Source organism: Rhodococcus sp. 21391 (genome assembly GCF_016772255.1).
In the GTDB taxonomy this organism is placed as follows: domain Bacteria; phylum Actinomycetota; class Actinomycetes; order Mycobacteriales; family Mycobacteriaceae; genus Rhodococcus_F; species Rhodococcus_F opacus.
Genome location: NZ_CP063781.1, coordinates 4,419,641 through 4,476,687 on the forward strand (window position 1 = coordinate 4,419,641; position 57,047 = coordinate 4,476,687).

53 protein-coding genes and 1 pseudogene (2 of these 54 running past the window's edge) are annotated in these 57,047 nt (G+C 68.7%); 20 read left to right on the forward strand and 34 right to left on the reverse strand.

What is annotated here, in order from left to right; translation table 11 throughout:
- Positions 1-763, reverse strand: the 5' portion of a protein-coding gene (locus tag GO592_RS20500; RefSeq protein WP_005572244.1) for an isoprenyl transferase. It extends 5 nt beyond the left edge of the window; the window shows 763 of its 768 coding nt (coding positions 1-763); its start codon is at positions 761-763; its stop codon lies beyond the left edge, outside the window.
- 161 nt (positions 764-924) lie between these two features.
- On the opposite strand from GO592_RS20500, the gene trhA reads away from it, so the two are divergent.
- Complete coding sequence (trhA, locus tag GO592_RS20505; protein WP_005572246.1) at positions 925-1,593, forward strand: PAQR family membrane homeostasis protein TrhA; 669 nt, start codon at positions 925-927, stop codon at positions 1,591-1,593.
- A gap of 6 nt (positions 1,594-1,599) precedes the next feature.
- Here trhA and GO592_RS20510 read toward each other — a convergent pair whose 3' ends face one another.
- The 3 genes from GO592_RS20510 to mca are packed head-to-tail and all read right to left on the reverse strand — an operon-like array spanning position 1,600 to position 4,828.
- A complete protein-coding gene (locus tag GO592_RS20510; RefSeq protein WP_007300202.1) occupies positions 1,600-3,615 on the reverse strand; it encodes a thioredoxin domain-containing protein in 2,016 nt (671 codons plus the stop codon).
- Positions 3,616-3,632: 17 nt separating this feature from the next.
- The gene (locus GO592_RS20515; protein WP_005253720.1) at positions 3,633-3,953 is read right to left on the reverse strand and encodes a hypothetical protein; all 321 of its coding nucleotides are present in this window, start codon (positions 3,951-3,953) and stop codon (positions 3,633-3,635) included.
- Positions 3,950-4,828 carry a mycothiol conjugate amidase Mca gene (gene mca / locus GO592_RS20520; protein ID WP_005238981.1) on the reverse strand — a complete coding sequence of 293 codons (879 nt, stop codon included), beginning with the start codon at positions 4,826-4,828 and terminating at the stop codon, positions 3,950-3,952. The genes GO592_RS20515 and mca overlap by 4 nt, the downstream gene beginning before the upstream one ends.
- 191 nt (positions 4,829-5,019) lie before the next feature.
- On the opposite strand from mca, the gene GO592_RS20525 reads away from it, so the two are divergent.
- Both GO592_RS20525 and greA read left to right on the forward strand, forming a co-directional pair.
- Entirely contained in the window at positions 5,020-5,445 is a 426-nt protein-coding gene (locus GO592_RS20525; protein WP_037202953.1) for a DUF4307 domain-containing protein, read from the forward strand.
- Between the two features lie 227 nt (positions 5,446-5,672).
- Positions 5,673-6,167, forward strand: a complete 495-nt coding sequence (gene greA, locus GO592_RS20530; protein ID WP_005238978.1) for a transcription elongation factor GreA — start codon at positions 5,673-5,675, stop codon at positions 6,165-6,167.
- 80 nt (positions 6,168-6,247) lie between these two features.
- Here greA and GO592_RS20535 read toward each other — a convergent pair whose 3' ends face one another.
- Positions 6,248-7,597, reverse strand: a complete 1,350-nt coding sequence (locus GO592_RS20535; protein WP_005253723.1) for a C40 family peptidase — start codon at positions 7,595-7,597, stop codon at positions 6,248-6,250.
- Positions 7,598-7,854: 257 nt separating this feature from the next.
- Between GO592_RS20535 and GO592_RS20540 the strand changes: the two genes are divergently transcribed.
- Positions 7,855-8,046, forward strand: a complete 192-nt coding sequence (locus GO592_RS20540; RefSeq protein WP_005253724.1) for a hypothetical protein — start codon at positions 7,855-7,857, stop codon at positions 8,044-8,046.
- Positions 8,047-8,071: 25 nt separating this feature from the next.
- Entirely contained in the window at positions 8,072-8,842 is a 771-nt protein-coding gene (locus GO592_RS20545; protein ID WP_007300201.1) for an FAD:protein FMN transferase, read from the forward strand.
- Between the two features lie 6 nt (positions 8,843-8,848).
- Here GO592_RS20545 and ilvA read toward each other — a convergent pair whose 3' ends face one another.
- From ilvA to GO592_RS20565, 4 genes are all read right to left on the reverse strand, one after another.
- Positions 8,849-10,081 carry a threonine ammonia-lyase gene (ilvA, locus tag GO592_RS20550; protein WP_007300200.1) on the reverse strand — a complete coding sequence of 411 codons (1,233 nt, stop codon included), beginning with the start codon at positions 10,079-10,081 and terminating at the stop codon, positions 8,849-8,851.
- A gap of 70 nt (positions 10,082-10,151) precedes the next feature.
- Positions 10,152-11,324, reverse strand: a complete 1,173-nt coding sequence (locus tag GO592_RS20555) for a cystathionine gamma-synthase (RefSeq protein WP_007300199.1) — start codon at positions 11,322-11,324, stop codon at positions 10,152-10,154.
- A 21-nt stretch (positions 11,325-11,345) separates the two neighbouring features.
- Positions 11,346-11,852 carry a hypothetical protein gene (locus GO592_RS20560; protein ID WP_007300198.1) on the reverse strand — a complete coding sequence of 169 codons (507 nt, stop codon included), beginning with the start codon at positions 11,850-11,852 and terminating at the stop codon, positions 11,346-11,348.
- Between the two features lie 132 nt (positions 11,853-11,984).
- Complete coding sequence (locus GO592_RS20565; RefSeq protein WP_005255744.1) at positions 11,985-13,370, reverse strand: cystathionine beta-synthase; 1,386 nt, start codon at positions 13,368-13,370, stop codon at positions 11,985-11,987.
- 135 nt (positions 13,371-13,505) lie between these two features.
- Here GO592_RS20565 and GO592_RS20570 point away from each other — a divergent pair, with 135 nt between their 5' ends.
- Both GO592_RS20570 and GO592_RS20575 read left to right on the forward strand, forming a co-directional pair.
- The gene (locus tag GO592_RS20570) at positions 13,506-14,528 is read left to right on the forward strand and encodes an SGNH/GDSL hydrolase family protein (protein ID WP_039952711.1); all 1,023 of its coding nucleotides are present in this window, start codon (positions 13,506-13,508) and stop codon (positions 14,526-14,528) included.
- A gap of 107 nt (positions 14,529-14,635) precedes the next feature.
- A complete protein-coding gene (locus tag GO592_RS20575; RefSeq protein ID WP_007300196.1) occupies positions 14,636-15,853 on the forward strand; it encodes an acetyl-CoA C-acetyltransferase in 1,218 nt (405 codons plus the stop codon).
- A gap of 64 nt (positions 15,854-15,917) precedes the next feature.
- Here the strand turns inward: GO592_RS20575 and GO592_RS20580 are convergent, their stop codons facing one another.
- The 4 genes from GO592_RS20580 to GO592_RS20595 form a co-directional block, all read right to left on the reverse strand.
- Positions 15,918-16,238, reverse strand: coding sequence for a DUF1330 domain-containing protein (locus GO592_RS20580; protein WP_007300195.1), 321 nt, complete (start codon positions 16,236-16,238; stop codon positions 15,918-15,920).
- Between the two features lie 147 nt (positions 16,239-16,385).
- Positions 16,386-17,240, reverse strand: coding sequence for a Bax inhibitor-1/YccA family protein (locus GO592_RS20585; protein ID WP_005255740.1), 855 nt, complete (start codon positions 17,238-17,240; stop codon positions 16,386-16,388).
- A 163-nt stretch (positions 17,241-17,403) separates the two neighbouring features.
- Positions 17,404-18,546 (reverse strand): class I SAM-dependent methyltransferase, encoded by a 1,143-nt coding sequence (locus GO592_RS20590; RefSeq protein WP_007300194.1) that lies wholly within the window; start codon positions 18,544-18,546, stop codon positions 17,404-17,406.
- A 1-nt stretch (position 18,547) separates the two neighbouring features.
- Entirely contained in the window at positions 18,548-19,255 is a 708-nt protein-coding gene (locus tag GO592_RS20595; protein WP_007300193.1) for a nitroreductase, read from the reverse strand.
- Positions 19,256-19,358: 103 nt separating this feature from the next.
- On the opposite strand from GO592_RS20595, the gene GO592_RS20600 reads away from it, so the two are divergent.
- From GO592_RS20600 to GO592_RS20615, 4 genes are all read left to right on the forward strand, one after another.
- Positions 19,359-22,856, forward strand: coding sequence for a serine/threonine-protein kinase (locus GO592_RS20600; RefSeq protein WP_007300192.1), 3,498 nt, complete (start codon positions 19,359-19,361; stop codon positions 22,854-22,856).
- Positions 22,857-23,056: 200 nt separating this feature from the next.
- Complete coding sequence (locus GO592_RS20605; protein ID WP_005238953.1) at positions 23,057-24,520, forward strand: catalase; 1,464 nt, start codon at positions 23,057-23,059, stop codon at positions 24,518-24,520.
- A gap of 116 nt (positions 24,521-24,636) precedes the next feature.
- Positions 24,637-25,368, forward strand: coding sequence for a flavodoxin family protein (locus GO592_RS20610; RefSeq protein ID WP_007300191.1), 732 nt, complete (start codon positions 24,637-24,639; stop codon positions 25,366-25,368).
- Between the two features lie 23 nt (positions 25,369-25,391).
- The gene (locus tag GO592_RS20615) at positions 25,392-26,261 is read left to right on the forward strand and encodes a class II glutamine amidotransferase (protein WP_007300190.1); all 870 of its coding nucleotides are present in this window, start codon (positions 25,392-25,394) and stop codon (positions 26,259-26,261) included.
- Positions 26,262-26,273: 12 nt separating this feature from the next.
- On the opposite strand, the gene GO592_RS20620 is transcribed toward GO592_RS20615, so the two are convergent.
- Together GO592_RS20620 and GO592_RS20625 are read right to left on the reverse strand one after the other, a co-directional pair.
- Positions 26,274-27,329 carry a ferredoxin--NADP reductase gene (locus tag GO592_RS20620; RefSeq protein ID WP_007300189.1) on the reverse strand — a complete coding sequence of 352 codons (1,056 nt, stop codon included), beginning with the start codon at positions 27,327-27,329 and terminating at the stop codon, positions 26,274-26,276.
- A 181-nt stretch (positions 27,330-27,510) separates the two neighbouring features.
- On the reverse strand, positions 27,511-28,272 hold the full coding sequence (locus tag GO592_RS20625; protein WP_007300188.1) for an SDR family NAD(P)-dependent oxidoreductase: 762 nt from the start codon (positions 28,270-28,272) through the stop codon (positions 27,511-27,513).
- Positions 28,273-28,392: 120 nt separating this feature from the next.
- Between GO592_RS20625 and GO592_RS20630 the strand changes: the two genes are divergently transcribed.
- Positions 28,393-29,166, forward strand: a complete 774-nt coding sequence (locus tag GO592_RS20630) for an SDR family oxidoreductase (RefSeq protein ID WP_007300187.1) — start codon at positions 28,393-28,395, stop codon at positions 29,164-29,166.
- A gap of 75 nt (positions 29,167-29,241) precedes the next feature.
- On the opposite strand, the gene GO592_RS20635 is transcribed toward GO592_RS20630, so the two are convergent.
- From GO592_RS20635 to GO592_RS20660, 6 genes are read right to left on the reverse strand one after another with little or no spacing between them, the layout of a single operon-like run.
- Entirely contained in the window at positions 29,242-30,054 is an 813-nt protein-coding gene (locus GO592_RS20635; RefSeq protein WP_007300186.1) for a MaoC/PaaZ C-terminal domain-containing protein, read from the reverse strand.
- A 2-nt stretch (positions 30,055-30,056) separates the two neighbouring features.
- Entirely contained in the window at positions 30,057-31,235 is a 1,179-nt protein-coding gene (locus GO592_RS20640) for a lipid-transfer protein (RefSeq protein ID WP_007300185.1), read from the reverse strand.
- Positions 31,232-31,663 (reverse strand): MaoC family dehydratase, encoded by a 432-nt coding sequence (locus GO592_RS20645; protein ID WP_007300184.1) that lies wholly within the window; start codon positions 31,661-31,663, stop codon positions 31,232-31,234. The genes GO592_RS20640 and GO592_RS20645 overlap by 4 nt, the downstream gene beginning before the upstream one ends.
- Positions 31,660-32,772 (reverse strand): acyl-CoA dehydrogenase family protein, encoded by a 1,113-nt coding sequence (locus tag GO592_RS20650; protein ID WP_007300183.1) that lies wholly within the window; start codon positions 32,770-32,772, stop codon positions 31,660-31,662. Before GO592_RS20650 ends, GO592_RS20645 begins: the two co-directional genes overlap by 4 nt.
- Positions 32,772-33,710, reverse strand: coding sequence for a bifunctional MaoC family dehydratase N-terminal/OB-fold nucleic acid binding domain-containing protein (locus GO592_RS20655; protein WP_007300182.1), 939 nt, complete (start codon positions 33,708-33,710; stop codon positions 32,772-32,774). The genes GO592_RS20650 and GO592_RS20655 overlap by 1 nt, the downstream gene beginning before the upstream one ends.
- Positions 33,707-34,873, reverse strand: a complete 1,167-nt coding sequence (locus GO592_RS20660) for an acyl-CoA dehydrogenase family protein (protein ID WP_007300181.1) — start codon at positions 34,871-34,873, stop codon at positions 33,707-33,709. Before GO592_RS20660 ends, GO592_RS20655 begins: the two co-directional genes overlap by 4 nt.
- Positions 34,874-35,012: 139 nt before the next feature.
- Between GO592_RS20660 and GO592_RS20665 the strand changes: the two genes are divergently transcribed.
- Positions 35,013-35,453, forward strand: coding sequence for a nuclear transport factor 2 family protein (locus GO592_RS20665; protein WP_007300180.1), 441 nt, complete (start codon positions 35,013-35,015; stop codon positions 35,451-35,453).
- On the opposite strand, the gene GO592_RS20670 is transcribed toward GO592_RS20665, so the two are convergent.
- The 3 genes and pseudogenes from GO592_RS20670 to GO592_RS20680 form a co-directional block, all read right to left on the reverse strand.
- A complete protein-coding gene (locus GO592_RS20670; protein WP_007300179.1) occupies positions 35,437-36,324 on the reverse strand; it encodes an LLM class F420-dependent oxidoreductase in 888 nt (295 codons plus the stop codon). The genes GO592_RS20665 and GO592_RS20670 overlap by 17 nt on opposite strands.
- A 13-nt stretch (positions 36,325-36,337) precedes the next feature.
- A pseudogene (locus GO592_RS20675) lies at positions 36,338-38,005 on the reverse strand (AMP-binding protein).
- Between the two features lie 26 nt (positions 38,006-38,031).
- Positions 38,032-39,225 carry an NADH:flavin oxidoreductase gene (locus GO592_RS20680; RefSeq protein WP_202714946.1) on the reverse strand — a complete coding sequence of 398 codons (1,194 nt, stop codon included), beginning with the start codon at positions 39,223-39,225 and terminating at the stop codon, positions 38,032-38,034.
- Between the two features lie 154 nt (positions 39,226-39,379).
- On the opposite strand from GO592_RS20680, the gene GO592_RS20685 reads away from it, so the two are divergent.
- Positions 39,380-41,041, forward strand: coding sequence for a class I adenylate-forming enzyme family protein (locus tag GO592_RS20685; RefSeq protein ID WP_039952707.1), 1,662 nt, complete (start codon positions 39,380-39,382; stop codon positions 41,039-41,041).
- 82 nt (positions 41,042-41,123) lie between these two features.
- Here GO592_RS20685 and GO592_RS20690 read toward each other — a convergent pair whose 3' ends face one another.
- From GO592_RS20690 to GO592_RS20715, 6 genes are all read right to left on the reverse strand, one after another.
- The gene (locus GO592_RS20690) at positions 41,124-41,939 is read right to left on the reverse strand and encodes a mycofactocin-coupled SDR family oxidoreductase (RefSeq protein WP_007300177.1); all 816 of its coding nucleotides are present in this window, start codon (positions 41,937-41,939) and stop codon (positions 41,124-41,126) included.
- 36 nt (positions 41,940-41,975) lie between these two features.
- Entirely contained in the window at positions 41,976-42,626 is a 651-nt protein-coding gene (locus GO592_RS20695; protein ID WP_007300176.1) for a PaaI family thioesterase, read from the reverse strand.
- Positions 42,623-43,495 carry a MaoC/PaaZ C-terminal domain-containing protein gene (locus GO592_RS20700; RefSeq protein WP_007300175.1) on the reverse strand — a complete coding sequence of 291 codons (873 nt, stop codon included), beginning with the start codon at positions 43,493-43,495 and terminating at the stop codon, positions 42,623-42,625. The genes GO592_RS20695 and GO592_RS20700 overlap by 4 nt, the downstream gene beginning before the upstream one ends.
- A gap of 6 nt (positions 43,496-43,501) precedes the next feature.
- Positions 43,502-45,730, reverse strand: a complete 2,229-nt coding sequence (locus GO592_RS20705) for an acyl-CoA dehydrogenase (protein ID WP_039952704.1) — start codon at positions 45,728-45,730, stop codon at positions 43,502-43,504.
- A 24-nt stretch (positions 45,731-45,754) separates the two neighbouring features.
- Positions 45,755-46,918, reverse strand: a complete 1,164-nt coding sequence (locus GO592_RS20710; protein WP_007300173.1) for a steroid 3-ketoacyl-CoA thiolase — start codon at positions 46,916-46,918, stop codon at positions 45,755-45,757.
- A 182-nt stretch (positions 46,919-47,100) separates the two neighbouring features.
- On the reverse strand, positions 47,101-47,712 hold the full coding sequence (locus GO592_RS20715; RefSeq protein ID WP_005238914.1) for a TetR family transcriptional regulator: 612 nt from the start codon (positions 47,710-47,712) through the stop codon (positions 47,101-47,103).
- Between the two features lie 184 nt (positions 47,713-47,896).
- Here GO592_RS20715 and GO592_RS20720 point away from each other — a divergent pair, with 184 nt between their 5' ends.
- Positions 47,897-49,435 (forward strand): FAD-dependent oxidoreductase, encoded by a 1,539-nt coding sequence (locus tag GO592_RS20720; RefSeq protein ID WP_007300172.1) that lies wholly within the window; start codon positions 47,897-47,899, stop codon positions 49,433-49,435.
- Here GO592_RS20720 and hsaA read toward each other — a convergent pair whose 3' ends face one another.
- Positions 49,436-50,602 (reverse strand): 3-hydroxy-9,10-secoandrosta-1,3,5(10)-triene-9,17-dione monooxygenase oxygenase subunit, encoded by a 1,167-nt coding sequence (hsaA, locus tag GO592_RS20725; RefSeq protein ID WP_007300171.1) that lies wholly within the window; start codon positions 50,600-50,602, stop codon positions 49,436-49,438.
- 167 nt (positions 50,603-50,769) lie between these two features.
- On the opposite strand from hsaA, the gene GO592_RS20730 reads away from it, so the two are divergent.
- From GO592_RS20730 to GO592_RS20740, 3 genes are read left to right on the forward strand one after another with little or no spacing between them, the layout of a single operon-like run.
- A complete protein-coding gene (locus GO592_RS20730) occupies positions 50,770-51,930 on the forward strand; it encodes a Rieske 2Fe-2S domain-containing protein (RefSeq protein ID WP_007300170.1) in 1,161 nt (386 codons plus the stop codon).
- Positions 51,908-52,162 carry a hypothetical protein gene (locus GO592_RS20735; RefSeq protein ID WP_007300169.1) on the forward strand — a complete coding sequence of 85 codons (255 nt, stop codon included), beginning with the start codon at positions 51,908-51,910 and terminating at the stop codon, positions 52,160-52,162. The genes GO592_RS20730 and GO592_RS20735 overlap by 23 nt, the downstream gene beginning before the upstream one ends.
- A 22-nt stretch (positions 52,163-52,184) precedes the next feature.
- Positions 52,185-52,976 (forward strand): SDR family NAD(P)-dependent oxidoreductase, encoded by a 792-nt coding sequence (locus GO592_RS20740; protein WP_007300168.1) that lies wholly within the window; start codon positions 52,185-52,187, stop codon positions 52,974-52,976.
- Between the two features lie 9 nt (positions 52,977-52,985).
- Here the strand turns inward: GO592_RS20740 and GO592_RS20745 are convergent, their stop codons facing one another.
- Positions 52,986-53,771, reverse strand: coding sequence for an SDR family NAD(P)-dependent oxidoreductase (locus tag GO592_RS20745; protein WP_007300167.1), 786 nt, complete (start codon positions 53,769-53,771; stop codon positions 52,986-52,988).
- 230 nt (positions 53,772-54,001) lie between these two features.
- On the opposite strand from GO592_RS20745, the gene GO592_RS20750 reads away from it, so the two are divergent.
- Positions 54,002-54,817, forward strand: a complete 816-nt coding sequence (locus tag GO592_RS20750; protein ID WP_007300166.1) for an alpha/beta fold hydrolase — start codon at positions 54,002-54,004, stop codon at positions 54,815-54,817.
- Positions 54,818-54,886: 69 nt separating this feature from the next.
- Positions 54,887-56,122: a low temperature requirement protein A gene (locus tag GO592_RS20755; RefSeq protein ID WP_050998691.1), complete on the forward strand. Its 1,236-nt coding sequence runs from the start codon at positions 54,887-54,889 to the stop codon at positions 56,120-56,122.
- Here GO592_RS20755 and GO592_RS20760 read toward each other — a convergent pair.
- Positions 56,119-56,961 carry a DUF427 domain-containing protein gene (locus GO592_RS20760; protein ID WP_007300164.1) on the reverse strand — a complete coding sequence of 281 codons (843 nt, stop codon included), beginning with the start codon at positions 56,959-56,961 and terminating at the stop codon, positions 56,119-56,121. The genes GO592_RS20755 and GO592_RS20760 overlap by 4 nt on opposite strands.
- 18 nt (positions 56,962-56,979) lie before the next feature.
- Positions 56,980-57,047: the end of a hypothetical protein gene (locus GO592_RS20765; protein ID WP_007300163.1), read on the reverse strand. 532 nt of this gene lie beyond the right edge of the window; the window shows 68 of its 600 coding nt (coding positions 533-600); its start codon lies beyond the right edge, outside the window; it ends in the stop codon at positions 56,980-56,982.

Sequence of the window (57,047 nt, forward strand, 5' to 3'; positions counted from 1 at the left end):
CGCCGAAGCGGCGGTGCCGGGCGGCGTAGTCGCGGAGCGCGCGGAGGAAGTCGACCCGGCGGAACTCGGGCCAGTACGCCTCGGTGAACCAGATCTCGGAGTAGGCGCTCTGCCACAGCAGGAACCCCGACAGCCGCTGCTCCCCCGACGTGCGGATCACGAGGTCGGGGTCGGGCTGGCCGGACGTGTAGAGGTGACCGTCGATGCCGTCGACTGTGATCGATTTCACCAGTTCGTCCCCCGACAGTCCCGCGAGGAGTTTCTCGCTCAGCAGCGACTGCACGGCGTCGGCGATCTCCTGGCGACCGCCGTAGCCGATCGCGACGTTGACGTGGGTGCCGGTGCGCCCCTCGGTCCCGGCGGCCGCGTCGCGCAGACGGCGCGACTGTTCGGAGGGCAGGAGGTCGAGGGCGCCGACGATCTTGACGCTCCAGTTCTTGTCGGGGCCGGAGATCTCCTCGACGACGTCCGTGATGATCTCGAGCAGGGTGTCGAGTTCCCCGGGGTCGCGGCGCAGGTTCTCGGTGGACAGCAGGTAGATGGTCGCCATCTCGATGCCCGCGGCGTCGCACCAGCCGAGCAGCTCGGAGATCTTCAGGGCGCCCATGCGGTGGCCGTGACTGACGTCCTCGAAGCCGTTTTCCCGGGCCCACCGCCGGTTGCCGTCGCACATCACGGCAATGTGCCGAGGGTGCTGTAGACCGTCGAGCCGCTTCAGTAGACGACGCTCGTAGATGCTGTACAGCAGTCCTCGCGCACTCACCTGGAGATCACCATGACACGCAAGAGTACGCCGCATCCGAAGGTGATCCGCGACGGCCGTCACACAGCGCACGACTTGCTGCTACCGACGGGTACGCTCTCACCACAAGCTAACCTACGGTTGCGTAGGTTAGTGCCACACACAGCGAGAAGAGGTGTTCAGTGACCGCTTTCGGCCTCGACGAACTGCCCGTCAAGCCCCGACTGCGAGGGTGGATCCACCTGTGGGCGTTCGGCGTCTCCGTGATCGCCGGCATCGTCCTCGTCACACTGTCGGGCACCCAGGTGTCCGGGGAAGCGGCGCTCGCCACCGCCGTCTACAGCCTCACGGTGTGCGGTGTGTTCGGGGTCAGCGCCACCTACCACCGGATCCACTGGAACACCGTCAAGGCCCGCACGTGGATGAAGCGCGCGGACCATTCGATGATCTTCCTGTTCATCGCCGGCAGCTACACCCCGTTCGCGGTGCTGGGGCTTCCGCCCGACACGGGCCGGACCCTGCTGATCGTCGTGTGGGCGGGGGCGCTCGCCGGGGTCGCGCTGAAAATGCTGTGGCCGACGGCACCGCGCTGGGTCGGAGTACCGCTCTACCTGCTGCTCGGCTGGGCCATCGTTCCCGTCGCACCCGAACTGACGCACGAGGTCGGCGTCCTACCGATGGTGCTGCTGCTGATCGGCGGCATCCTCTACTCGGTCGGCGCGATCCTCTACGCCACCAAGTGGCCCAACCCGTGGCCGACCACGTTCGGGCATCACGAGTTCTTCCACGCCGCCACCGTCATCGCGGCCCTGTGCCACTACATCGCCGTGTGGCTGGTGGTGTTCCGGTAGGCCGGACTACCGGCTCAACGCGGCACCCAGGTCCTCGATCGTCGACACCGGGCGGTCGCACACGAACCCGCGGCACACGTACGCCGCGGACGCGCCGCCGACCAGCGGCCGGTCGGCGAGCAGCGGGGACGAGTCCGGTGCGCCGCCGACCACGACGGCACCCCCGGGAGCGAGTCTGCGCGCCTCCCGAAGCAGGACGGAATCCCCGTCGGTCGCCACGGCCACCTGGATAGGGCCGCGCACCGACGCCTCGGCCACCGCGAGCCAGTGCCCGGCCGATCGCGGCGCGCGCTCCAGAAGCAGTGCCACCCGGTCGAGCGATTCGGCGGCCGCGCTCGCGTACCGTCCCGACGCGTCCGCGTCGGCCACCGCGGCCGCGGTGAGCAGTGCCTCGACCAGGCACGACGCTCCGGACGGCGTCGCACCGTCGACCGGGTCGCGGGGGCGTGTCACCAGTGTCTCGGCGTCGTCGGCGGTGTCGAACCAGCTGCCCGGCCGCTCGTCGTCGGCGAAATGGATCAGGGCGCGGTCCAGCAGCGCCTGCGCGTGCGTCAGCCATGCGGTGTCGCCGGTCGCCTGATACAACGCGAGAAGGCCCGTCGCCAGGCAGGCGTAGTCCTCGAGCACCCCGGCCGATTCGCCCACGGACGTTCCCAGCGACGCCCTCCGCAGACGCCCGTCGACGACGTGCAAGCCCAGCACCGCACGCGCGCAATCGGCGGCCGCGGCCACCCACTCCGGCCTGCCGAGTCCGGCACCGGCCTCGGCGAGCGCGGTGATCGTGAGACCGTTCCAGGCGGTGACCACCTTGTCGTCGCGTCCCGGCTGCGGCCGCGTCGCACGCTGGGCGAGCAGCGTGCCCCGGATCCGGCGCCAGCGGTCCCAGTCGTCCGGATCGCGCGGAAGCTGCAGGACGGACGTGCCGGCCTCGAACGTCCCGTCCGCGGTCACCGCGAACACCCGGGCCGCCCACTCCCCGTCCTCGGGGCCGAGAACCTCGACGAGCTGCCCGGGGGTCCACACGTACGTGAGGCCCTCGACGCCCTCGGTGTCGGCGTCGAGGGCGGACGCGAACGACCCGTTGTCGGTGCGCAGATCGCGCAGCAGGAACTCGACCGTCTCCTCGGTGACCCGGACGGCCAGGTCCGAGCCCGTGCGCCGGCCCAGGTGCGCGTACACGCGCAGCAGCTGGGCGTTGTCGTAGAGCATCTTCTCGAAGTGCGGCACCACCCACGCGGCGTCGACCGAATACCGGGCGAAACCGCCGCCGAGCTGGTCGTAGATGCCGCCGCGCGCCATCGCCGACGCCGTCCGCCCCACAACACCGAGCACGTCGTCGTCACCGGACCGCTCGTACGTGCGCAGCAGGCCTTCCATCAGCGCGGACGGCGGGAACTTGGGGGCTCCTCCGAACCCACCGCGGTCGGCGTCCTCGTCCCGCAGCACGGCTGCGGCAGCCGCGTCCAGCAGGGCCGCGTCCACCCGGACCTCGCCCTCGGGAATGCCGCCGGCTCCCCGCCGCAACTCGGCGACCACCGAGGCGGCCGCGTCGTCGACGTCACCGCGGTGGTCCCGCCACGTGTCGGCGATGGCGCTCAGCAGTTGCGTGAACGACGGCATCCCGCCGCGCGGCTCGGCCGGGTAGTAGGTGCCGCAGTAGAACGGGGCGCCGTCGGGAGTGAGGAAGCACGTCATCGGCCAGCCACCCTGACCGGTCATCGCGACCGTGGCGTTCATGTACACGGCATCGAGGTCCGGACGCTCCTCGCGGTCGACCTTGACGCACACGAAGTGCTCGTTCATCAGCGACGCCACCGCCTCGTCCTCGAAGGACTCGTGGGCCATCACGTGGCACCAGTGGCACGCCGAGTATCCGATCGACAACAGGATCGGGACGTCCCGCTCGCGCGCCCACTCGGTCGCCTCCGGACCCCACTGCTGCCAGTGCACGGGGTTGTCGGCGTGCTGTCGCAGATAGGGGCTGGTGGACCCACCGAGTGTGTTCTGTGCGCGTGGGTCCATGTCCGGCTCCTGTTCGACTACTTCTGCAGGTTCGGCGGGGTGTCCGTCGGCTTCGGCGGTTCGGTGCTGCTCGGCCCGCCACCGTGGATCGCGCCGCGGTCGGTGCCCTCGTCCGCTTCCTGGTCCGGTTCGGGGTGCTCCGGCTCGAACGTCTCGGGCAGGTTCTTGAGCTTCTTGTTCATCGACCGCACCAGCAGCACCACACCCGCGAGCAGCGCGAGAATGACGACGAGACCGATGGGCGACGCCTTGCCGAACTCGGGACCGGACGGGGTGCTCGGCGTCTGCGCCAGGACGTCCGCCGCGCCGGCCACGATGCTCACCGTCAACGCATTCACTGCTGTCCGTCCTCGTTGATGCCCGCGAACAGGTCGTTCTCCGGGATGGAGGTGGTGACGCGGGTCTTGGCGAGCTCGAATTCCTCGGTCGGCCAGATCTTCTGCTGGATCTCGAGCGGCACCGCGAAGAACGAGCCGTTCGGGTCGATCTGGGTCGCGTGGGCCCGCAACGCGTCGTCACGCTGAGGGAAATAGTCGCCGCACGTGATCTGGGTGGTGACGCGTGCCATCAGGTCGCCCTGCTCGGTCTTCCACTTCTTGAGCCACTCGGCCATCGGGAACTCTTCGCCGCGGCGGTCGTACTCCTCCTGGAACTGCAGGAGACGCTTCCGGATGAAGCCGTGCGAGTAGTAGACCTTCTGCACCTTCCACGGTTCCCCGGCGTCGGGGAACCGCTCCGGATCGGCAGCGGCCTCGTACGCGGCCATCGACACCTCGTGGCACCGGATGTGATCGGGGTGCGGGTAGCCGCCGTTCTCGTCGTACGTGGTCATGACGTGCGGACGGAACTCACGGATCACGCGCACCAGCGCCTCGGTCGACTCCTCGAGCGGAACGAGCGCGAAGCAGCCCTCCGGCAGCGGCGGCTTCGGGTCACCCTCGGGCAGACCCGAGTCGACGAATCCCAGCCACTGGTGCTGGACTCCGAGGATGCGCGCCGCCTCGGCCATCTCCTCGATGCGTACCTCGTGGATGCGGTCCCGCACCCCGGGCACGTCCATCGCGGGGTTGAGGATGTCGCCACGTTCACCACCGGTCAACGTCACGACCTTCACTTCGTTGCCCTCTGCGGCGTAACGGGCCGTTGTCGCGGCACCCTTGCTCGACTCGTCGTCGGGATGGGCATGGACGGCCATGAGCCGGAATCCGCTCACGTATTCGTTCACCTCAACTTCGCCAGTAGCCGTTGCCGGCTTGTCCGTGTCGCGCGCTCTCGCCCTCCGCCATCGCTGACGGCGCACTGACGCACGTCCTCTATAGTTCCACCCGAGAGTTCCGCTCGCAGCCGTGCCCCCGCTCGAGTGCTGCGAGTTACGTGGAACCGGAGCGGTACGAGAGTTGAGAGATGACGAGAACGCTTCCCCCGGGCCGATACACAGCCGCGGCAAAGCCTGCGCGCCCGAAGCGCTGGCTCGTGTGGGCGCTGTCCGCGGCGGTCCTGGTCGTCGGTGTGATCGTGGCGTTCGTCGCCTACGACAAGTTCGCCGTCTCCGAGATCGACAGCGAGGCCACGTCGTTCGATCTGGTGAGTGAATCGCAGCTGGACATCACGTTCACCGTCACCCGCGAGGACCCGTCCCAGGCGGCGGTCTGCATCGTCCGCTCCCGCTCCAAGGACGGTTCCGAGACCGGCCGTCGCGAGGTCTACATCGCCGGCGGCGAAGACCAGACGGTGAAAGTCACCGCCCCCGTCTACACGTCGCGCCCGCCCGCGATGGGCGACATCTACGGCTGCAGCCTGGACGTTCCCGCCTATCTGACCGGCGGCTGACACCGGCGCACCCGAGCGACCGTTCGGGTTATTCGGGGTTTGCGCTCCCCAATCGTGCTAGAATCGCCTGGTACACGGTTCCGGTTTGGAACCGTGTATTGCTGCATTGGCGGCAAGGCGGAAATCGAACGGCCCCGGCCGTCGAATTTTGCCGAGCCGTTGATCACTGCTGTTGCAGTGGTCTGTCGAGGGAGCCCGGCGGCTCCAACTACGAGGGAGTGATCGAGATGACCGAGACCCAGGTGACCTGGCTGACCCAGGAGTCACATGACAGGCTCAAGAGCGAACTCGACCAGCTCATTGCCAATCGTCCGGTCATCGCCGCCGAGATCAACGAGCGTCGCGAAGAGGGCGATCTGAAGGAGAACGGTGGCTACCACGCGGCCCGCGAAGAGCAGGGTCAGCAGGAGGCACGCATCCGCCAGCTTCAGGAACTCCTGAACAGCGCGAAGGTCGGCGAAGCGCCCACTCAGTCCGGTGTCGCACTGCCCGGTTCCGTGGTGAAGGTGTACTACGACGGCGACGAGAAGGACACGGAGACGTTCCTGATCGCCACCCGCGAAGAGGGTGCACGCGACAACAAGCTCGAGGTCTACTCCCCCAACTCCCCGCTGGGTGGCGCACTGCTCGAGGCGAAGGTCGGCGAAACCCGCGAATACACGCTGCCCAACGGCAGCAGCATGAAGGTGACGCTCGTCAGCGCGGAGCCGTACCACAGCTGATCGCGGATCCACCGCCGAAAACTCCGGTCCGGGCCACGCGCCCGGGCCGGAGTTTTCTGCGTTGACGCCTGTGAGCGGGATCAGAAGACCCTGCGGGCCTTCATGTCGGCGAACACGGGACCGATCCGCACCACATCGCCCGTCGTCGGGGCGTGCAGCATCTGGCCGTTGCCGACGTAGATCGCCACGTGTCCCGGCCCACCCGACTGCCAGTTGCCGAACAGCAGGTCTCCGGGCCTGGCCTGCGACAGCGGCACCTCCACACCGACATTCCACTGCGTTTCCGACGTGCGGGGCAGTTTGACGCCGGTTGCGGCGTACACGGCGAACGACGTCAGCCCCGAGCAGTCGAAACCGCCGCCGGACGGTCCGTTGATGTTGCCGCCGCCCCACACGTACGGCAGACCGATGAACCGCATGGCCGCCTCGACGACGCGGCTCGTGTCACCGGCGGCCGCACCGTAGAAGAACGGCGACAGCATCCGCGCGAACGACTCCTCCAGCGATCGGATCCGCGCGACGTACGGCTGCGTTTCGTGCTCGTAGTCGAACTTGCCGGCGGGCATGCCACCCGCGGTCCGGACCGCACCCGCACCGGCGTTGTACGCGGCGATCGTGAGGTCGAGGGTGTCGCCCTTGACCACACCCTCCTTCTTCCAGCCCTCGATCTGCCCGAACAGGTCGCACAGCATCTGACCGGACGCCATCATCGGGTCGGCGACGCCGTTGATGTCGACTTTGCCGTCGCCGTCCGCGTCCTTGCCGTACTTGGCCCACGCGGGGGGCATGAACTGGCCGGGACCCCGAGCGCCCGCCCGGGACACCGGTGAGGTCGCGCCGTAGCGGAAGCCGTTCTCGACGGAATACAGGGCCGCCAGCGTCGGCGGCTTGATGCCCTCGCACAGCGACCCGGCCTTGCGGATCCACGGCGCGAAGACGGCGATGGCGCCGACCGGCGCGAGCGAGACACCGGGGAAGCCGGCGGGGACGGACGGGATCAGCGACCCGAGTCCGCTGATCAGGGCGGGGACCCCCGGCAGAGCGGCGAGGCCCCCGATCGCATTTCCGACGTCGGGGGCGCTCATCGCTGGGGGCTGGTCGAGTGGCGTGTCCGGCAGCGCCAGTGGGGGAACCGGAGCAGGCGGCGGAGCCGCCTCGACGGCGGGTGGCGGCGGAATGTAGGGGTCGGTCGCCTGCTTCACCACATCCGAGGCCTGGGCCACCATCTGCTCGGCCTGCACGCGGGCCGGTTCGGGGAGGGTCGATATTGCGTCGTCAACTTGTTTCTGAACGTCGGGTGAGGCCTGCTCGACCACCTGAATTGCTTCTGCTGCTTGATCTTTCACCGGCTGCGGTATGTCCGCTCCCTGAACGATGGCCCCCGCTGCGGTGGTGATCGCCACGATGATCGCCGCTGCATCAACTGACATACGTGCGCTCCTCCTCCTCGGTGCACCTAACCGAGTGAGTTCACGTTACGACGGGGCACAGCAGATGCGAGGCGATTCTGCGGGATTGATCCGTTTCCTACCGTGACCTGCGGGAGAGCGGCACCTGGCGAATCACGGCTGTCGGGCACGACTGCATGCGACGCGCCAGGGGCGTGCACTGCACCCACCGCGCACTCGACGAGGAGAGACAGATTCTTCCCAGGTTGTTCTAAGGTTCGTCGGGGAAGCTGGTCGGCATGAGTGAAGACCGACGGATTTCCCGCCTGCTTCCCGTTCGCCGCGTCCTCGCGGCAGCCGGAATCGCCGGACTGGTCGCCGGTGGCGGTATGGCGGCGGCAGCGGACCCCGCGACCCCCGATTCGGCGGTGGCAGCACCCCTCGTCTCGGCAGGATTCGGCGCACCGGACGCCGTGTCCAGCGGTTCCTGAGATCGCGCGACCGGAGAACCACCACATGACCAGCGCACGCAGCGCAACCGAATGGTCCACCTGGGGTGTGCACGCACGCATCGTCGTCACCGACCCCGACGCCCTGAGTTCGGCGTCGAACCTGATCCGCGGTTACCTCGCGGCGGCCGATGCCGCCGTCAACCGGGACCGCGCGGACGCCGAGATCCGCTCCCTCGACGAGGGCCCGAACACGGTCACCCCGATGTTCGCGCGGTTCCTGAGCGACGCCCTCGCCGCAGCGCGCACCACGGAGGGGGCACTCGACCCCACTGCGTCGGCCCCCGCACCTCAGTCGTGGCGGTCGATCACCGTCGACGGTACCGAGGTCACGCTGCCCGCCGGCGTGGAACTCGACCTGACGGCGACCGCGCGGGCGAGTTCCGCCGACCACTGTGCGTCCACGACGGCGGAGCTGCTCGGGTGTGGCGTCCTGGTGGCGCTCGGCGGAGACATCGCCACCGCCGGGACCACGCCACCGGACGGCTGGCAGGTCCAGGTCCAGGACCTGCCGGGCGACCCCACCTGTCAGGTGTCGATCCCGTCGGGTGCGGCCGTCGCGACCGCCAGCACCGTCAAGCCGTTGCATCCCGACTCGATCTCGTTGTGGCGGACCGTGTCCGTGGTGGCCGAGTCGTGCACCACGGCGCACGCGTCGAGCACGGCCGCGGTGGGGATGGGCGGCGGTGCGATCGATTGGCTCACCAACCTCGAGCTGCCTGCCCGGCTGGTGGATCAGGAGTTCCGGGTGATCACCATGGGTGGGTGGCCGAGCTAGGTCCGGCTATTCCTGGAGGCGAACCGCGTACTGGGCGTCGCGCAGTGCGTCGAGGAGATCCTGCCGGTGGCCGGGGCCACGGGTCTCGACGGTGAGGAACACCTCCACCTCGTCGAGCGCGAGCGCGCCGCCGGTGCGGGAGTGGACGACGTCCACCACGCTGGCGCCGTTGCCGCTGATCACGCCCAGGAGGCTGACCAGACCACCCGGTCGGTCCGGAATGGTCAGGTGCACACCGAGATACCGGCCGGCGGCCCGAAGGCCGTGATTGACGACGTGGGTGAGCAGCAACGGGTCGATGTTGCCGCCGGACAGCACCGCGCACACCTTCCCGGTGAGTCCCAGCTCTTCCGTCGAGCAGCTGATCAACGCGGCCACCGCCGCCGCGCCCGCAGGCTCCACGATGAGCTTCGCGCGTTCGAGGCACAGGAGCAGCGCCCGGGACAGCGCGTCCTCGCTGACCGTCACGATGGCGTCGACCTGCGAGCCGACGTGGGCGAACGGCACGTCGCCGGGCCGGCCGACCGCGATGCCGTCGGCCATCGTCGACATGGTCTCCAGCGGAATCGGACGGCCCTCCGCCAGCGAACGCGGCCACGCGGCCGCCTGCTCGGCCTGGACGCCGACGATCCGCACGTCCGGCCGGGTGGCCTTGACCGCCGCGGCGATGCCCGCAATCAGCCCACCGCCGCCGGTCGGGACGACAAGCGTGCCGACGTCGGGTTCCTGCTCGAGGATCTCGAGGCCGACGGTCCCCTGCCCGGCGACGATGTCGACGTGATCGAAGGGATGGATGAGGACGGCGCCGGTCTCGTCCGCGAACTCCTTCGCGGCGACGAGCGCGTCGTCCACGGTGTCGCCGGTCAAGTGGACGGTGGCGCCGTACGCCTTGGTGGCGACGAGTTTCGGAAGTGGTGCGCCGGTGGGCATGAACACGGTGGACGGGATGCCCAGTTCCGTGGCCGCCCAGGCCACGCCCTGCGCGTGATTGCCCGCGCTGGCCGCCACGACCCCGCAGGCCCGTTCCGCGACCGACAGATTCGCGATCCGGTTGTACGCACCCCGCGGTTTGAAAGATCCAGTGCGCTGCAAGTTTTCGCACTTCAGCGACACGACGTGCCCGCATCGTTCCGATAACGCCCGGGACGCGATCACCGGCGTCCGGCGCATGACGGGGTCCAGCAGCTTACGAGCTGCTCTGATCTGATCCAGCGTGACAGGCTCCACGCGGGCCAGCATAAGGCCTTCGGCCCGTGCGCCTTTTTTGGTAGCGGCGGCAACCAAAAAGGCGCACGGGCGGCGAAGCCGCCTACTTCAGCGCCTGCTCGATGTCGCCCACGAGGTCGGCGGCATCCTCGATGCCGACGGACAGGCGCACCAGGTCGTCCGGAACCTCGAGCAGCGAACCGGCGGTGGAGGCGTGGGTCATGGCACCCGGGTGCTCGATCAGCGACTCGACGCCGCCGAGCGACTCGGCCAGCGTGAAGATCTCGGTGCGCGAGCAGAAGTCCAGTGCGGCCTGCTTGCCGCCGGCGAGGCGGACCGAGATCATGCCGCCGAAGCGGCGCATCTGCTTCTGCGCGACCTTGTGGCCGGGGTGCGAGTCGAGTCCGGGGTAGATGACCTGCGACACCGCGGAGTGCCCGGTGAGCAGTTCGACGACCTTCTCGGCGTTGTCGCTGTGCCGCTCCATGCGCAGGGAGAGGGTCTTGATGCCGCGGAGCGTGAGGAACGCGTCGAAGGGTCCGGGGACCGCGCCGGCACCGTTCTGCAGGAACGCGAACGCCGTGTCGAGTTCCTCGTCGTTGGTGACGAGTGCGCCGCCGACGACGTCGGAGTGTCCGCCGATGTACTTGGTGGTCGAGTGCAGCGCGACGTCGGCGCCGAGCTGCAGCGGCTGCTGCAGGTACGGCGAGGCGAACGTGTTGTCGACGACGATCTTCGCGCCGGCCTCGTGCGCGATGTCGGACAGTGCCTCGATGTCACCGATGTTGAGGAGCGGGTTCGTGGGCGTCTCGACCCACACGAGCTTGGTGTTGGGCCGGATGGCTGCCCGGACCGCGTCCACGTCGGAGACCGCGGCGGGCGTGTACTCGATGCCCCACTGGGTGAAGACCTTGTCGATCAGGCGGAACGTTCCGCCGTAGGCGTCGTTCGGGATGACCAGGTGGTCGCCGGGGCGCAGCGCGGCACGGAGCAGGCAGTCGGTGGCGGCCATGCCCGAGCCGAACGCGCGACCGTACGTGCCCGACTCGAGGGCGGCGAGGTTGGCCTCGAGCGGTCGTCGGGTGGGGTTGCCGGTGCGGGCGTATTCGAATCCGTTACGCATGCCGCCGACGCCGTCCTGCGCGAACGTCGAACTCGCATAGATCGGAACGTTGACGGCCCCCGTCTGCGGGTCCGGGTCGAATCCTGCGTGCACGGCCTTGGTGGAGAACCCCTGCCAGCTGATGTTGTCCGCTTTGCTGCGCTGCTCACTCATGGCCCCCAGCCTAGTGGGGACCTACTTCTCCAGATACTCCGCGATCGCGAACGCGACGTCGAGCTTGGTCGCGTCGCTGACGGAGGGGTCGAGCGCGTTGACGATGATGCTGTGTTCCGGGGTGAGCAGCGCCATGGCCACGACGTCGAGTACCACCCCGCCGAACTCGGCGGAACGGGGGTCGGGGACGACGTTCGTCCCGTTCCGCATCTCGACGAGGACGGCGGGATCCGTCACCTGCGGCTTGACCGACGCGGTGATGGTGCTCATGACGTTGGTCGGTCCCTTGGACCACGAGCACGTCGGATCGGTCGAGCCGGGCAGGACGGCCTCGGTGAGATGCGGCCGGTCCGACACCAGCCGGCCGAGTGCCTTCGTCAGCGCGGCGCAGTCGGCGGACGCCGCCGAAGACGACGTGCCCGCAGACGCCGAGTCGACGTCCGACGATCCCGGCTGTGCGACGGCGGCACCCTCGATGCTGTTCCCGCATCCGGCGGCGGCGAACCCGAGCAGGACAACCGAGCCCACAAGAACACGACGACGTAGACGAGCACTCACTGAGATTCCCCCTCACGGACACCGGACCGGTCCCCCGCTGTGCACCGTACGTTCCGTGCGCAGCGGTGACCAGTGTTGTCGTGCCCGGGTCCGACGTGTCGTCTAGGAGCCGGCGCTGAGGAACCCGAGAAGGTCGTGGCGGGTGATGACCCCGGCAGGCTTGCCGTCGTCGACGACCATCAGCGCGTCGGTGTCGCCGAGCGCCTTGGTGGCGGCCGACACGGGCTCACCCGAACCGATGAGCGGGAACGGCTTGCTCATGTGCTTCTCCACCGGGTCGGCCAGGTGCGCGCGTCCCTCGAACACGGCACTGAGCAGGTCACGCTCGGTGACGCTGCCCGCCACTTCACCGGCCATGACGGGCGGCTCCGCGCCGACGACGGGCATCTGGGACACCCCGTACTCGCGCAGGATCTCGATGGCGTCACGCAGCGTCTCGGACGGGTGGGTGTGGACGAGGTCCGGGAGTTCGCCGGACTTACCGCGCAGCACGTCGCCCACGGTCTTCTCGTCGGGCTTGCCGTCGAGCGGGGTGCGGAGGAAGCCGTAGGACGCCATCCACTTGTCGTTGAAGATCTTCGAGAGGTATCCGCGACCACCGTCGGGCAGCAGGACGACGATGACCGCGTCGGGGCCCTCGCGCTTGGCGACCTCGAGTGCGGCGACGACGGCCATGCCGCAGGAGCCGCCGACCAGCAGGCCCTCTTCGCGCGCGAGGCGACGGGTCATCTCGAAGGAGTCGGCGTCGGACACGGCGATGATCTCGTCGGGGATGGACGGGTCGTAGGCGCTCGGCCAGAAGTCCTCGCCCACGCCCTCGACCAGGTACGGACGGCCGGTGCCACCCGAGTACACGGAACCCTCGGGGTCGGCGCCGATGACCTTGACCTTGCCGCCGGACACCTCCTTGAGGTAGCGGCCGGTGCCGGTGATGGTGCCGCCGGTGCCGACGCCTGCGACGAAGTGGGTGATCTTGCCGTCGGTGTCGGCCCAGATCTCGGGGCCGGTGGTCTCGTAGTGGCTCTGCGGGCCGCCCGGGTTGGAGTACTGGTTGGGCTTCCAGCCGCCGGGGAGTTCGCGTGCGAGCCGGTCGGAGACGCTGTAGTAGCTGTCCGGGTGCTCGGGCGCGACCGCGGTGGGGCACACCACGACCTCGGCGCCGTAGGCCTTGAGGACGTTCCGCTTGTCTTCGCTGACCTTGTCGGGGCAGACGAACACGCACTTGTATCCGCGCTTCTGGGCCACCAGAGCGAGGCCGATGCCGGTGTTGCCGGAGGTGGGCTCCACGATGGTCCCACCCGGCTTCAGCTCACCGGACGCCTCCGCGGCGTCGATCATCTTGACCGCGATGCGGTCCTTCGAGCTTCCGCCCGGGTTGAGGTATTCGATCTTGGCTGCAACGGTCCCGTGGTTCTCCCCGATGACAGAAGAGAGCTTGACGAGAGGGGTGTTGCCGATCAGGTCGACGACGTGTTCCGCGATGCGCATGCCTCCATGCTCCCAGATGCCCTGATCCGATGCTCACAGACGTCCGGCACGGGGGCCCTGATCCGACTAGATTGGTGCGGACGCAGTCCGCTGGAACCCGTGAGATGAGCACCAGGTAGCGGAAAGGTGAGACCAGTGCCCAAGAGGAGCTGGCAGACCGGAGTGAAAGCCGGCGCCGCGGCTGTCGTGGCAGGTTCGAGCGCAGGCACGCTGTCGTGGGCGGCGTACTCCTATCTGATGTCGCAGGCGACGGCGGCCCGCGGTGTGATCGGGCGCAACGTCGCCAAGCCGCCGGAGGCCGACGGCGTCTACTCCCCCGGCGCCGCGGTCCCCGAACGCTGGCTACGGACCGTCTCGTACGACGTCCATCTGATGATTTTCGGCGACTCCACGGCCGCCGGGGTGGGATGCCTGTCGGCGGACGAAGTGCCCGGTGTGCAGATCGCGAGGCGCCTCGCCGACGAGACCGGCAAGCGGATCCGGCTGAGCACCAAGGCCATCGGCGGCGCCACGTCCCGCGGGCTCAGCGGGCAGGTGGACGCGATGTTCGTGGCCGGACCGCCGCCGGACGCCGCGGTGATCCTGGTCGGCGCCAACGACGTGACGTCCAAGAACTCGATCCGGGCGTCGGCGCGCAGGCTCGGGGAGGCGGTCGAACGGCTCCGCGCCCACGACTGCGCGGTCGTGGTCGGAACGTGCCCCGACCTCGGGGTGGTCACCGCGATTCCGCAGCCCCTGCGGACCGTCGTCCGAACGTGGGGGTTGCGCCTGGCCCGGGCGCAGGCGGCGGCGACCAGCGCGGCGGGTGGCCGCCCGGTGGCGTTGGCCGACCTGCTGGCGCCGGAGTTCCTGGCGGCCCCCGACCGGATGTTCTCCTCCGACCACTTCCACCCGTCCGCGGCGGGGTACGAATTGGCGGCGATGCAGATCGTGCCCGTTCTCGCGACCGCTCTGGGCATGTGGCACGGCGGACCGCTGCCCGACCTGCCCGAGGTGTCGGAGGCCGCGGAATCACGCAAGCTGTCGACCCGAATGACCGCCTCGCTCAACCGTTTCCTGTGGCGACTCAGTGCCCGGCGACGCTCACCTTCCCGCCTCGACGAGCTCCTCGCGATCGAGGAGGCGTCCGCGTCCAGGAGGCGACGGGTCGCTGAGTGAGATGGCGATGTCCCCGGTGCCGCCCGGCAACGTAAGTTGTCGGGAAGGCCACAGAACGGGTGGTCTGCAACACAGTGCAGACCCCCGCAGTTGACAAAGGAGTTTTCATGCCCGAGGCAGTCATCGTCTCCGCAGTACGCTCACCGATCGGCCGAGCCATGAAGGGCTCGCTCAAGACCATCCGCCCGGATGATCTGACGACGCAGATGGTGGCCGCGGCTCTGGCGAAGGTCCCCGAACTCGATCCCACCGAGATCGACGACCTGCTCCTCGGCTGCGGTCAGCCCGCAGGCCAGTCGGGTTTCAACATCGCCCGCGTCGTCGCGGTGGAACTGGGCTATGACTTCCTGCCCGGTGTCACCGTCAACCGCTACTGTTCCTCCTCGCTGCAGACCACCCGCATGGCACTGCACGCGATCAAGGCCGGCGAGGGCGACGTGTTCGTCTCCGCCGGCGTCGAGTCGGTGTCCAGCTTCGTCACCGGCAACGCGGACGGCCTGCCGAACACCAAGAACCCGCGGTTCGCCGACGCCGAGGCGCGTACCGCGAAGCTCGCCGAGGGCGGTGTCGCGTGGACCGACCCGCGCGGGGACGCGCAGATTCCCGACGTCTACATCGCGATGGGCCAGACGGCCGAGAACGTCGCATCGGCCACCGGCATCACCCGTGAGGAGCAGGACCGCTGGGGTGTCCGCTCCCAGAACCGCGCGGAGGAAGCGATCAAGAACGGCTTCTTCGAGCGGGAGATCACCCCGGTCGCCCTCCCCGACGGCACCGTCGTCAGCACCGACGACGGCCCTCGCGCCGGCACCACCTACGAGGGCATCAGCCAGCTCAAGCCGGTGTTCCGCCCGGACGGCACCGTCACCGCCGGCAACGCGTGCCCGCTCAACGACGGCGCCGCCGCGCTCGTCATCATGTCCGACACCAAGGCCAAGGCCCTCGGCCTGACCCCGTTGGCCCGCATCGTGTCCACCGGGGTGTCCGGACTGTCCCCAGAGATCATGGGCCTGGGCCCGATCGAGGCCGTCAAGAAGGCCCTCGCCCTCGCGGGCAAGTCCATCTCCGACATCGATCTGTTCGAGATCAACGAGGCCTTCGCGGTCCAGGTCCTCGGATCGGCTCGCGAGCTGAAGATCGACGAGGACAAGCTGAACATCTCCGGCGGCGCCATCGCCCTCGGTCACCCGTTCGGCATGACCGGTGCCCGCATCACCAACACCCTGCTCAACAATCTCCGCGAGCAGGACAAGACGTTCGGCGTCGAGACGATGTGCGTCGGCGGCGGGCAGGGCATGGCCATGGTCCTGGAGCGCCTGAGCTAGGCCTCCGGCCCGTGCGCCTTTTTGGTAGCGGTAGCGACCAGAAAGGCGCACGGGCGCGAAGCGCCTACCCGAGGATGTCGGTGGCCTTGTGGTCGGCGTCGACTCCGTCGGCCATTATCACCAGTCCGTCGGAATGCTCGGCGCGGAGCGGGAGGATCTCCCGGTACGCGTCGGACGCGTACCAGCCTTCGAGGTGCTCGCGGTCGGGGAACTCGATGACGATGAACGCGCCGTCGGACGTTCCCTCGACCACGTCCTGGCGTCCGCCGTGGACGATGAACTTGCCGGAGAACGGGCGGAGGGTGCCGTCGATGCGTTCGAGGTATTCGACGATCTGCGGACCCATGTCGACGTTCTCGAGGTGGGCCATTCCGTACGCGCTCATCGTGCTCCTTCGGGTGGGGCTGGTTGCTGCACACGACATTCCTCCGTCGGAATACGCGCGTCGATTACCTCCGAGGTAATCGAACCGGGCCCGCACAACAGAGAGGGCCCCCGAGAGCATGCTCTCGGGGGCCTTCTCGTGGAACTACTAGTCGCTGTTGAAGTAGCTCAGGAGTCGCAGGATCTCGACGTACAGCCACACGAGGGTGACGGTGAGTCCGAATGCGACGCCCCACGCTGCCTTCTCCGGCGCCTGTGCCCGGATCAGCTGGTCGGCGGCATCGAAGTCCAGCAGGAAGCTGAACGCGGCGATGCCGATGCAGACGAGGCTGAAGATGATCGCCAGGGGACCGCCGTCGCGGAGACCGAGGCCGCCTTCGGTGAAGAAGCTGGCGATCACGTTGCCGAGGGCGAGGACGACGACACCGATGAGGGCACCGATGATCATCCGTGTCAGGCGGGGCGTGACTCGGATCGCGCCCGTCTTGTAGACGACGAGCATGCCGAAGAACACGCCGAACGTGCCGAGTACGGCCTGGGCGATGAGCGCCGCTCCCCCGACTCCGCCGAACGTGACGTCGGTGAACATGAACGACAGGGCGCCGAGGAACAGGCCCTCTGCCACAGCGTAGGCGAGGACGATGCCCGGGTTGTCCATCTTGCGGCCGAACGTGGCCACGAGGACCAGCACGAGACCGACGAGGCCACCACCGATGACCAGCGGGGTCGCGAGGTTCGCGTCGTTGCTCACCAGGAAGTAGGAAATGATCGCCGACACCGTGAGCACGCCGAGCGTGACACCCGTCTTGGTGACGACGTCGTCGATGGTCATCGAACGGTAGTCGGGGCCCGTCCGGTAGGGCTCGGCCTGCGTGTACTGCGGCTGACCGAACTGCTGCGTGACCTGCGCTGCGCCGGCCGTCGTAGATCCGAACGAGGCGTATCCGCCGCTGCCCTCTTGTTTGGGCAGGTTGCGGAACACCGGGTTACTGGTGGTGCGCACCGTGCACATCCCTTCTCGTGGCTCGCCGGGTGGATCCGGGTTTCTTGTACGTTGAACGTCCCGCACCCACCGCAAGTTCCCGTTCGTCGCTTTCGGGTCGGACAATTCGGACTCTACCGGTGCCGCGGGGACACCCGCCAGACGAGGCCGGTCGGCGTGGCGGTCAGGCCACCGACCGGGTGACCGTGAATTTGGGATTCCGGCCGACCACGTCGGTCGGACCGACGAGCCGCTGCAACCGGCCCCGGTACCCGAGGTGCGAGTTGTACACGGTCCACAACTCGCCGCCGGGCCGGAGCACGCGCCCGGCTTCGGTGAACATCTTCGACGCGCCACCGGTGTGGACGGCCGCGCCCACGTGGAACGGCGGGTTGCACAGGACGACGTCCTGGCTGTCGGTGGCGAGCGTGGACATGGCGTCGTCGCGCAGCGTCCTGACCCGTCCGCCGAGGCCGTTGGCGCGGGCGGTGGCGGCGGCCGATGCCACCGCGGCGGCGGACTGGTCGGTGGCGATCACCGAGACCTCCGGGAGGAGCCGGGCCAGGCTGACGGCGAGAATGCCCGTTCCGCAGCCGAGGTCGACCGCGGCCCGTGCAGCGGGATTCACGCGGGGTAGGAAGTCGAGGAGATACCGGGTCCCGATGTCCAGCTTGGGGCCGGCGAACGCGGCCCCGTACGAGACGACGTCCAGCCCGATCTCGGCGAGATGATCGGTGACGGGGTACGTCTGCTGCGCCACCTCCACCGGACCGCTCGCGATCAGTACCCGCGACTTCTGCCTGCCGAGGGTCGCGCGGACGTCGGAGAACGAACGCCCGAGCACGTCGTTCATGGCGGTGGAGATGTGCTTGTTGCGCCCACCCGCGTAGACGACGACGGACGGGTCGGCGTGGCGGGCGATCGCCTCGGCGACCTCGGTCAGTTCGCCGAGGCTCCGCGGCAGCTGCATCAGCACGACGGTTGCGCCCGCGAGCAGCTCCTCACCGAGCGCGCACGACCGGTAGCGGTCGGCGAGCGCGACCGTCGCGGCGTTGGCGGCGAGCGCCAGTTCCCCGGTCAGCGGGTCCTGGTGCACGCGGATCCCGGTGGAGCCGTGCGTCGCCGCGGCGCCGAGGGTGAGCGCACCGTAGTGGTCGCCGATCACGGCGAGCGTCCCGGGACGCGCCGCCGACAGGGCCGCCGCGGCCTCGTCGAGGATCAGCCGGTCGGCGGCGTCGACGGCCGTCAGGTTGGGGGCCTCGACGTCGGGACGGCGGCGGAGGCGGGCGAACAGGGCGTCCCGGTCGAACACTTCGGAGTCGAGCACGTTACTGCGACACCCACTGCGCGACGTTGGCGACGGGTTCCCGGTGGGTGCGGAATCCGTTGACGGGGTTCTCCGTGTCGGGGTAGCCGAACGAGATCGCGCAGACGACCCTGCGGTCCTCGTCGAGCGAGAAGAAGTCGTGGATGAACCGCGAACTTCCCGCGACGGCGGCCTGCGGAATGGTCGCGACCCCGAGACTCTGCGCGGCGAGGAGGAACGTCTCGACGTACAGGCCGCAGTCCACGGCGCCGTATGTGCCGAGCGCTTCGTGGGTGGTGACGATCGCGACGTGCGGCGCGCCGAACAGGTCGAAGTTCTTCATCGTCTGCTCCGCCGACGCGGCCCGGTCGCCGGGCGCGATGCCGACGCTGGAGTACAGCTGCATGGCGCACTCCCGGCGGCGCTGCTTGTGCTCGCCGACGTATTCGCGGGGCCACTCGAAGTCGGACTCCTGCGGGTGGGTGCGGACGTACTCCGCCAGCCCGGAACGGAACCGATCGGTCCCCTCCCCCTCGGTGATCGCGACCTGCCACGGCTGCGTGTTGCACCACGACGGCGTCTGCTGCGCGAGCTCGAGGATCCTCTCGATCACCTCGCGCGGCACCTGCGTCGGTAGGTAAGCCCTGCAACTGATCCGGGCGTCGAGGAGCTGGGCCAGGGTCCGCTCGGCCAGGCTCGTGTCCGTTGCCGTAATGCCGGTATCCGTCACCGTCGAATTCTCCTCGGGTCTACTCGTTCTCGAACACCGCTCTCTGTGTCGGGCGACCGCGATATGCTGGCGTCAGTGCACCGAGAAGGTGATTTCATTGAGTGTGCCACGGCACCCGGAAAGCAGTTCCGGGCCGACCGACTCGGATCCGCAGGCTACCAAGCGGATCGTCGTGACCGACATCGTCGCGGAGCTGTCGTCGGAGGGATTCGACGACGCCCGCGAGATCGGCCGGGGAGGGTTCGGGGTCGTCTACCGCTGCCTTCAGACAGCCCTCGACCGCACGGTCGCGATCAAGGTGCTGTCCTCCGATCTGGACGGTGAGGACCGCGAACGTTTCTTGCGGGAACAGCGTGCGATGGGGAAATTGTCGGGGCATCCCCACGTGGTCGACATCTTGCAGTCCGGGGTGACACGCAGCGGCAGGCCGTACATCGTGATGCCGTACCACTCGCGCAATTCGCTCGACGCCTGGATTCGCCGTGAAGGGCCGCTGCCGTGGAGTGAAACGCTGCGCGTCGGCGTGAAGCTGGCGGGCGCTCTGGAGACGGCGCACCGGCTCGGCGCCCTGCACCGCGACGTGAAGCCCGCGAACATCCTGCTCACCGGGTACGGCGAACCGCAGCTCACGGACTTCGGCATCGCGCGGGTCACGGGTGGATTCGAGACCACGTCGAGCATGATCACCGGTTCACCCGCGTTCACGGCGCCGGAGGTCCTCCGCGGCGACGCACCGTCCGCGGCTTCCGACGTGTACAGCCTGGGTGCCGCCCTGTTCTGCCTGCTCACCGGTCATGCCGCGTTCGAGCGGCGGAGCGGGGAGCGGCTCGTCGCGCAGTTCCTCCGCATCGCGACGCAACCCGTTCCGGACCTGCGGGGCGAGGACATTCCCGACGACGTGTGCGCGGCCATCGAGCGCGCCATGTCCGAGGAACCGACCGACCGCCCGGCTTCGGCCGCGGAGTTCGGCCAGGAACTCCGCGACATCGAGCGCAGGCACGGGCTCGACGTCGACGAGATGGCGCTCCCCGCCGCGGCCGACGAATTCCCGCGCACCGAGCACCCGGCGGCGCCGACCACGCAGTCCTCGGCGTCCGGGCACAGTCGCAGCTACCGCCGGCGGTCGGGTGCCACTCCGCCGAGCGCCGCGGCCCGCTTCCGGCCGCCGACCCCGATGCGGTCCCTGGTGGAGCGCACCCGTCTCCTGGATCTGCTCCGGCTGGGTCAGCGGAGGCGGTTGACGCTCATCCACGCACCCGCCGGCTTCGGGAAGAGCACGGTGGCCGCGCAGTGGCGCGACGTGCTCATCGAAGACGGCTCCGCCGTCGCCTGGCTGACGGTCGACAACGACGACAACAATGTCGTGTGGTTCCTGTCCCACCTCGTCGAGGCGATCCGCCGGGCCGAGCCGACCCTGGCGGACGAACTGGGGCAGGCGCTCGACGAGAACGGTGCCGAAGCGGAACGGTATGTGCTGACCTCGCTGGTGAATCAGGTCCACGACAGCAGGCGCCATGTGGTGGTGATGATCGACGACTGGCATCGCGTGACGTCGCCGGACACGATCGCCGCGATGGACTTCATCCTCGAGAACGGCTGCCACCACCTGCAGATGGTGGTGAGCAGCCGAAGCCAGGCAGGACTTCCGCTGGCCAAGATGCGGGTGCGCGACGAACTCGTCGAAATCGATTCCGTGGCTTTGCGCTTCGACCTCACCGAGTCGCAGCGGTTCCTGGTCGACCTCGGTGGACTGCATTTGGAGGACTCCGACGTGGAGGCGCTGGAGGAGACCACGGACGGGTGGGTGGCCGCGCTGCAACTGGCGTCGCTGTCGCTGCGTGATCGCGCCGATCCCGGCGATCTCATCCGGCACATGTCGGGTCGCCACCATGCGATCGGTGAGTACCTGGCGGAGAACGTGCTCAGCACTCTCGAGCCTGCGCTGCTCGACTTCATGCTCGCCACGTCCGTCACCGAGCGGGTGTGCGGCGACCTCGCCTGCGTGCTCGCGAACGTGACCCGCGGTCAGGCCCTGCTCGAACAGGTCGAATCGCGCGATCTGTTCCTGCGCAGCCTGGACGAGGACCGGGAGTGGTTCGAGTACCACCACCTGTTCGCCGAGTATCTCCGCCGGCGCCTCGAGCGCGATCATCCGTCGCGCGTGGCGGACCTGCACCGCGCGGCCGCGCACTGGTTCGCCGACCACCACTACGTCAGCGACGCAGTGGATCACGCGTTGGCGGCGGGCGACCGCGAGGTGGCTGTCGCGGTGGTCGAAGAGCAGGGCATGTACCTGGTGGAGCACTCGCGGATGGTCGCGTTGCTCGGCCTCGTCGACAAGTTGCCGCGGCCGCTGGTCGAGTCCAGTCCCCGCATTCAGATCGCGGTCGCGTGGGCGAACATCCTGCTGCAGCGGGTGGCGCCGACGCTGCGGTCGCTCTCGCTGGTCGCGTCGACCCTCGAGTCCTCGGAGCTGAGCGAAACCGAGCAGGCGGACATCCGCGTGGAGGCCGACATCGTCCGCGCCGTGATCGCGGTGTCGTCCGATCGCATCGCCGGAGTTCCCGACCTCATCGCGGAATGCCTGGCCCGCCCGGAAACCCTACGCGCGTGGGTGGTTTCGGCGGGGTCGAATCTCGCATCAGCCGTCGCGATCGCCCAGTTCGATTTCGTGGAGGCTCGCCGCCTGCAGGAGTGGGCCACCGGGTACCACCAGCGGACCGTCGGACCGTTCAGTACGATGTACGGGTACTGCTTCGCCGGCATCGCCGCGATGGAACAACTCGACATCGCCGCGGCCGAGGACAACTTCCGGCTGGCCGTGCAGACCGCGACGAAGTCGGCAGGCACCCACTCACATGCCGCACGACTTGCAGGCGCACTCCTCGGCGAGCTGATGTACGAACTGGGCCACCTCGACGAGGCCGAACGACTCCTCGACGAGAGCTACGAGCTCGGGCCCGAGGGCGGCATAGTCGATTTCATGATCGCCCGCTTCGTCACCGGCGCACGGCTGAAGGCGGGGCGCGGCGACGTCGTGTCCGCCGCCCGCCACCTCGACGAGGGCGCGTCCGCGGCGGCGTCGCTGGGACTTCCCCGGCTGCGGGCCCGGGTCGAGAACGAGCGGGTCCGGCTCGGTCTGCCGGCCTCGCCCCAGCCCCCGGCCACTGCCGGGAAGGCCAACCGGGAACCCGATTTCGGTTTCGCCGAGATCGTCGCGCAGCTCGACGACGCGACCGAGATCCGGAAGCAGTCGGCCGACGAGCCCGACGTCGCGTGTCGCCGCGCGGAGGAGTGGGTGCGAAGGGTCGAACGGGAGAGCCGGCCGAGGGCCGCCATGCAGGCCAGTCGCCTGCTCGTCGCCTGCCTGGTCGCGGCGGGCCGGGTCGACGAAGCGAAGCCGCTGCTGGCGTCCGTCGCCGCAACGTGTGCACGAATCGGCTTCGTGCGCTACCTGATCGACGGCGGACCGCGCATGGTGCCCGCGCTGACGGCACTCCTCGAGGACAGGCGAGCCGGCCGCTGGCAGTCCGACTGGCCGGATGTTCCGGAAGAGTTCCTGGTTGCGACGCTGGAGACGCGGACACCGGTCGAGAGTTAGCGTGCGCTTTCTTGACTAATTCAAGAAACGATGGTGCAGTGTGACCGTGAACACACACGAGGGCGGGAGACGGCCACCACCACGTCGCGTCCCGTGAGGGTGGTTCGATCCGCGACGTCGACCGTACATCGGCGAAGCCTCTTGCCCGACAGCCAGTTCCAGAAAACCCACCGCGAGAGTCAGCAACGAAGGGATCCACTGTGAGCCGAGAGACCACTGCGAACACGGGCGACAAGCTCACCACGGCCGTAGGCGCACCCGTCCCCGACAACCAGAACGTCGTCACTGCCGGGCCCCGCGGGCCGCAGTTGCTGCAGGACGTCTGGTTCCTCGAGAAGCTCGCACATTTCGACCGCGAGGTCATTCCGGAACGCCGCATGCACGCCAAGGGTTCCGGTGCGTACGGAACGTTCACGGTCACGAACGACATCACCCGGTACACCAGCGCGAAGATCTTCTCCGAGGTCGGCAAGAAGACCGACCTGTTCGCCCGCTTCTCCACCGTCGCCGGTGAGCGCGGCGCCGCCGACGCCGAGCGCGACATCCGCGGCTTCGCGGTCAAGTTCTATACCGAGGAAGGAAACTGGGACCTCGTCGGCAACAACACCCCGGTCTTCTTCTTCCGCGACCCGCTGAAGTTCCCCGATCTCAACCACGCCGTCAAGCGTGACCCCCGCACGAATCTGCGCAGCCCCGACAACAATTGGGACTTCTGGACGTCGCTGCCCGAGTCGCTGCACCAGGTCACCATCGTGATGAGCGACCGCGGTATCCCCTCGTCGTACCGGCACATGCACGGATTCGGTTCGCACACGTTCAGTTTCATCAACGCCGAGGGCGAACGCTTCTGGGTGAAGTTCCACCACCGCGTGCAGCAGGGAGTCGAGAACCTCACCGACGCCGAGGCCGAGGCCCTGGTCGGCGCCGACCGCGAGAGCCATCAGCGGGATCTCTTCGACGCCATCGAGGCCGGCAATTTCCCGAAGTGGAAGCTGTGCGTGCAGATCATGCCCGAGGCCGACGCCGACACGGTCCCCTACCACCCGTTCGACCTGACGAAAGTGTGGCCGAAGGCCGACTACCCGCTCATCGAGGTCGGCGAATGGGAACTCAACCGCAACCCCGACAACTACTTCGCCGAGGTCGAGCAGGCGGCGTTCAACCCGGCACACGTCGTGCCCGGCATCAGCTTCTCCCCGGACAAGATGCTCCAGGGCCGGTTGTTCTCCTACGGTGACGCGCAGCGCTACCGCCTCGGCGTGAACAACTACCAGATCCCGGTCAACGCGGCCCGTTGCCCGGTGAGCAACTTCCACCGCGACGGTGCCATGCGGGTCGACGGCAACAACGGTGGCACGCTGCACTACGAGCCGAACAGCTACGGCAAGTGGCAGGAGCAGAGCCGGTACCGCGATCCCGCGCAGGGCGTGGGCGCGTTCGCCGACCGGTTCAACTTCCGGGAAGACGACGACGATTACTTCTCGCAGCCACGCGTGTTGTTCAACAACATGAGCGACGAGCAGAAGCAGGTGCTGTTCGAGAACACCGCGCGGGCCATCAACGGCGCGTCGCAGCAGGTCGTGCAGCGGCACATCGACAACTGCACGCAGTGCGATCCCGCCTACGGCGAGGGCGTCGCGAAGGCGATCTCCGCGCTGGGCTGACAGAACACCCGGGTCCGCCCGGTCCGGGATCGTCCCGGACCGGGCGGACTCTTCTGCCACGAACAGGGACCGCCGCGGCATATCGTGGACTTCCGGACTCTTTCGTGGGAGGACTGATGGCCGATCCGTCGCGGCGGGACGGGACCCCCCGTTTCAGCGGCCTGCGTGCCCTGTTCGTCAACTGCACCCTGAAGCGGTCCCCCGACGTGAGCAACACCCAGGGATTGATCGACCGCAGTGTCGGCCTGATGGAGCAGGAAGGCGTCTCGGTCGACCAGATCCGGGCGGTGGACCACGACATCGCGACCGGCGTGTATCCGGACATGACCGAGCACGGGTGGCCGAGCGACGAATGGCCCCAGCTGTTTCAGCGAGTGCTGGACGCCGACATCCTGGTCCTGGCCGGTCCGATCTGGCTCGGCGACAACGGTTCCGTCACGAAACAGGTGATCGAGCGGCTCTACGGTTGCTCGTCGATTCTCAACGACCACGGCCAGTACGCCTACTACGGGCGCGCCGGGGGTTGTCTGATCACCGGCAACGAGGACGGGGTCAAGCATTGTGCGATGAACATCCTCTACAGCCTCCAGCATCTCGGATACGTGATCCCGCCGCAGGCCGACGCCGGATGGATCGGTGAGGCCGGCCCGGGCCCGTCGTATCTCGACGAAGGGTCGGGCGGTCCGGAGAACGATTTCACCAACCGCAACACCACGTTCATGACGTACAACCTGATGCACGTCGCCGCGATGTTGAGGAAGGCCGGCGGGTTCCCCGCGTACGGAAATCGACGTTCGGAGTGGGACGCGGGTTGCCGCCCCGACTTCGCCAACCCGGACTACCGCTGATCCGCCCATCCGAGAGGGAAGTCATGTGCCGATTGTTCGGGTTGTCCGCCGCCCCTCATCGCGTCCGCGCGTCGTTCTGGCTGCTGGACGCCCCGGACAGCCTCGCACAGCAGAGTCACCGCGAGCCGGACGGCACCGGACTCGGCACGTTCGCGGAGGACGGAACTCCGGTGGTGGAGAAGCAACCGCTCGCCGCATACGAGGACAGGGAGTTCGCGCAAGAGGCGAAGCATCGCTCTTCGGTCACGTTCGTCGCGCACATCCGTTTCGCGACCACGGGTGAACTGCTTCCCCAGAACACCCACCCGTTCGCCCAGGGCGGTCGCGTGTTCGCCCACAACGGCGTGGTCGAAGACCTGCCGAAGCTCGAGGCGGAACTGGGCTCCGATCTCGCGCTCGTTCACGGCGACACCGACTCGGAACGCGTCTTCGCCCTCGTGACCAGTCACATCGGCAGGAACGGCGGCGACGTCACGGCCGGCATCACCTCGGCCGCCCGATGGCTGGCCGACAACGTGCCGATCTACGCGCTCAACATCCTGCTGACCACGCCCGGCGAATTGTGGGCGCTACGGTACCCGGACACCCACGACCTGCTGTTCCTCGAGCGGCGCGCAGGCGGTCCGAGTGGTGGTCGCCACCTCCAGCACGCGAGCACTCCCGGCCGGATCCGTGCCAGGTCCTCGCATCTCGCCGAGTATCCGGCGGTGGTCGTCGCCAGCGAGCAGATGGACGAGGACCCCGGCTGGATGCCGCTGCAGTCGGGCGAACTGCTCCACGTCGACCGCGACCTCGCCGTCACCCGGGGGGTGATCGTCGATCATCCACCGCGTTACCCGATCCGCCTCGCCGATCTGGGCGCCCGCGCCGCTGCGGCGCAGACGGAGAAGTAGTACCGGCGGCGGTCAGAACTCGATCCGCACGTGCTCGCTGACGGGGCGGGCCTGGCACGCGAGGATGTAGCCGCTCGCGATGTCCTCTGGATCGAGGATCGACGCGTTGTCCATATCCACTTCTCCCAGGACCACCATGCATGCGCAGGAACCGCATTCGCCCTCGCGGCACGAGTAGGGGACGTCGAGCCCCTTGGAGAGCATGACGTCGACCAGTGTCGCCTGGCGGGGCCAGCTCAGGTTGTGCGCTTCGCCGTCGAGTTGCACCTCGACCGTCGACGCCGTTCCCGCCCCCGTGTCCGGCACTTCCTCGACCACGACGTCCGCGAACGGATCCCCGGACAGTGAGGTGAACACCTCGGCGTGCACGCGGTCGCGCGGGACGCCGGCAAGTGCGAGCGACTCGTGGATCGCGTCCATGAAGGGGCGCGGTCCACAGACGTAGGCGCGGTGGTCCCGGAATCGGTCCGACAGATTCGCCAGCTGCCGCGGCGTCGGCAGGCCCTGCACGCTCTCGAGCCAGTGCACGACGGTCAGCCGATGTTCGTGGCCGGCCGAGAGTTCCCGCAACTCGTCGGCGAAGATGACCGACTTCTCGTCCCGGTTCGCGTACACGAGTACGACTTTCCCGTTGCCCTCGCTGAGCGCCGACTTGAGAATCGACATCACCGGGGTGATTCCGCTGCCCGCGGCGAACAGGATCAGGTCTTCGTCCAGGCTGGCCGGAGTGAACACGCCCGCGGGAGGCAGGACCTCGATGCGGTCGCCGACACCGACGTTGTCGCACAACCAGTGCGAACCGTACCCGCCTGCGGTGCGTTTGATCGTCACCTTCGGCAGGTCGTCGGTGAACGGCGAACTGGCCAGCGAGTAACACCGCGCGACGGAACCCGTCCGATCGCTCGGGATGCGCAGCGTCAGGAACTGCCCGGGCTTGTAGGCGAATTCGTGCCGACGCTCGTCGGGGACGTCGAACACCAGCGACCGGGCGTCGGACGTCTCCTCCACGACAGCGGCCACGGTGACCACTACTGATCGCGAACTGCGTGGTGTTTCAACGGTCGTCATCGCGACGGTGCCCTCTCGCTACGGTAATTCGATCCTGCCGAAACTAGTGCAGATCGAGCGCGCCGGCCCCCGGCCTTCCCGCTGTGCGGGACCCGGATGCCCGCCGTCAGCCCCAACGGGACTGCCCGCCGTCAGCCCCAACGGGACTGCCCGCCGTCAGCCCCAACGGGACTGCCCGCCGTCAGCCCCAACGGGACTGCCCGCCGTCCAGGGGGATGGTGGCCCCGGTAAGGTAGCCGGCGTCCTCGCTCACGAGGAACACGACGGCACGTCCGATGTCGGTTTCGGCGTCGCCGACCCGTCCGAGCGGGATGCCCGCCACGAACTCCGCCGCCTCGTCCGGGTTCCTGTCCATCCATCGCTCGAGCGCCGGACTCTTGGCGTGCGGGGCCACGGACAGCACCCGGATGCCGTCCCGGCCCCACTCACACGCCGCCGACCTGGTCAGCGAACGCATCCCCTCCTTGATCGAACCGTAGGCGCCGTAGTTGCTCGCGTCCCACCGCACGGCCGCCGACGTGACGAGGTTGACGATCACGCCGCCGCCGCGCGCCCTCATGTGCGGGTGGCACGACTGCATCATGCGCAGCGTCGCGAGCGGTCCCGTTGCGAACGACCGCTCGTACTCCTCGTCGATCACCGACAGGATCGGTCCCGGCGTGCAGTCGTTGGCGTTGTTGACCAGGATGTCGACGCCGCCGAACACGTCCACGGTCCGCACGACGGCGGACGCGATGTCCGCCCGCCTGCTGACGTCGCACACCACTGGTTCGCTGCGTGCGCCGAGTTCGGTGAGCCGCTCGCACGTGCCGTGCAGTTTCGATTCGGTCCGGCCGGCGACGGCGATTGCCGCGCCCTCCCGGGCGAGGGCCAGGGCGATTCCCTGCCCGATCCCCTGCCCCGCACCGGTGATCAGCGCGACCCTGCCGTCGAGTTTGCCCATGTCCACTCCCGTTCCCCTACTATCGAACCAAGCATTTGCTTGTTTTCGGTCTTCGTGCTGATTCACCCGATCCCATTCGAGCGCCGGCAATCCCGCGCTCCCTCACTCCGAAGGTCTCCCGTGACAATCCCCCATCCTCTCGATTTCAGTGGCCGCACCGTCGTCGTGACCGGCGGAACCAAGGGCATCGGTTTCGTCGTCGCCGAATCGTTTCTCGCCGCGGGTGCGAACGTGCTCGTGTGCGGCCGGAGCGCACCGGACACCCCGCCCGCGCACGGTGATCGCACCGCCGCGTTCCGCGCGACCGACGTCCGCGACCACACCGACGCCGCCGCCCTGATCGACGAGGCCGTCGCGCGGTACGGCCGCCTCGACGTCCTCGTCAACAATGCGGGTGGTTCGCCCGATGCCGACGCGGCCACCGTCTCGCCGCGCTTCGTCGAGAAGATCGTCGCGCTGAATCTGCTGGCACCCTTCACCGTCGCCCAGGCCGCCAATGCGGTGATGCAGCAGCAGTCCGACGGCGGTGCCATCGTCAACATCGGCAGTGTCTCCGCCCACGATCCGCAACCCGGCACCGCCGCGTACAGCGCCGCGAAGGCGGGGTTGCTGGTTCTGACGAAAGCGCTTGCGCTCGAGTGGGCTCCGAAGGTCCGGATCAACCACATCACCACGGGTCTCATCCGCACCGAGAGCGCGGCGTCCGTCTACGGTGACGACGGCGGCGCCGCCGTCACCCGGACCCTGCCGATGGGGCGGATGGCGGTGCCGTCGGACATCGCGGACGCCTGCCTGTACCTGGCGAGCGCGCAGGCGTCGTATGTGAACGGCGCCGATCTCGCCGTTCACGGCGGCGGCGAGTATCCCGCGCGGTATCTCGCCACCCACTCCTGACCTCCTCGCCGAATGTCACATCGGTTCAGTTGAACTGCACCGTGTGACATTCGGCGACGGACGGCGACCGTGCGGTCAGCCGAACGCGGCGCGGGCGCCGGCGATCACCGGCCGGTCGTCCTGGACGAGTTCGAACGACGCATCACCCGCATCACCCCAGGCCCGCAACGTCGGCGCGTCGCCCGGGTAGACCGGTGCGGCAAACCGTCCCTCCAGCCGGACGAGGTCGGCCGGGTGGACGTCCAGCGCTCGGGCGAGTTCCAGCGTGCTCGCGGCGAGGGTGCACAGACCGTGCATGATCGGCCGGGGCTGTCCGATCCGCTCGGCCGCCGCCGGGTCGATGTGGATGTGGTGCCGGTCGCCGGTCAGCCGGTACAGCGCCGCCTGGTTCTCCGCGGTCCGCAGAACAGCGTCCACGGCCGGTTCACCCTCGGGCCGATACGGTTTCGCGGGGCCTCGATCGCCGCCGAAACCACCGGCGCCCGGCGCGAACAGCGACCAGGTGGCAACGAAGAACTCAGACTCGACGCGCACCTCGAACACGGCGGCCGAGCCCTTGTCCCACACCTCGCCGACCGACGCCGACAACGCGATCTCGCCGCGACGGGGAAGCGGCGCGAGCACCGTCAGTTCCTGCGATCCGTGCAGCGCCGTCTTCGTGTCGAAAGCGCCCCGCGACCCCAGTTCGTCCGGCGCCCACTGGGCGAGGGTGAGAGCGAACGTGGGCAGCACCCGCAGACGCTCCTCGAAGACGAGGTCCAATTCGGTGGCCCGCGCACCCACCGACAGTGCGTACAGGATGGCGTCGCGCTCGTCGTAACTCACGGTGCGGGTGCCGAGGTCCTTGCCTCGCCACGCTCCTGCCGTCGTGCGTTCGGTTGTCGTCATGATCAGTCCTCTCTGCCCAGGATCAGGCCGCTGGTGGGCACGGCGGTGCCCGCGGTCACCAGCACGTTGCCGATGCCGTCCGGTTGTGTCGTCGACGTTCCGCGGATCAGGCGAACTGCCTCGGCGATGCCGTTGACGCCGTGCAGATAGGCCTCACCGATCTGGCCGCCGTGGGTGTTCGCCGGGAGTCGGCCGCCGACCTCGAGGTTGCCGTCCCGGATGAAGTCCTTAGCCTCCCCGGGATCGCAGAAACCCAGTTCCTCGAGTTGCGGGAGGACGAGCGGGGTGAAGTGGTCGTAGAGGATCGCCGCCGAGATGTCGTCGGGCGCGAGACCGCTCTGCCGGTAGAGTTGCCTGCCCACGAGGCCCATTTCGGGTATTCCGGTGATATCGGGCCGGTAGTAGCTGGCCATCATGTGCTGGTCCTTGCCGGAGCCCTGCGCGGCGGCCTTGACGATCGCCGGGGTGGTGCGGAGGTCCTTGGCGCGTTCGGCGGAGACGACGACGAGGGCCTGGCCGCCGTCGGTTTCCTGGCAGCAGTCCAGCAGGTGCAGCGGTTCGGCGATCCACCGCGACTTCTGGTGGTCGTCGAGGGTGATGGGCCGCCCGTGGAACCAGGCGGCCGGGTTGCCGGCGGCGTGCTTGCGTGCGACGACCGCGACCCGGCCGAAGTCCTCACTCGTGGCGCCGTACCGATGCATGTACCGGCGGGCGAACATCGCCACCCACTGGGCGGGCGTCGACAATCCCTGCGGGGTCAGCCAGGCGTACGCCGCCCGGTCCGCGGTGCTGTCCATCGGTCGGTCGTGCTGCCCGAGTCCGTACCGCACACCGGACCGTTCGTTGAAGGCGCGGTAGCAGACGACGACGTCGGCGATGCCCGTCGCCACGGCCATCGCCGCCTGCTGGACAGTGGCGCACGCGGCGCCGCCGCCGTACCCGATGCGGGAGAGGAACTTCAGCTCGCCGATGCCCGTGTTGCGGGCGACGAGGACCTCCCCGTTCGTCTCGGCGGTGTACGTGGACAGTCCGTCGACCTCGGACGGGTCGATGCCCGCGTCGGCGAGTGCGGCGACGATCGCCTCGCACGCCAGTTGCAGTTCGCTTCGTCCCGAGTGCTTGGAGAATTCGGTGGCGCCGATGCCGACGATGGCGGCGGCGCCCGACAGGGGGCTGGTCATCGGTTCCCTCCCGCGGTCCACGCGACGACGACGGTGCCGGTGGCGTGATCACCGAGGCTGTTCGCGCCGCGGATCTTCACGGTGACGACGCCGTCGTCCTTCGCGACCACCTCACCGGTCAGTGTCATCTCGTCGCCGGGGTAGTTGGGGGCACCGAGCCGCACCGCGATCCGGCGCAGCGACGCGTGCGCGCCCGCCCAGTCGGTGACGAACCGCCCCACCAGCCCGTTGGTGGTGAGGATGTTCATGAACACGTCCTTCGACCCCCGCTCCACCGCGAGCGCCGGATCGTGGTGGACGTCCTGGAAGTCGCGGGTGGCGAGGGCGGTGGCGACGATCAGGGTGCGGGTCAGCGGTATCACCAACTCCGGCAGCCGATCGCCGACCGTGACGGCGTCGTAGGTCGTGGTGCCGACGGTGGCGGTCATGCGACCACCTCGACCCCGGCCGCCAGCTGCGCGCCCAGACGTGCCAGGTCGGAGCCGGCTCCGCCGAGGGTGGCGGCGAGCTGCTTGCCCCACAGCAGGTTCCGGTGCACCGGGTAGTCGGTGTCGACGCCGATTCCGCCGTGCACGTGCTGGGTGCGGTGGACGACCCGCTGTCCGCCGTCGGTCGCCCACCATTTCGCGACCAGCACAGCGGTTCCCGGATCTTCCCCGCTCGCGAGGAGCCAGACAGCCTGCCACAGTGTCACCCGCATGGCCTCGAGGTCGATGTAGCAGTCCGCGAGCTGATGGGTGACGGCCTGGAACGTCGCGAGCGGGCGGCCGAACTGGGTGCGCCCGTTGAGGTACGTGACCGCCTGACGCACCGCGCCTTCCCCCACGCCCAGTTGCAGGGCGGCGACCGCCAGTTCCGCTCGTTCGAGCAGCCACCGCACCGCGGTACCGTCCGCCGGGCCGACCGGTTCCGCGGGGGCCGCGTCGAACGCGACGTTCGCGCAGATCTCGTGGGTGGTCGACTCCGCCTGCCGCGCAGTCACACCCGCGGCCCCCGGGTGCACCAGGAACAGCGCCGGACCGCTGTGTGTGGTCGCGGAGACGAGGAGGCGTTCGGCGAGATGCGCCACGGGCACCGCGGCCTTGGCGCCGTGTACCTGCCACCGGCCGTCCACCTCGCGTGCCGTCGTCGCCGGCTCGCCCGCAACGTACGGTCCGAACTCCTCCAGTCCGACCGTGAGGATCAGGCTGCCGTCGGCCGCCGCGGGGACCAGCGCGTCATGTTGGTCCGGCGTCCCGAACTCGGCGATCGCGAGCGCGCCGAGCATGTGCGGCCACAACGGAACCGGCGCCACGGTCCGGCCCTGCTCCTCGAGCAGGACGTACAGTTCGGCGAGTCCCATGCCGCCGCCTCCGAGGTTCTCGGGCAGGGCGATGCCGAGCAGCCCGGTGGTGGCCAGTTCGCGCCACAGTTCCCGGTCGATCCGGTCGGCGCCCGACTCGACGTCCGTGATCCGCTCGGGTCGCGACCTGGCGGCGAACACGTCCGCGGCCAGTCCGCGGACCGCTTCCTGCTCCTCGCCGAATGTGAAGTCCATCAGTGTTCCTCCGATACTGCGGGCCGGAATGCGGGAAGTGTGAGTTCCGGGTCTGCGTCGATCCAGTCCAGTTGCACGGGCATTCCGATGTGCACGTGTTCGGGTTCGACACCCGTCATGTTGGCGATCAGGCGGGTGCCCTCCGCGAGTTCGATCACCGCGACGATCAGTGGGTAGTCGAAGGCGTCGATCTTCGGGTGGTGGTTGACGACGAACGTGTAGACGGTGCCCCGCCCCGACGCGTCGACGGTGTCCCATTCGGTGGAGCGGCACTCCCCGCACATCGGTCCGGTCGGGTGCCTCAGCACACCGCAGTTCGTGCACCGCTGGATGACGAGGCGGTGCTCGCGGGCGGCCGCGAACCAGAACGCGTTGTCATCATTGAGGGCGGGCCGCGGGCGCAGCGCGCGCGTGGCCGGGCGTTCGGCGGGCCGGAATCGGAGTGTCCGCCACCGCTGGGTGCCGACGATCTCGCCGTCACCGTTGCGGTACGTCTTGAGGGTGGTGACGAAATGTCCTGCGCCGAGACCTGTCCGTTTCTCCGCGGAGACGGACTCGACGACCTCGGTCGTGCTCACCCGGTCGCCGGGACGCAGTTCTGCGAAGAATTCCTGGTCGGAATCGGTGGCGACGACGGACGTGAATCCCGCCTCGTCGAGTGTGGCGATCAGTTCCGTCCAGATGGGTGACGGGTCGGCGCCGGACATCTTGTCGGCGAATGTGCGCATCGTCCACACCTGCAGCATCTGCGCAGGCGCGACGGCGCCGCCGCGGCCGGTGGCGCGTGCGGCGTCGTCGTCGAGGTAGACCGGGCTCGTGTCACCCATCGCCTCGGCCCAGTGCCGGATCATGGGAGTGTTCACCGGGTCGGGACCCCAGGTGGCCGGGACGATCGTCCGTCCCTCGAAGGCGCGCAGCCGGGTGAGGAGTTCGCTCATTTCACCCTCTTCTCGCGGGCGAGTCCGAGGCCGAGGGTGCCGACCATGTCGCGGAGCACCTCGTTGACGCCGCCGCCGAACGTGTTCACCACGCTTTGACGTGAGATCTGTTCGATCTGGCCGGCGAGAATCGCGCCCGGCGAGCCCGGACGCAGCCGTCCGGCGGCACCGAGGATCCCGAGCAGCGTGCGATAGACGTCGACGTGGGTTTCGGTGCCGTACGTCTTGGTGGCACCGGCGTCGGCACCCGACAACTCATCCCGCGCGACCGCAGCGGTCATCTTCCAGTTCAGCAGTCGCATCGCCTCGAGCTTCGCGTGAGTGCGCGCGAAGTCCATCTGCACCCACGGGATGTCGAGTGCACCGTTCCGCCCGGCCCAGTCGAGGACCTGGTGCCACAGGCCGAGTGTCCGTCCGCCGAGCGCCGCGAGCCCGATGCGTTCGTGATTGAGCTGAGCGGTGATCAGCTGCCAGCCACCGTCGACGTCACCCACGACGTCCTGATCGCCGACCCGGATCCCGGTGTAGTAGGTCGACGTGACCGTCAGCCCGCCCACGGTGTGGATCGGCGACCAGCTGAAGCCGGGATCGTCGGTGGGGACGATGAGGATCGAGATGCCCTTGTGCTTGGGCGCGTCCGCATCGGTGCGGCACGCCAGCCACACGTAGTCGGCCGTGTTGGCGCCACTGGTGAAGATCTTGTTGCCGTCGACAACCCACGTGTCCCCGTCGCGCACGGCCCGGGTCTGCAGCGACGCGAGGTCGGTACCGGCTTCCGGTTCGGTGTACCCGATGGCGAAGACGATGTCGCCGGCCAGGATGCCCGGAAGGAACCGCGCCTTCTGCTCCTCGGTGCCGTGCTTCATCAAGGTTGGGCCGACCGTGTTGACGGTGACGAACGGGAACGGCAACCCGGCCCGTTGCACCTCGTCGAAGAACACGAACTGGTCTTCGATCGACCGTCCCTGCCCGCCGTACTCCACCGGCCAGCCGACACCCAGCCAGCCGTCCTTGCCCAGCAGCCGCACGATGTCGCGGAAGTGTTCTCCGCCCACACCCTCCTCACCCGCGATTCGCCGCGTCTCCTCCGGCAGCAGCGCCGCGAAGTAGGCGCGCAACTCCCGCCGGAGTTCCCGTTGCCCGGGCGATTCCCTCACATCCATCGGCGTTCTCCTCAAACCTGTGCGTGGCTGTCGCCACGGGTGTTCTGGACGCTAACCAGCACTCCCACGCCTCGGTGCCGATGTCTCGGTCAGCGGGAGGCGGCTGTCGCCGCGTCCGCACGTCCGCTGGAATGGTGGAATGGCCACCGGATTCACTCTCACCGAACTCACCGCCCGCTATGCGCGGGCCGTCGACCGGCGCCAGGCGGCAACGCTCGCCGCGCTGTTCGACTCCGACGCGACGTTCGTCCTCCCGCCCGCGTTGACGGGCACCGGCGCGGCAACGGAACTCCGCGGCAGCGGCGTGCTCGCTTCCGCCGTCGTGGACGCCGTCTCGCATCTGCAATCCACCCGTCACGTCGTTCACCAGCAGGTGATCGACGTGGACGGGTCGACGGCGTCGGGCGAGACGTACTGCACGGCGCACCATGTCTACGCCGGCCGAAACAGCTTCCGCGACAACCGGATCGCGTTGCGCTACCACGACCGGTACGTGCTCGGCGACACCGGCTGGCAGTTCTCCCGGCGCGAACTGATCGTCGACTTCAGCGAGGACGTGCCGGTCACCGTGCCGGACTGAGGCCCAACCGCGCCGAGCAGGCGGCCATCTCGTCGATGACCTGGCCGAGGGACTGCGCGTGCCGGGACGCCGACAGCACGAGCCGACTCGCACCCAGGTCCCGGGACCGGTCGAGCTTGGCCTCGTCCAGCCGCGGCAGCGTCGCCCCCAGCACGAGGTCGACGTCGGCGGGATCGCGGCCGGCGTCCGCTGCCGCAGCCCGCATCCGGGCGATCGCCCGGTCCAGGTCGTCGCCGGCCAGGCCGAGCGGCTGGAATCCGTTGCCCAGCCGCCCTGCCCGCCGTGCGGCCGCTGGGCTGTGACCGCCGATGTAGAGCGGCACTCCCGAATTCCGGTGGGGTTTGGGCCAGCTCTGGGCGCCGCGGAAGGAGAAGTGTTCGCCCGCGAAGTCGACGGCGCCGGTACCCGACCACAGCGCCCGCATCACCGCGATCGCCTCGTCTGCGACCGCGCCGCGCCGGTCGAAATCACCTCCGCAGGCCTCGATCTCCTCACGCATCCAGCCGAGACCGAGGCAGACACGGAGGCGTCCCGCGGACAGCCGGTCCAGGGTGGCGAGACGCTTCGCCAGCACCACCGGATGGTGGTTGGGCAGGACCAGCACGCCCGTCGCGAGACCGAGGGTCGTCGTGGCGCCGGCGACGAACGACAGCAGTTCCAGCGGGTCCGGCAGGCTGCAGTCGTCCGGTAGGTGCGACTTGCCGGTGGGCGAGTACGGATAGGCACTCGCCGTGTCCGCGATGACGACCGAGTGCTCGACGGCGGAGATCTCGTCGAATCCGAGTGATTCCGCAGCCCTCGCGAATTCGAGTATCCACTCGGGCTCGCCCGCCCGTCCCAGCTCGACGGGAACCACCACACCCAGTTTCATGTCACCCTCACCGTCACACGTGCAGGAATCGTTGCCGGCTGTGCGTGTGGAACTCCTGCTCCAGCGCGGCCTTCTCACTGTCGGTCATCTGGTGGTATTCGGGAACACCGCGTCCCACCCACCGGAAGACCGGATCGTCGCAACGCCAGCGCTGTTCCTGCAGCATTCGTTTGAGCACCTTGTTCGATCCCGTCACCGGCAGGTTCGTCGACACCCGGACGAAGCGGGGTGCCGCCTTCGTGCCGAGGTCGTCCTGTCTGCCGAGGAAGGCGGCGAACTCCGCCGGATCGAAATCGGTGCGGTCCGAAACCTCGACGGCCGCCATCACCTGATCGCCCGACCGCGGGTCGGGGACGGCGTACACGCCGGTGGCGACCACTTTCGGGTGGCGGCGCAGAATGCGCTCCACCATCAACGCCGAGCTGTTCTCCCCGTCCACGCGGATCCAGTCGCCCTTCCGGCCGGCGAAGTAGATGAAGCCGGCCTCGTCGACGTACCCAAGGTCGCCCGTCCAGTACCAGCCGTGCCGGATGCGGTCCGCGATCGCGTCCTCGTTCTTGTAGTAGCCCTCGAATCGCGCCGCGCCGGCCTTGTCGACCATTTCGCCGATCGCCTCGTCCGGGTTGAGCACGCGACCGTGCCCGTCGAGCCGCGCCCGGGCCTTCTCCGCGCGGGTGTCGGGGTCGACGATGACGATGTTCTCGTTCGCGGGTCTGCCGAGCGCACCGTCGGGGGCGTCGGGGTCGAGCGTCACCGAACCGGCGCCTTCGCTCGAGCCGTACCCTTCGTACAGTTCGGCGCCGAACCGGCGGACGAATTCGGTCTTGTCCTCCGGGGACGCCTCGGTCCCGAAACCGCGGACGAGAGTGTTGTCACGGTCGTCGGGTTGCTCCGGTGTGGCCATCAGGTACGCCAGCGCCTTGCCGACGTAGGTGAAGAATGTGGCGCCGAAGAACCGAACGTCGGGCAGGAATCCGGACGCGGAGAACTTGCGCGGCAGGCAGACGGTGGCGCCGTTGGCGAGTGCGGGCGCCCACAGCGCCATCAGCGCGTTGCCGTGGAACAGCGGCATGCAGCAGTAGTCGACGTCCTCGCGCACGTGCCCGTACTTGACGGTGTTCGCGTACGCCAGCCGGGCGAGCCGGCCCTGACTGCACCGCACCGCTTTCGACGTGCCGGTGGTGCCGGACGTGAACAGCAGAAGGAACAGCGTCGACGCGTCGATCCCGGGCTCCCAGGCCGGACTCTCGACGGCATGGGACGCGACGAGTTCGGTTTAGGCCGGATCGTCGACCAGCAGAAACCGGTCGTCGGACAGCCCGAGGTCGAGACCGGCGAGCTGTGCCTTCCCTGCGGTGTCCGTGACGATCAGCTGGCAGTCGACGTACCGGATCTCGGCCTCGAGTTCCGCCCCGCGACGGGTCGGATTGATGCCGACCACGGTGGCGCCGGCGAGCGCGGCGCCGCCCAGCCAGAACAGGAACTCGGGGGTGTTCTCGAGCAGGACTCCGACGTGGAACGGTCCGTGGCGCCGCAGCGAGGATGCGACGGCCCCGCGGGCCGCACTCTCGCGTACCACCTCGTCCCAGGTCCAATCCTGTTCCCGGGTACGGACTCCCAGTCTGTCGTCACCCAGCCGGTCCAGCAGCATCTCGGCGATCGTGGTGCGTTCCAACTCCATCTCTCCTGTCGACACGGTATGCACGCTCACGGCACGCGGAGCACGCAGTGGGTGCCACCGTAGATGGCCGTCATGCACTTGTTGCAGTGAATGCACAGACCGGGGTTGTGGGTCTCCTCCGTGATCCGGTTGACGAGGTCGGGTTCCCGCAGGAGTGCCCGTCCGACGGCCACGAACTGGAATCCTTCCGCCATCGCCAGGTCCATGGTCGCCTTGCCGGTGATGCCACCGAGTAGGACGAGCGGCATCGTCACGGCGGCTCTGATCTGGCGGGCGTCCTCGAGGAGGTAGGCGTCGCGGTAGGGGTATTCCTTCAGGAAGTGCTTGCCGACCAACCGGATTCCCAGTTTCGTCGGCTGCGGCATGACGGCGGCGAACTCACGGAGCGGCGCGTCGCCCTTGAACAGGTACATCGGGTTCAGCAGGGAACTGCCCGCGGTGAGCTCGAGCGCGTCCAGCGAACCGTCCTGTTCGAGCCATTGCGCCACCTGGATGGCCTCGTCCACCCAGAAGCCCCCGGGCACACCGTCGTCCATGTTCAGTTTGGCGAGGATCGCGATCCTGTCCCCCACCGCGTCGCGTACGGCGCGTGCGGTCTCGAGCGCGAACCGGGCGCGGTTCGCCAGGGATCCGCCGTACTCGTCCGTGCGCTTGTTGACCTTCGGGCTGAGAAAGGAGCTGATCAGGTAGTTGTGGCCGAAATGGATCTCCACGGCGTCGAACCCCGACTCCACCGCGCGGCGAGCCGCGTTGGCGTGTGCCTCGACGATCCGGGCGATATCTGCCGCAGACGCCGGCTTGGAGAAGTTCTGGGTGGTCATCCGGAACGCACGGGACGGGCCCAAGGCCGGAGATCCGATGTACTTCGCAGCCGCGACCGGTCCCGCGTGGCCGATCTGCGCAGACACTGCCGCACCCTCGGCGTGGATGGCGTCGGTCAGCTTCCGCAGGCCCGGCATCGTCTCGTCGGTCCATTGGATCTGGCCGGGCGACGTGCGTCCGTCCGCGGCGACCGCGCAGTACGCGACGGTCGTCATGCCCACGCCTCCGGCGGCGGGCTGCCGATGGAATTCGATGAGCTCGTCGGTGACCATCCCCTTCGGGGTCAGGCCCTCGTACGTCGCTGCCTTGATCACGCGATTGCGCAGGGTGATCGGCCCGAGTGTGGCCGGGGCGAGCGGGTCGACCTTCACTGTGGGCGGGTCGAGATCTATCGTCATATGAGTTCCTCCAGCTGCGATTCGCTGTCGAACGTAACGGCGCCGGGATGTCGCGGATCGCGGCAGTCTCGCTGAGTGGTAACCACGTCCGGGCGCCCGTCACGGCGTGCCATCTTGTGTCGGTACGAGTGCCCGAGGACGAAAGGTCGCCCCGATGACTGCCCCTACAGATCCACAGTTGCACCTGGATCAGGTGATGTCCCGTCTCACCGGACCCGGTGGCCGGTTCGAACTCGTCGAGGAGCCGGTACTCGGCACCCGGATGCCGGTGATGAAGAACCGCGGGCGCTCGGTGGGCGAACTCCTCACCACGTCGCTCCGGTGGGGCGACCGCGACTACCTCGTGACCGCCGACCGCCGGATGTCCTACACGGAGCACGCCGCCGCGGTCGCGGCCCTGGCGACGGCGCTGCGCGACGACCACGGCGTCCGGAAGGGTGACCGGGTGGCGATCCTGGCCGCGAACACCCCCGAGTGGGTGATCGCGTTCTGGGCCACGCAGGTGCTCGGCGCCATCAGCGTCGGACTGAACGGCTGGTGGGTTCCGCGGGAGGTCGAGTACGGGCTGACGCACAGTCACCCCACCGTGGTGATCGCCGACGCGAAGCGCGCCGAGACGCTCGCCGCGGTCGGCACCGACCTTCCGGTCCTCACGATGGAGGCGGATCTGCCCGCGATCTTCGCGAAGTACGCAGGATCCCCGATGCCGCACACCGACGTCGACGAGGACGATCCCGCCGCCATCCTCTACACCAGCGGCACGAGTGGCAGACCCAAGGGAGCGCTGCACTCGCAGCGCAACATTCTGGCCGTCGTCGACTACCACCGGTTCAGCGACGCCGTGGTCGGCGAATTCAGTGGACGACCCGTCGACCCGGCGATGCCGAGTCCGCTTCGCTACCTCCTGACCTCTCCCCTGTTCCACATCGCGAGCCTGCACAATCTGGTGATTCCGCGGCTGGCGACGGGCGGCGCGGTCGTCATGCACCAGGGCGGATTCGACGTGGACGCCGTGCTCCGTCTCGTCGAGCGGGAACGGGTCACCAACTGGGGAGCGGTGCCCACGATGGCGTCCCGTCTGGTCGAGCACGACGACCTCGACAAGTACGACCTGTCGTCGCTCACGTCGTTCTCGCTGGCGTCCGCACCGTCGTCGGTAGCGTTCAAGGAACGGCTGCGCGAGAAGGTGCCGTTCGCGCGGAACGCCCTCGTGGACAGCTACGGACTCACCGAGTGCAGTACCGCGATCGCCGTCGCCACCGCCCCCGAACTCGAGCAGTTCCCGGGGACTCTGGGACGTCCGATCATCACGGTGAGCATGGAGATCCGCGACCCGTACGGGGAGTGGCTGCCCGACGGCGTCGAGGGCGAGGTGTGTGTGCGCAGCCCGTTCGTGATGCTCGGCTACTGGGAGGACGAGGCCGCCACCGCTGCGGCGATCGCCCCGGGCCGGTGGCTCCGGACCGGCGACTACGGACTCGTCGAGAACGGTCGCCTGCGGCTGACCGGACGTCGCTCGGATCTTATTCTGCGCGGCGGGGAGAACGTGTACCCCACCGAGATCGAGCAGTGCCTCGACGAACACCCCGACGTGCTCGAGTGCGCGGTGATCGGGACGCCCCACGAGGATCTGGGTCAGGAGGTGGCGGCTGTCGTGGTGTTGCGACCGGGTGCCGTGACCACCGAGGCGGAACTGCGCGAGTACGCCGCGGATCGCCTGTCTTATTTCAAGGTCCCGACCCGCTGGCGGATCACCACGGACCTGTTGCCCCGCAATGCGACCGGCAAGATGGTCCGCCGGGACATCACCGTCTGACACCGGCAGCTGGGCGCCGAATGTCACAGTGGTGCAGTCGAACTGCACCACTGTGACATTCGGCGAACACAGACGGCGAACCTCAGCGAATGAGGTTGCCGAGGTCGACGGGAATCTGCGCCCCGGTGATGTATTTCGCCTCGTCCGAACACACCCAGGCGACGACGGCGGCGACGTCCTCCGGCTGGGTGATGCGGTAGGGCAGTGAGTTCTGGTAGATGGAGCCGAGCGTCGACGCGTACCGGGCGATGAGCGGGTGCAGGTCTCGCACCTTCATGCCGGTGTCCACGCCCGCCGGGTGCACCGTATTGACGCGGATGCGGTGCTCCCCGAGTTCGTTCGCCATCGTCTTGGCGAGCCCGGTGATGCCGTGCTTGGTGGCGACGTAGTGCCCGGTGAACGGTGTGCCCTTCAGCCCGGACACCGAACTCGTGAAGACGACGGCGCCGCCCTCCCCCTGTTCGATCAGATACGGAACCGCCGCCTTCGCGGTGTGGAACGTTCCCGTGAGGTTGACGTCGACCGTCTCCTGCCACTGCTCGGCGGTGATCTCCCACGACAACGCCCCCGAACAGATGCCCGCGTTCGCGACCACGACGTCGAGGCGGCCCAACTGCTCGATGCCGTCGGCGAGGGCGCGCGAGAGTCCGTCGAAATCGCGCACGTCCGCGGTGGCGGCGACGATCCGCCGGCCGGTGGATTCGACGAGCCGGACCGTCTCGGCCAGGTCGTCCCGGGTGGCGCCGGGATAGGCGGTGGATGCGAATTCGGTGCAGGCGTCGATCGCGATGACGTCGGCGCCCTCGGACGCGAACCGGACGGCCTCGGCGCGGCCCTGCCCGCGCGCCGCGCCAGTGACGAAGACGACCTTGTTCTCGAAACGGTCGGGTGAGGTCATCGTCTGTTCCTGATCATTGTCTGCTCCTGATCGGGGTCATCGTGGGCGGGGCACGGTCTTGTCGACGAACAGTCCCTCGACCGAGACGCACACCTCGCCGTCCGCGGTCCGGATGTCGCCGACGGTGGTGATCTTGCGGCCGTCGACCGACATCAGCTTCCCGGTCAGGGTGAGTGGTTCGAACAGTGGCGTCGGGCGGTGGTAGCGGGTGCTCAACTGCGCTGTCATGCCGGCTTTTCCACCCCAGGCGTTGGCGACGCCGAGGACGTGGTCGAGCAGGAGCGCGGACACGCCGCCGTGGACGTGCCCGGGCGGCCCCTGGTACGGGATGGTCAGCGTGACGGTGCCCCGGACCGATCCGTCGGACAGCCCCTCGAGGACCACAGGCGGGGCCAGGGCGTTCTCGGGTCCGGTGACGGGATCGTGCCGGGTGACGCCCTCGCCGTTCCACATGTCGATCAGCCGCTCGGCGACGGCGGGCGCGTGTTCCTCGAGGTGCTCGGCGATGCTGTTCAGCTCTTCCGCGACGCGGTCGAGGTTGGCGTTGCCGCGATCGGTCCGCAGCAGCGCGTCGACCACGCGGCGGGCGGCCTCGGTCGCCCGGTCGACGGCGGAACCGTCGGGCGGTGACGTCAGCACCGTTCCCGACGGGCTGTTCTCGAACGTGGGGTGCGTACCGACGCTCATCCGCTCACCTCCATCGTCGCCTGGGTCAGGACCGGTTGCCCGTCACGGTCGGGGCACGTCGCGCGCAGGGTCAGCCGGTCGCCGTCGTGCCAGACCGCGGTCTCGACGGTCTCGCCCGGGTACAGCGAGCCCGCGAACCGCACCGCGTAGTGGCGCAGTCGTGTGGGATCGCCGTCCAGCATCCCGTCGACGACGGCCTTGCACACCACACCGTACGACGCGAGCCCGTGCAGGATCGGCCTTTCGAACCCGGCCGCGGCCGCGAATTCGGGGTCCGCGTGCAGCGGGTTGAGGTCGCCGCTGAGCCGGTAGAGCAGGGCCTGCGCCGTCCCGGTGCGCGACACCAGCACCTTGTCGGGTTCGCGGGCCGGCACCGTGGCCACCGACTCGGGTCCCGAGGAGCCGCCGAACCCGCCCTCATCGCGGGCCCAGATCTGCATCCCCGTGGTCCACAACGGGTTCCGGCCCGAGTCGGTGGCCGTCTGTTCGAGCACGATGACGGCGGCCTTGCCCTTGTCCCACACGTCCGCCACCCGCGAGGACACCCGGGCCCCACCTGACGGAGGAATGGGCGCGTGCACGGTGAGCGACTGTCCGCCGTGCAGGATCTTGCGGAGGTCGATGTCGATACCGGGCAGGCTCAGCCCGGACGCCGGTGCGTCGCCGGCCGAGATTCCCTGCCCCGCGACGAGCGCGAACGTCGGCAGCACCAGCAAGTCCTTCTCGTACACCCAGCGCAGTTCCGCGGGGTCCTGGGCGTTCCCGCCGGCGCCGAGTCCGAGGTGGTAGAGCATCACGTCACGCTCGGTCCACGCCACATCACGCACGGCCGGTTCCGCGGTCAGCGCGGCCTTCACGTCGATCGCCATGTCAGGTCACGCTCCCTTTCCGGGCGCGGGATCACGCGGCAGACCCAGCAGTCGTTCGCCGATGATGTTGAGCTGGACGTTGGTGGTGCCGCCCGCGATCGACATGCACTGCGAGTTCAGGAACATCTGCGTAGCGGAGGTGCGGGGCCGGTCGCCGAGCAGGGCGCGCGGTCCGGCCCAGTCCATCGCCACCTCCCACACCTGCTGGATGTGTTCGACGCCGAGCAGTTTCGCGACCGACGACTCGGCGCCCGGTTGCCCGCCCGCGATCGAGCGCAGGGTGGTGCGCAGCCCCATCAGGCCGCCGGACTGTGCGTCGCAGAGGACCTTGCCGAGCACGGTCAGCTGCTCGTCGTCGATGCCGCCGGGCAGTTCGCCGGCCAGGGTCAGCAGAGCCTCGCCGCCGGAGCCCAGCGAGGAGTCGTGCGACAGCGATACCCGTTCGTTGGCGAGGGTCGTGCGGGCGAGCTTCCAGCCGTCGCCCGGTTCGCCCACGAGGAGTTCGTCCGGGACGAACACGTCGTCGAGGAACACCTCGTTGAACAGTGCCTCGCCGGTGATCTCGCGCAGCGGCCGGATGTCGAGGCCGTCGCTGGCCCTCATGTCGATCAGGAAGTACGACACCCCCTTGTGTTTGGGCACCGAGGCATCTGTGCGGGCGAGGCAGATACCCCAGTCCGCGTCCCGGGCCATCGACGTCCACACCTTCTGCCCCCGCAGCACCCAGCCGCCGTCCACCTTGGTGGCCCGGGTGGTCAGGCCGGCGAGGTCCGATCCGGCGCCGGGTTCGGAGAACAGCTGGCACCAGACGAGGTCTCCGCGCAGCGACGGGGGCACGAAGCGCCGCAACTGTTCGTCGCTGCCGTGCGCGATGAGCGTGGGCACCACCCAGTTGCCGATGATCATGTCGTGGGGCTTCAGCGCGGCCGCGCGCAGTTCCTCCGCGATCACCAGTTGTTCCACGGCGCCCGCTCCCCTGCCCCACGGCGCGGGGAGGTGCGGTGCCGTGTAGCCCTTCTCTGCCAGGTACGTCCTGCGCTCCGGCTCGTCCAATGCGGCCGCGTCCGTGAGTTCTGCGAGCACGTCGGCGCGGATGCCCTCGGCGTCCGGAGGCAGGTCGATGCCGAGCACCCGGCGGGCCCCGCCCAGGGTCGCGCGGGCCACGCGCCGCCGCCACGATGCCGTGGACCCGAGCAGGATCCGCAGCGACTGCGCCCGGCGCAGGTACAGGTGGGCGTCGTGTTCCCAGGTGTAGCCGATGCCCCCGAGCACCTGGATGCAGTCCTTGGTGACGGCGAACGCCGCGTCGGGTGCGGTGGCTCCGGCCACCGCGGCCGCGAGTGACGCCTCCGCCGCACTGCAGCGCGGCGCAGCCGTCGCGGCCCTGGCACTGCTTCCGGGATTCATCGCACGGGCCGCGTCCCACGCACAGACGCGGGCCTGTTCGGCGAGGCAGAGCATACGGGCGACCCGGTGTTTCACCCCCTGGAACTGGCCGATGGGGCGGCCGAACTGGTGGCGCACCTTGGCGTAGTCGGCGGCGGTGGTGACCGCCCAGTCGGCGACACCCGAGGCCTCGGCGGCGAACAAGGTGGCCGCCAGATCTCGAACGCGCTGCGAATCGATCTGCAGGACATCGGCTTCGGCGATCTCGAGGGCGTTCGCCGCCGCGGTCGCGTTGCGGCGCACCACGTCGTGGCTGGGCAGGTCGGTGACGTCGAGCCGGTCGCGGGCGACCACCACGAAGACGGTCTCGTCGCCATCCATTGCCGCGAGCAGGAACAGGTCGCCCACCTGCCCGCCGAGGACGTACCCGGACTCACCGTCCAGGGTCACCACTCCGCCGTCCCGGACGAGACGCAGCGAGCCCGGCTGCAGGGCCACCGCACCGAGGGTCGAACCGTCGGCCACCCCGGAGAGCTCACCCGTGTGCCCGGACTCGTGCAGGACGGCACCGAGCAGCACGGTCGGGATGAAGGGACCGGGCAGCAGGACCCGGCCCAGTTCCTCGGCGACCACTGCCAGTTCCACCAGTCCACACCCCGCCCCGCCCACATCCTCGGGCAGGTGCAGTCCCAGTAGGCCCAGGTCCGCCAACGACTTCCAGAACAGCGGTCGTTGCTCGGTCTTGGCCTCGACGGCCTCCCGGAGCACGGCCGGGGTCACGGTCCGTGTGGCCCAGCCCCGCACCGAGTCGCGCAGGTCGCGCTCTTCTTCGGTCAATCCCATTGTCATGTCGGCCTCGTCGATCGTTGGGGGTCAGATGCGTTCGATGATGGTTGCGGTGGACAGTGCGCCACCGGCGCACATCGTGACCAGCGCGGTGGAGGTGTCGGAGCGCTCCAGTTCGTGCAGGGCGGTCGTGATCAGCCGGGCCCCGGTGGAGCCCACCGGATGTCCGAGGGCGATGGCGCCGCCGTTGACGTTCACCTTCGACATGTCGGCCCCGTGGACCTGCGCCCACGACAGCACGACGGACGCAAATGCCTCGTTGATCTCGACGAGATCGATGTCGCTCAAAGACATTCCGGCGCGTTCGAGGACTATGCGCGTCGACTCGATCGGCCCGTCGAGGTGGTAGTACGGGTCGGAGCCGACCATCCCGGACGCGACGATCCTCGCGCGCGGCCGCAATCCGAGTTCGCGGGCACGGCCCTCGTCCATGAGTAGGACGGCGGCGGCGCCGTCGCTGATCTGGGACGAGTTGCCCGCGGTGTGGATGTGGCCGTCGATCACGGGCTTCAGGGCCGACAGGGCCTCCGCCGTCGTCTCGCGCAGTCCCCCGTCCCCGGTGACCACCGCGAGTTCACCGGTGGGTGTGCCGGACGTGTCCACGACGGGAGCGGTGACGGGAACGATCTCGCGGTCGAACCGTCCGCCCGCCCAGGCCTGGGCGGCGCGTCGTTGCGACTCGAGGCCGAACGCGTCGACGTCGCCGCGCCCGAGCCCGCGGAGGTCGGCGATCCGCTGGGCGGATGTGAACTGGTCGCCCATGTCGATCGACCAGTCGTCGGGGTACGGGTTGCCGGTCTCCGGTGTGATGGCCTGGCCGAGGAACACCCGGCTCATCGCCTCGACACCGCACCCGATTCCGGCGGAGATCTGGCCGGACGCGATGAGACCCGCCACGACGTGCACGGCCTGCTGGGACGATCCGCAGGCGCAGTCGAGCGACGTGGCCGCCGTCGTGTACGGCAGTCCCGCGTGCAGCCATGCCTGCCGGGTCACGTTGTTGGACTGCTCACCGGCCTGGGTGACGCATCCGCCGACGATCTGGCCGATGTCCGCCGGGGCGACCCCGGCGCGTTCGAGGACACCCCGCTGTGCGGCGCCGAGTAGTGCGGCGGGGTGTAGTCCGGACAGTGCCCCGCGCCGGCGCCCGATCGGTGTCCGTGCCGCGTCGACGATGACGGCGTTGCCCATGTTCCGCTCCTTGAGTTCTTCCGGCACGCGGACGCGTCCGCGGCTCATTTTTGAAATGTATTCTACTTTTGAGGAGAGATCAATGCCCTTCGCCATGCGAAATAGTTCTCCGCACAGCTCAGGAATCAGGAATGAATTTCACTTCGAGGTCGGCGGGGAGGCGGCCCGACGCCGGCGATCTGTCAGCGATGCGACAGGTTGACCAGCAGCAGGTCACACGCCCTACGGATGTCGGACTCGGCATCGGGAATCGAGACCCGGCCGTTGAGGCAGGACTGGATGACGCCGAACCACAGCTGCACCAGCAGGCGCAGCGCCGTGAGGTCTTCCTCCGTCGGATGTTCGATCCCGGCGGCGTCCAGCATGATCTGCCGGAATGCCCGGTCGACCTTCCCCGCGTCCGGCACGGACGCGACGTTGGCGGTGCTCGTGGACTGGATCATCGCGGTGGACAATGCGGGCCGGCGCAACAGCCCGCGGGTGGCGCGGACCAGCACGTTATACACCGCATCCTGCGGCGATTCGCCAGGGGGCGCACTCTTCTTGAACCCGGCACCCATCCGGTCGATCTGATCGACCATCACCGCAACGAACAGATGCGTCTTCGACGGAAAGTACCGGTACAGCGTCCCGATCGCGACGCCGGCACGTTTGGCCACCTCGTGCATCTGGACCCGGGCGAGTTCCTTCTCGGTGGCCAGTTCGATGGCGGCCTCGAGCATGCGGACGTGGCGGGCCCGCTGTTCCTCCGAACTCGGTTCGGCAGCGTCCCGCACTTCGGCGATTCTCGGCACCCTCGATCCCCCTTCACTCCGCACACAGCCCCGGATCCGGTGTCGATTCTCGCATCGGATCGGGAAACCATCGAATTTCGTCCGGTGAGTGGGACCGCGCGTGCCGCAGATCGCCCGGATGCGATTGCGTGAACCCCACGACTGGACCGCCAGTCTCCACAGACCATCAACGGAGGAAACGACGATGCAGGACTGGACAACCGAGTGCGACGTGCTGGTGGTCGGTTCGGGGGGCGGTGCGCTGACCGGCGCATACACGGCCGCTTCGCAGGGATTACGCACCCTCGTCCTCGAGAAGACCCCACTGTTCGGCGGCACGTCCGCGTACTCCGGCGCCGCGGTGTGGCTGCCGGGTACCGCCGTGCAGGAGCGCGCCGGCATCGGCGACTCCACGGACAAGGCGCGCACGTACCTGCGCGCAGTGGTGGGCGACGAGGAGATCGACCGTCAGGAGGCGTACGTCGCCACCGCGCCCGAGGTCGTCGACCTTCTCGAACGCGATCCCCACATCGAGTTCGAGTGGCGGGCGTTCCCCGACTACTACAGGGCACCCGGCCGGATGGACTACGGTCGCGCGATCAACCCGCTCAACCTGCCGAGCGACGAGATCGGGGACCTGCGCGAGGTCATCCGGCCCGAGGCCGACGTCGACCGGGCCGGGGAACCGCATCCGGAGGGAACACTGAACGGTGGCCGCGCCCTGATCGGCCGCCTTCTCATGGCTCTGCACGGCACCGGGCACGCGGAACTGCGCACCGAGACCGCCGCGCGCTCGCTGATCGTCGAGGACGGACGGGTCGTCGGCGTCGAGGCGACGAACGCCGCCGGTGAGACCGTCCGGATCCGGGCGACGCGCGGCGTGCTGCTCGCAGCAGGCGGGATCGAGGGCAACGCGGCGCTGCGCACCGAGAACGGAACACCGGGCCGGGCGGACTGGAGCATGGGCCCGCGCGGCGCGAACACCGGCGATCTCCTGCGGGCGGCGGTGGAGATCGGCGCGGATACCGCACTCCTCGACGAGGCGTGGTGGTGCCCCGGGCTCGAACTTCCGGACGGCTCCGGCGCTTTCATGGTGGGCGTGCGCGGCGGCATTCTCGTCGACACGTCCGGAGAGCGGTACCTCAACGAATCGCTGCCGTACGACCAGTTCGGCCGAGCGATGATCGAGCACGGCAGCAGCAGTTCGTATCTCGTGTTCGACTCGACGGAGGGCGGGCCCGTGTTGCCTGCCATCTCCATTCCGAACATCTCCGCCGAGAAGCATCACGCGGCGGGCACCTGGGTCTCGACCGACACGATCGAGGAACTCGCGGAGAAGATCGGCGTCCCCGCAGACGCGCTGCGCCGCACCGTCGAACAGTTCAACGACTTCGTCAAGCACGGCGTCGACGAGGCCTTCCACCGGGGAGAGGACCCGTACGACAACTTCTTCTGCCCTCCGGGCACGGGTGCGGACGCGCCACCGAACCCGGCACTGAGCCCGGTGTCGCAGGGCCCGTTCCACGCGGCCCGCATCGTGCTCAGCGATCTCGGCACCAAGGGCGGGGTCCGGACCGACGCCGACGCCCGCGTCCTGCGCGCCGACGGCACGCCCATCGACGGACTGTATGCGGCGGGCAACACCAGCGCATCGCTCAGCGGCCGGTTCTATCCCGGTCCCGGAGTGCCGCTCGGCACCGCGATGGTCTTCTCCTACCGAGCAGTTCAGCACATGCGGAGCTGACTACACGAGGTTGTCCTCCACCGGGAGCCCGAACGCGCCCCTGCCGAACAGGGCGAGGGCGCGTTCAGGCTCGTTGGCCACGTGCACGCTGCCCGCGTGGGCGTCGCGCCACGACCGTTCGATCGCGTTGCCGCGCGACAGCGAACTTCCGCCGGCGGTCTTGAACAGCAGGTCGATCGCGTCGAGGGCTCGCTCGGTCGCGCGAACCTGATCGCGGCGCACCCGCAGGCGCAGACCCATGGGGAGTTCCTCACCGGCCTCGGCCAGTTCCCACAGTTCACGCACGTTGCGATCCATCTGCAGTATCGCGGCGTCGATCTCGGACGACGCCCGGGCCACCGCGACCTGGGCGAACTGGTCGTCGACGAATCTTCCGCCACCGAGGCTGAGTCGCACTCGTTCCCGCATGAACGTCAGATAGCGTTCGTAGCATCCCGCGACGACGCCGACCCCGGGCGCCGCGACGGCGGTCGTGAAGAGTGTGGCGAACGGCAGCCGGTACAGCGGTCCCCGGTTCACCTTCTGTCCGGGTCCGCGCAGTTGCGCCGTCTCGTAATTCCTCTTGATCCGGTAGTCGGGTACGAACACGTCCTCGGCACTGATCTCGTTGCTGGCCGCGCCGCGCATCCCCACCACGTCCCACACGTCGTGGATGTGGTAGCCCGACCGCGGCACCAGCGCGGTCATGAAATCGACCGGGCGGCCCTCGGTCCCGACCACCATCGCGCCGAGCAGCGCCCACGACGCGTGCTCGCAGCCCGAGGAGAAATGCCAGTCCCCCGTCAGCCGGTAGCCGCCCTCGACGGGGACGAGCCGCCCGACGGGTGCGTAGGCGGACGACACGAGCACCGAATCGTCGTGGCCCCACACGTCATTTTGCGCCCGGTCGTCGAACAGGGCCACGTGCCACGGGTGCACCCCGAGCACGGACGCCAGCCAGCCCGTCGAGCCGCACACACCGGACACGGCGCGCACCACCTCGTAGAAATGCACCGGATTGCTTTCCGCGCCGCCGTACCGCCTGGGCTGCAGCATCTTGAACAATCCGGCGTCGCCGAGCTCACGGATCACCTGTTCGGACACCCGCCGCGACTCGTCGACCTTGTCCGCGCGTTCCGCGATCATCGGCAGCAGGCCGCGGATCGATCTCAGGACCTCGTTCGTCATCTGTCGGAGGGTAGGGCGATCACCCCCGCGCGTGGACAAGCATCTCGCTCAACGGGAAACGCCGCCCCACCGCCCGGTCCCGTCCAGTGGGACCACGTCATGCGGGCCGTGCACGCTCGCTTAGCGTGCAGGGCACCGCACAAGCCCAGGAGAGGACGGGACGCATCGTGACCACCCAACAGTCCGAGACAGTCGAGGTACGCGAAATCGACGCCGGCGCAGCGCCCACCCGATTCGCCCGTGGATGGCACTGCATCGGATTGTCCGACGCTTTCAAGGACGGCAAGCCCCACTCCGTCGAAGCGTTCGGCACCAAGCTCGTCGTCTTCGCCGACACTGCGGGTGATCTCGCCGTGCTCGACGGCTACTGCCGACACATGGGCGGCGACCTCAGCCAGGGCACGGTCAAGGGCGACGAGGTGGCGTGCCCGTTCCACGACTGGCGGTGGGGAAGCAACGGCCGGTGCAAGAAGATTCCGTACGCGCGCCGGGTGCCGCCGCTCGCCCGGACCCGGTCGTGGCACACGCTCGACCAGGACGGGATGTTGTTCGTGTGGAACGATCCGGAGGGCAATCCGCCGCCCGCGGATGTCACGATTCCCCGCATCGACGGCGCGCTCGACGACGAATGGACGGACTGGGTCTGGTATCGGACCACGGTCGACACCAACTGCCGCGAAGTGGTCGACAACATCGTCGACATGGCGCACTTCTTCTACGTGCACTACTCGTTCCCCACGTACTTCAAGAACGTCTTCGAGGGCCACGTCGCCAGCCAGTTCATGCGCGGGCAGGCCCGCGACGACATGCGCCCGCACGCGTCGGGTCAGCCCAAGATGGTCGGAAGCCGCTCGGACGCCACCTATTTCGGCCCGTCGTTCATGATCGACGACCTGACGTACCAGTACGAGACGCACGACGTCGACTCCGTGCTGATCAACTGCCACTACCCCGTCAGCGCCGACAAGTTCGTGCTGCAGTACGGCATCATCGTCAAGAAGTCGAAGGACCTCGAAGGCGCCGCGGCTACCGAGATGGCGAAGAACTTCGGCACGTTCATCGCGAAGGGTTTCGAACAGGACATCGAGATCTGGAAGAACAAGACCCGCATCGAGAACCCGCTGCTGTGCGAGGAGGACGGTCCTGTCTACCAGTTGCGACGCTGGTACGAGCAGTTCTACGTCGACGTCGCCGCGGTGACCCCGCAGATGACCGAACGGTTCGAGTTCGAACTCGACACCACCCGCCCCGTGGAGTCGTGGAAGAGGGAAGTCGAAGAGAATCTCGCCCGGAAGGTACGCGAAGATGCAGCCACTGCAGTGCACTGAGTGCGGCGCGAGCGTGCTGGTCCAGAAGAACAGCTGGGAACACACTTCCGTTCAGTGGGACGACGCGGCCCGCGCCCGGTGCCGCGAGATCGGCAGCGCGGGGCCGGGGCGCCCCGGCGCTCCCTGGAAAGGGTGTTCGGCGCTGACGGTGTCGATCACCCGAGCCGCGGAAGCGGGCGTCGTCCCGGTGCGCGATCCCGCCCCCGTCCCGACCCCCGTCGTCGCCCACTGAACGTTTTCCGGAAGGACACAACATGATCGACACCGAGCACTACGGTCCGTGGGCCGTGATCGCAGGCGGCTCCGAGGGTGTGGGCGCGAGTTTCGCCGAGGCACTGGGCGGCGCGGGGATCAACCTCGTGCTGATCGCCCGTAAGCCCGGGCCGCTCGAGGAGACCGCGGCCACGGTCCGCGCCCACGGCGTCCTGGTGCGCACACTCGCGCTCGATCTCCTCGATCCGGACGCCCTCGACCGGATCCGCACGGCCACCGACGACGTCGAGGTCGGGTTGCTGATCTTCAACGCCGGGGCCAACAGTTACGGACACGAGTTCGTCAGCGGTGACCTCGCCGGCTTCCAGCGCGTCATCGACCTGAACATCACCGCGCAGCTGCACCTTTCGCAGCATTTCGGCGCGAGGATGAAGGACCGCGGCCGGGGCGGCATCGTGCTGGTCGGTTCGCTGGCCGGGTACCTGGGTTCGGAAGACCAGAGCATCTACGCCGCATCCAAGGCGTTCGGCCGGATCTTCGCCGAAAGCCTCTGGCTCGAGCTCGCGCCGTTCGGCGTCCACGTGGTCGAACTGGTCCTCGGCGTCACCCGCACGCCGGCGATGGTCCGGGCGGGTCTGAACTTCAATCTTCCCGGGATGAACGTCGCCGAACCCGAAGACGTTGCCCGGGAGGGGCTCGCGCACATCGCCGACGGCCCGGTCTGGGTGGCGGGCGGCAACTACGACGCGGCGCGCAAGCGCAGCGGTTTCCCCCGCGACGCACTCGTGCGCGGGGCAGCCGAGGGTATGCGGAAACTTCTGGGCCGCCGGTAGCCGCGGACGTCAGAGTGTGGTGACGAGTCCGCCGTCGATCACGAAATCGGAGCCCGTCACATTGCCCGCCCGGTCGCTCGCGAGGAACACGACGAGATCCGCCACCTCGTCCGGGCGGGTGAACCGGCCCGTGACCGCCTGCTCCGCGACACGCTCCGCCACTGCCTCCGGGTCACCGCCTGCGGCGCGCGCCACCGTCGCGGCGACCCCGTCGTCGCCGAGCCACAGGGCGGTCGACACCGGACCGGGGCTGACGGTGTTCACCCGAATACCCAAGGGTCCCAACTCTTTCGACAGGGCCTTCGAGAAGTTGGTGAGCGCGGCCTTGGACGCGCAGTAGTCGATGACGGTGGGGTCGGGCAGGAAACTGTTGACCGAACTCGTGGTCACGATGCTTCCCCGGCCCGCCGCGATCATCGTGGGCAGGGCGGCGCGGATCGTCCGCACCGCCGACATCAGGTTGAGATTCATCGTCGAGATCCAGTCTTCGTCGGTCACGTCGAGGAACCCGGTCAGTCTCGGGTGGGCGGCGCCGACGTTGTTGACGACGATGCCGAGACTGCCCCGAGCAGTGGCGGCGGCGACGAGTTCGCCCGGACCGGTGGGGGTCGACAAGTCGACGCTCACCGCCTCCACCGTTCCGCTGCGGACAAGTTCTTCCAGTTCGGGGCTGGGCGAACGGGCCCCCGCCACCACGAACGCGCCTTCCGCGGCGAGCGCCCGGGTGATGGCGAGCCCGATGCCCTTGCTGGCTCCGGTGACCACGGCGACGGTGCCACGTAAGGCGAGATCCACGGGGTTCCTCCTGACGACGGCGGAGCGTGCACAGCCGAGCGGAACATCCCCCTCCGATCACGCTAGCCGAAATGATGCCGACCGCGCTGCAGGCGAGTAATCTCAGCGACGAAGGGCCAGGCCACGGCGATGCTCTCGTACGGCGACGCCTGTCGTCGCACGACTACACCTGGCGCGCAGGCCCCTTCACCCCTAAGCACTGTGTTCTTTCCTGACTCGGGAGACGAGTGATGCGACTTCTTCGACTTCGAACCGCCGTTGCCGCGTGCGCGATCGCGGCTGCCGGCACGCTGACCGTGGGGGCCGGACCGGCCCTCGCCCAGGATCTGCCGACGGTGGTGCTGGTCCACGGCGCGTTCGCCGACACGACCAGCTGGGATGCGGTGGCCGCGGAACTGCGCGGCCGAGGATACGAAGTCGTGGTTCCCGACAACCCGTTGCGCGGACCGGCATACGACTCCGCCGCCATCGAGAAGGTGCTCGCGGACATCCCGGGGCCGGTGGTGCTCGTCGGTCACTCGTACGGCGGCGCGGTCATCACCAATGTGCATTCGCCGAACGTCGAGGCCCTCGTCTACGTGGCGGCCTTCGCCCCGGCGCAGGGCGAGCCGGTCATGCTGAACCTCGATCCGATCCGGTTCCCCGGCAGCCAACTGCTCCCGCCGGTGCTTCAGGTGAAGGTCGTCGAGAACGATCCCACCGGAATCGCCGAGAGAAACCTCGACGGTTACATCGACCCCGGCCGATTCCACGAGGTGTTCGCCCAGGACGTCCCGGACGCCACGGTGGCCGACATGATCGCACACCAGAAGTCGGCCGCGCTCGTCGCGAACCTCGAGCCGACCGCCGATCCGTCGTGGGCGTCGACACCCAGCTGGGCCATGGTCGCTCAGAACGATCGCGTGATTCCGGCGGCCGCGGAGCGGTTCATGGCCACACGCGCGGGAGCCCGGATCACGGAAGTTTCCGCGTCGCACGCCGTCCTGGTGTCCCAGCCCGGCGCGGTCGCGGACCTCGTGGTGCAGGCAGACCAGGGAACTCCGTAGCGGACCGCCGTGAACGCGCCCGGAACACCGGCACCGAACAGCAGGAGCCTCGCCCATCGGGTCCAGAAGATGGTCGGGCGTGATCCGCACGAGGAACACCGTGCGGCAACGCCGTTGGAGTTGCTGTTCGACCTGACGTTCGTCGTCGCGTTCGGCGTCGCGGGCGAGCAGTTCGCGCACCTCGTCGCCGAAGGGCACGTCGCCGCCGGGCTGGCGGGATTCGCGTTCGCGATGTTCTCGATCATCTGGGCGTGGATCAACTTCTCCTGGTTCGCGTCGGCCTACGACACCGACGACTGGATCTACCGGGTCACCACCATGGTCCAGATGATCGGCGTCGTCATCCTGGCGCTGGGCATGCCGCCGATGTTCGCGTCCATCGACCGCGGCGTCGAGCTCGACAATTCCGTGATGGTGTCCGGGTACATCGTCGTGCGTGTCGCCATGGTGTTCCAATGGCTGCGCGCCGCCAAACACGACCCCGAGCACCGTCCCGCGTCACTGACGTACGCCACGACGCTCGTCATCGCGCAGATCGGCTGGGTCGCCTTGGTGATCGCTCCCCTCTCCGTCGAGTACGCGTTCGGCTTCGGCGCGATCCTCATCCTCGTCGAGCTGACCAGCCCCGTCATCGCCGAACGGTACCGGGGCGGAACACCCTGGCACGCACACCACATCGTCGAGCGTCACGGCCTGCTCGTCATCATCACCCTCGGCGAGGGTGTGATCGGCACCGTGGCGTCCCTGTCCGCCGTGGTCGAACACCAGGGCTGGACACTCGACGCGATACTCGTCACGGTCGCAGGCATCGGACTCACGTTCGGACTGTGGTGGGTGTACTACATCCTGCCGTCGGCCGAGGTGCTCGCGGTGTACCGCAACCGGTCGTTCGTCTGGGGTTACAGCCACATCGCGCTCTTCGCGTCGCTGGCCGCGGTGGGGGCCGGACTACACGTGGCGGCGTACTACATCGAACACGCCTCCCATCTCGGCGGGACGGCGACGGTGCTCTCCGTCGCCACGCCCGTCGCGATCTTCCTCGCGGGCGTCTACGCGCTGTACACGTACCTGCTGCGGGTGCGCGACCCGTTCCATGTCCTGCTCCTCGTCCTGACCGCGGCCACGATCGCGCTCGCACTGGCGCTGGCGGCGCAGGGTGTGTCGATGGCATGGTGTCTGATCGTGGTGATGCTGGCGCCGGTCGTCACGGTCGTCGGATACGAATTGCTCGGACACGCGCACGAGGCCCGGGCGCTCGAGATCGTCCTCGGGCGCGCCGACACCGGCGCCGGCGAGGAGTACTAGGACCAGGGAGTCACCGGCCGAGGCCGGGCCACACCGTCGACGACCAGATCGAGCCACTCGTCGAAAAAGGCCACGAGCCCCCGAACTTCCGACGCGTCGACGAGGGGCTCGTCGTATCGCCACGCGATGTCGTGGAGCACTCCGCCGGCGGTGACCGCGGACCGGTAGGCGGCCTCGCCCTTGTAGGCGCAGTACGACGTCGTCGCACTCGGCTGCAGTTCCGCGACGACGTCGTCGGGCGGCAGGTAGTAGCGGACCGGCAGCAGTGTTTCGAACAGCATTTTCGCCCGCCGAGTGTCGGCGAGGAGCGTGTCGCCCAGCATCACCCGGATGTGGCGGGACGTGCGGCGAACGTCGATGCGCTGGAACGGGTCGTGCGGATGACCGACGATCTCGTCGTCCTCCTCCAGCCAGCGGTCGAAGCCGTCGAAATCGAGAACCACGTACCCGGTCAGGTCCTCGTCTCCGGGCCGGAACCCCAGGGCGTTCCCTGCGCCGGCGGTACGGAGCGCGACGGGTTCGCCCTCCGTGCTGTGCACCGAGAACGGCACCCGCGGATCGAGTACCGGCATCGTCGTCACGTCCGGCAGGGCGAAGCCGACGTCGCCGGTCCCCTCCGCAGCCACCGAACCCGTTGGCTCCGGCGACAACTCCGCGTCGATGTCCTCCGCCGGCACCGCGTACGTGGGAACGACGCGCCGCGGTTCCCAGACCAGGACCGCACGGTCACTGTCGACCACCGTGGTCCCGTTCAGCACGGCACGGATCCGCTTCGCCGTCGGCTCGTAGCGAAGCTCGCGTAGCTGACGTCCGATGCTGTCGCGCAGTCGCAGGCCCATGAGTCGAGACTAGGCCTGTCATCGGGCCAGGCCGAGGGAAGCGACGAGGTCCTCGTGGAACTCGAACCAGACGCGGTGGCAGGAGT

Coding starts and splice junctions, on each gene's coding strand:
- GO592_RS20510 (WP_007300202.1), bottom strand. CDS start 3,615: ATGGACCCACGCGCACAGAACACACTCGGTGGGTCCACCAGCCCCTAT.
- GO592_RS20525 (WP_037202953.1), top strand. CDS start 5,020: ATGACGAGAACGCTTCCCCCGGGCCGATACACAGCCGCGGCAAAGCCT.
- greA (WP_005238978.1), top strand. CDS start 5,673: ATGACCGAGACCCAGGTGACCTGGCTGACCCAGGAGTCACATGACAGG.
- GO592_RS20535 (WP_005253723.1), bottom strand. CDS start 7,597: ATGTCAGTTGATGCAGCGGCGATCATCGTGGCGATCACCACCGCAGCG.
- GO592_RS20540 (WP_005253724.1), top strand. CDS start 7,855: ATGAGTGAAGACCGACGGATTTCCCGCCTGCTTCCCGTTCGCCGCGTC.
- GO592_RS20545 (WP_007300201.1), top strand. CDS start 8,072: ATGACCAGCGCACGCAGCGCAACCGAATGGTCCACCTGGGGTGTGCAC.
- ilvA (WP_007300200.1), bottom strand. CDS start 10,081: ATGCTGGCCCGCGTGGAGCCTGTCACGCTGGATCAGATCAGAGCAGCT.
- GO592_RS20555 (WP_007300199.1), bottom strand. CDS start 11,324: ATGAGTGAGCAGCGCAGCAAAGCGGACAACATCAGCTGGCAGGGGTTC.
- GO592_RS20565 (WP_005255744.1), bottom strand. CDS start 13,370: ATGCGCATCGCGGAACACGTCGTCGACCTGATCGGCAACACCCCTCTC.
- GO592_RS20575 (WP_007300196.1), top strand. CDS start 14,636: ATGCCCGAGGCAGTCATCGTCTCCGCAGTACGCTCACCGATCGGCCGA.
- GO592_RS20580 (WP_007300195.1), bottom strand. CDS start 16,238: ATGAGCGCGTACGGAATGGCCCACCTCGAGAACGTCGACATGGGTCCG.
- GO592_RS20610 (WP_007300191.1), top strand. CDS start 24,637: ATGGCCGATCCGTCGCGGCGGGACGGGACCCCCCGTTTCAGCGGCCTG.
- GO592_RS20615 (WP_007300190.1), top strand. CDS start 25,392: ATGTGCCGATTGTTCGGGTTGTCCGCCGCCCCTCATCGCGTCCGCGCG.
- GO592_RS20620 (WP_007300189.1), bottom strand. CDS start 27,329: ATGACGACCGTTGAAACACCACGCAGTTCGCGATCAGTAGTGGTCACC.
- GO592_RS20625 (WP_007300188.1), bottom strand. CDS start 28,272: ATGGGCAAACTCGACGGCAGGGTCGCGCTGATCACCGGTGCGGGGCAG.
- GO592_RS20635 (WP_007300186.1), bottom strand. CDS start 30,054: ATGACGACAACCGAACGCACGACGGCAGGAGCGTGGCGAGGCAAGGAC.
- GO592_RS20640 (WP_007300185.1), bottom strand. CDS start 31,235: ATGACCAGCCCCCTGTCGGGCGCCGCCGCCATCGTCGGCATCGGCGCC.
- GO592_RS20645 (WP_007300184.1), bottom strand. CDS start 31,663: ATGACCGCCACCGTCGGCACCACGACCTACGACGCCGTCACGGTCGGC.
- GO592_RS20650 (WP_007300183.1), bottom strand. CDS start 32,772: ATGGACTTCACATTCGGCGAGGAGCAGGAAGCGGTCCGCGGACTGGCC.
- GO592_RS20655 (WP_007300182.1), bottom strand. CDS start 33,710: ATGAGCGAACTCCTCACCCGGCTGCGCGCCTTCGAGGGACGGACGATC.
- GO592_RS20660 (WP_007300181.1), bottom strand. CDS start 34,873: ATGGATGTGAGGGAATCGCCCGGGCAACGGGAACTCCGGCGGGAGTTG.
- GO592_RS20665 (WP_007300180.1), top strand. CDS start 35,013: ATGGCCACCGGATTCACTCTCACCGAACTCACCGCCCGCTATGCGCGG.
- GO592_RS20670 (WP_007300179.1), bottom strand. CDS start 36,324: ATGAAACTGGGTGTGGTGGTTCCCGTCGAGCTGGGACGGGCGGGCGAG.
- GO592_RS20680 (WP_202714946.1), bottom strand. CDS start 39,225: ATGACGATAGATCTCGACCCGCCCACAGTGAAGGTCGACCCGCTCGCC.
- GO592_RS20685 (WP_039952707.1), top strand. CDS start 39,380: ATGACTGCCCCTACAGATCCACAGTTGCACCTGGATCAGGTGATGTCC.
- GO592_RS20690 (WP_007300177.1), bottom strand. CDS start 41,939: ATGACCTCACCCGACCGTTTCGAGAACAAGGTCGTCTTCGTCACTGGC.
- GO592_RS20695 (WP_007300176.1), bottom strand. CDS start 42,626: ATGAGCGTCGGTACGCACCCCACGTTCGAGAACAGCCCGTCGGGAACG.
- GO592_RS20700 (WP_007300175.1), bottom strand. CDS start 43,495: ATGGCGATCGACGTGAAGGCCGCGCTGACCGCGGAACCGGCCGTGCGT.
- GO592_RS20705 (WP_039952704.1), bottom strand. CDS start 45,730: ATGACAATGGGATTGACCGAAGAAGAGCGCGACCTGCGCGACTCGGTG.
- GO592_RS20710 (WP_007300173.1), bottom strand. CDS start 46,918: ATGGGCAACGCCGTCATCGTCGACGCGGCACGGACACCGATCGGGCGC.
- GO592_RS20720 (WP_007300172.1), top strand. CDS start 47,897: ATGCAGGACTGGACAACCGAGTGCGACGTGCTGGTGGTCGGTTCGGGG.
- hsaA (WP_007300171.1), bottom strand. CDS start 50,602: ATGACGAACGAGGTCCTGAGATCGATCCGCGGCCTGCTGCCGATGATC.
- GO592_RS20735 (WP_007300169.1), top strand. CDS start 51,908: ATGCAGCCACTGCAGTGCACTGAGTGCGGCGCGAGCGTGCTGGTCCAG.
- GO592_RS20740 (WP_007300168.1), top strand. CDS start 52,185: ATGATCGACACCGAGCACTACGGTCCGTGGGCCGTGATCGCAGGCGGC.
- GO592_RS20750 (WP_007300166.1), top strand. CDS start 54,002: ATGCGACTTCTTCGACTTCGAACCGCCGTTGCCGCGTGCGCGATCGCG.
- GO592_RS20755 (WP_050998691.1), top strand. CDS start 54,887: ATGGTCGGGCGTGATCCGCACGAGGAACACCGTGCGGCAACGCCGTTG.
- GO592_RS20760 (WP_007300164.1), bottom strand. CDS start 56,961: ATGGGCCTGCGACTGCGCGACAGCATCGGACGTCAGCTACGCGAGCTT.